60 protein-coding genes and 1 riboswitch (1 of these 61 running past the window's edge) are annotated in these 57,671 nt (G+C 35.9%); of the genes, 54 read left to right on the top strand and 6 right to left on the bottom strand.

What is annotated here, in order from left to right; translation table 11 throughout:
• Window positions 1–326 precede the first annotated feature (326 nt).
• Window positions 327–1,439 carry a KamA family radical SAM protein gene (locus D612_RS0100010; protein WP_017753408.1) on the top strand — a complete coding sequence of 371 codons (1,113 nt, stop codon included), beginning with the start codon at window positions 327–329 and terminating at the stop codon, window positions 1,437–1,439.
• A 72-nt stretch (window positions 1,440–1,511) separates the two neighbouring features.
• Here D612_RS0100010 and D612_RS18570 read toward each other — a convergent pair whose 3' ends face one another.
• From D612_RS18570 to D612_RS0100025, 3 genes are all read right to left on the bottom strand, one after another.
• Window positions 1,512–3,638 (bottom strand): PAS domain S-box protein, encoded by a 2,127-nt coding sequence (locus tag D612_RS18570; protein WP_017753409.1) that lies wholly within the window; start codon window positions 3,636–3,638, stop codon window positions 1,512–1,514.
• Window positions 3,639–3,847: 209 nt separating this feature from the next.
• Window positions 3,848–4,354 carry a YbaK/EbsC family protein gene (locus D612_RS0100020; RefSeq protein WP_017753410.1) on the bottom strand — a complete coding sequence of 169 codons (507 nt, stop codon included), beginning with the start codon at window positions 4,352–4,354 and terminating at the stop codon, window positions 3,848–3,850.
• A 113-nt stretch (window positions 4,355–4,467) separates the two neighbouring features.
• Window positions 4,468–5,940 (bottom strand): methyl-accepting chemotaxis protein, encoded by a 1,473-nt coding sequence (locus tag D612_RS0100025; RefSeq protein WP_017753411.1) that lies wholly within the window; start codon window positions 5,938–5,940, stop codon window positions 4,468–4,470.
• Between the two features lie 477 nt (window positions 5,941–6,417).
• Between D612_RS0100025 and D612_RS0100030 the strand changes: the two genes are divergently transcribed.
• From D612_RS0100030 to paaA, 20 genes are all read left to right on the top strand, one after another.
• Window positions 6,418–7,335 (top strand): CoA transferase subunit A, encoded by a 918-nt coding sequence (locus tag D612_RS0100030; protein ID WP_017753412.1) that lies wholly within the window; start codon window positions 6,418–6,420, stop codon window positions 7,333–7,335.
• 156 nt (window positions 7,336–7,491) lie between these two features.
• Complete coding sequence (locus tag D612_RS0100035; protein WP_017753413.1) at window positions 7,492–8,271, top strand: CoA-transferase subunit beta; 780 nt, start codon at window positions 7,492–7,494, stop codon at window positions 8,269–8,271.
• Window positions 8,268–8,717 carry an acyl-CoA thioesterase gene (locus D612_RS0100040; RefSeq protein WP_017753414.1) on the top strand — a complete coding sequence of 150 codons (450 nt, stop codon included), beginning with the start codon at window positions 8,268–8,270 and terminating at the stop codon, window positions 8,715–8,717. The genes D612_RS0100035 and D612_RS0100040 overlap by 4 nt, the downstream gene beginning before the upstream one ends.
• Window positions 8,718–8,826: 109 nt before the next feature.
• Window positions 8,827–9,699: a PaaX family transcriptional regulator gene (locus D612_RS0100045; RefSeq protein WP_017753415.1), complete on the top strand. Its 873-nt coding sequence runs from the start codon at window positions 8,827–8,829 to the stop codon at window positions 9,697–9,699.
• Window positions 9,700–9,747: 48 nt separating this feature from the next.
• On the top strand, window positions 9,748–10,917 hold the full coding sequence (locus D612_RS0100050) for a benzoate/H(+) symporter BenE family transporter (protein ID WP_267879052.1): 1,170 nt from the start codon (window positions 9,748–9,750) through the stop codon (window positions 10,915–10,917).
• Between the two features lie 253 nt (window positions 10,918–11,170).
• A complete protein-coding gene (locus D612_RS0100055) occupies window positions 11,171–12,421 on the top strand; it encodes an ABC transporter substrate-binding protein (protein ID WP_017753417.1) in 1,251 nt (416 codons plus the stop codon).
• A gap of 28 nt (window positions 12,422–12,449) precedes the next feature.
• Window positions 12,450–13,316, top strand: a complete 867-nt coding sequence (locus D612_RS0100060; protein WP_017753418.1) for a branched-chain amino acid ABC transporter permease — start codon at window positions 12,450–12,452, stop codon at window positions 13,314–13,316.
• Entirely contained in the window at window positions 13,316–14,326 is a 1,011-nt protein-coding gene (locus D612_RS0100065; protein ID WP_017753419.1) for a branched-chain amino acid ABC transporter permease, read from the top strand. The genes D612_RS0100060 and D612_RS0100065 overlap by 1 nt, the downstream gene beginning before the upstream one ends.
• A 45-nt stretch (window positions 14,327–14,371) precedes the next feature.
• Window positions 14,372–15,157, top strand: a complete 786-nt coding sequence (locus D612_RS0100070; protein WP_017753420.1) for an ABC transporter ATP-binding protein — start codon at window positions 14,372–14,374, stop codon at window positions 15,155–15,157.
• The gene (locus D612_RS0100075; RefSeq protein ID WP_017753421.1) at window positions 15,144–15,842 is read left to right on the top strand and encodes an ABC transporter ATP-binding protein; all 699 of its coding nucleotides are present in this window, start codon (window positions 15,144–15,146) and stop codon (window positions 15,840–15,842) included. Before D612_RS0100070 ends, D612_RS0100075 begins: the two co-directional genes overlap by 14 nt.
• A gap of 140 nt (window positions 15,843–15,982) precedes the next feature.
• Window positions 15,983–16,918 carry a Phenylacetic acid catabolic protein gene (locus D612_RS0100080; RefSeq protein WP_017753422.1) on the top strand — a complete coding sequence of 312 codons (936 nt, stop codon included), beginning with the start codon at window positions 15,983–15,985 and terminating at the stop codon, window positions 16,916–16,918.
• A 2-nt stretch (window positions 16,919–16,920) separates the two neighbouring features.
• Window positions 16,921–17,247, top strand: coding sequence for a metal-sulfur cluster assembly factor (locus D612_RS0100085; protein ID WP_017753423.1), 327 nt, complete (start codon window positions 16,921–16,923; stop codon window positions 17,245–17,247).
• Window positions 17,244–17,474: a hypothetical protein gene (locus D612_RS0100090; RefSeq protein ID WP_017753424.1), complete on the top strand. Its 231-nt coding sequence runs from the start codon at window positions 17,244–17,246 to the stop codon at window positions 17,472–17,474. Before D612_RS0100085 ends, D612_RS0100090 begins: the two co-directional genes overlap by 4 nt.
• Window positions 17,467–18,111: a Phenylacetic acid catabolic protein gene (locus D612_RS0100095; RefSeq protein WP_017753425.1), complete on the top strand. Its 645-nt coding sequence runs from the start codon at window positions 17,467–17,469 to the stop codon at window positions 18,109–18,111. The genes D612_RS0100090 and D612_RS0100095 overlap by 8 nt, the downstream gene beginning before the upstream one ends.
• Window positions 18,101–18,283: a PaaD-like zinc ribbon domain-containing protein gene (locus tag D612_RS0100100; RefSeq protein WP_017753426.1), complete on the top strand. Its 183-nt coding sequence runs from the start codon at window positions 18,101–18,103 to the stop codon at window positions 18,281–18,283. Before D612_RS0100095 ends, D612_RS0100100 begins: the two co-directional genes overlap by 11 nt.
• Window positions 18,284–18,531: 248 nt before the next feature.
• Complete coding sequence (locus D612_RS0100105) at window positions 18,532–19,332, top strand: enoyl-CoA hydratase/isomerase family protein (protein ID WP_017753427.1); 801 nt, start codon at window positions 18,532–18,534, stop codon at window positions 19,330–19,332.
• Window positions 19,333–19,601: 269 nt separating this feature from the next.
• Window positions 19,602–21,149, top strand: coding sequence for a benzoate-CoA ligase family protein (locus tag D612_RS0100110; protein ID WP_034725746.1), 1,548 nt, complete (start codon window positions 19,602–19,604; stop codon window positions 21,147–21,149).
• A 141-nt stretch (window positions 21,150–21,290) separates the two neighbouring features.
• Entirely contained in the window at window positions 21,291–22,577 is a 1,287-nt protein-coding gene (locus D612_RS0100115) for an MFS transporter (protein ID WP_017753429.1), read from the top strand.
• Window positions 22,578–22,754: 177 nt separating this feature from the next.
• Entirely contained in the window at window positions 22,755–24,080 is a 1,326-nt protein-coding gene (locus tag D612_RS0100120; RefSeq protein ID WP_017753430.1) for a phenylacetate--CoA ligase family protein, read from the top strand.
• A gap of 119 nt (window positions 24,081–24,199) precedes the next feature.
• Window positions 24,200–25,165, top strand: coding sequence for a 1,2-phenylacetyl-CoA epoxidase subunit PaaA (gene paaA, locus D612_RS0100125; RefSeq protein ID WP_017753431.1), 966 nt, complete (start codon window positions 24,200–24,202; stop codon window positions 25,163–25,165).
• A gap of 23 nt (window positions 25,166–25,188) precedes the next feature.
• Here the strand turns inward: paaA and D612_RS19325 are convergent, their stop codons facing one another.
• The gene (locus D612_RS19325) at window positions 25,189–25,743 is read right to left on the bottom strand and encodes a hypothetical protein (RefSeq protein ID WP_161603216.1); all 555 of its coding nucleotides are present in this window, start codon (window positions 25,741–25,743) and stop codon (window positions 25,189–25,191) included.
• A 210-nt stretch (window positions 25,744–25,953) separates the two neighbouring features.
• Between D612_RS19325 and paaB the strand changes: the two genes are divergently transcribed.
• From paaB to D612_RS0100280, 30 genes are all read left to right on the top strand, one after another.
• A complete protein-coding gene (gene paaB / locus D612_RS0100135; protein WP_017753432.1) occupies window positions 25,954–26,325 on the top strand; it encodes a 1,2-phenylacetyl-CoA epoxidase subunit PaaB in 372 nt (123 codons plus the stop codon).
• The gene (paaC, locus tag D612_RS0100140) at window positions 26,325–27,119 is read left to right on the top strand and encodes a 1,2-phenylacetyl-CoA epoxidase subunit PaaC (protein WP_017753433.1); all 795 of its coding nucleotides are present in this window, start codon (window positions 26,325–26,327) and stop codon (window positions 27,117–27,119) included. The genes paaB and paaC overlap by 1 nt, the downstream gene beginning before the upstream one ends.
• A gap of 89 nt (window positions 27,120–27,208) precedes the next feature.
• Window positions 27,209–27,709: a 1,2-phenylacetyl-CoA epoxidase subunit PaaD gene (gene paaD, locus D612_RS0100145; protein ID WP_017753434.1), complete on the top strand. Its 501-nt coding sequence runs from the start codon at window positions 27,209–27,211 to the stop codon at window positions 27,707–27,709.
• Between the two features lie 320 nt (window positions 27,710–28,029).
• Window positions 28,030–28,338, top strand: coding sequence for an EthD family reductase (locus D612_RS0100150; protein WP_017753435.1), 309 nt, complete (start codon window positions 28,030–28,032; stop codon window positions 28,336–28,338).
• Window positions 28,331–29,107 (top strand): enoyl-CoA hydratase, encoded by a 777-nt coding sequence (locus tag D612_RS0100155; RefSeq protein WP_017753436.1) that lies wholly within the window; start codon window positions 28,331–28,333, stop codon window positions 29,105–29,107. The genes D612_RS0100150 and D612_RS0100155 overlap by 8 nt, the downstream gene beginning before the upstream one ends.
• 11 nt (window positions 29,108–29,118) lie before the next feature.
• Entirely contained in the window at window positions 29,119–29,892 is a 774-nt protein-coding gene (locus tag D612_RS0100160; RefSeq protein ID WP_017753437.1) for an enoyl-CoA hydratase-related protein, read from the top strand.
• Between the two features lie 58 nt (window positions 29,893–29,950).
• Window positions 29,951–31,444 (top strand): aldehyde dehydrogenase family protein, encoded by a 1,494-nt coding sequence (locus tag D612_RS0100165; RefSeq protein WP_154649417.1) that lies wholly within the window; start codon window positions 29,951–29,953, stop codon window positions 31,442–31,444.
• A 262-nt stretch (window positions 31,445–31,706) separates the two neighbouring features.
• A complete protein-coding gene (locus D612_RS0100170) occupies window positions 31,707–32,567 on the top strand; it encodes a 3-hydroxyacyl-CoA dehydrogenase (protein ID WP_017753439.1) in 861 nt (286 codons plus the stop codon).
• Between the two features lie 117 nt (window positions 32,568–32,684).
• Window positions 32,685–33,887 (top strand): acetyl-CoA C-acyltransferase, encoded by a 1,203-nt coding sequence (locus tag D612_RS0100175; protein WP_017753440.1) that lies wholly within the window; start codon window positions 32,685–32,687, stop codon window positions 33,885–33,887.
• A gap of 16 nt (window positions 33,888–33,903) precedes the next feature.
• Complete coding sequence (locus tag D612_RS0100180) at window positions 33,904–34,683, top strand: enoyl-CoA hydratase-related protein (RefSeq protein WP_026092333.1); 780 nt, start codon at window positions 33,904–33,906, stop codon at window positions 34,681–34,683.
• A 130-nt stretch (window positions 34,684–34,813) separates the two neighbouring features.
• The gene (gene paaX, locus D612_RS0100185) at window positions 34,814–35,716 is read left to right on the top strand and encodes a phenylacetic acid degradation operon negative regulatory protein PaaX (protein WP_233274972.1); all 903 of its coding nucleotides are present in this window, start codon (window positions 34,814–34,816) and stop codon (window positions 35,714–35,716) included.
• 360 nt (window positions 35,717–36,076) lie between these two features.
• The gene (locus tag D612_RS0100190; protein ID WP_017753443.1) at window positions 36,077–36,955 is read left to right on the top strand and encodes a branched-chain amino acid ABC transporter permease; all 879 of its coding nucleotides are present in this window, start codon (window positions 36,077–36,079) and stop codon (window positions 36,953–36,955) included.
• Between the two features lies 1 nt (window position 36,956).
• Window positions 36,957–37,961, top strand: a complete 1,005-nt coding sequence (locus D612_RS0100195) for a branched-chain amino acid ABC transporter permease (protein ID WP_017753444.1) — start codon at window positions 36,957–36,959, stop codon at window positions 37,959–37,961.
• Between the two features lie 24 nt (window positions 37,962–37,985).
• Window positions 37,986–38,774: an ABC transporter ATP-binding protein gene (locus tag D612_RS0100200; protein ID WP_017753445.1), complete on the top strand. Its 789-nt coding sequence runs from the start codon at window positions 37,986–37,988 to the stop codon at window positions 38,772–38,774.
• Window positions 38,771–39,523 carry an ABC transporter ATP-binding protein gene (locus D612_RS0100205; protein WP_017753446.1) on the top strand — a complete coding sequence of 251 codons (753 nt, stop codon included), beginning with the start codon at window positions 38,771–38,773 and terminating at the stop codon, window positions 39,521–39,523. Before D612_RS0100200 ends, D612_RS0100205 begins: the two co-directional genes overlap by 4 nt.
• Before the next feature lie 145 nt (window positions 39,524–39,668).
• The gene (locus tag D612_RS0100210; protein WP_017753447.1) at window positions 39,669–40,895 is read left to right on the top strand and encodes an ABC transporter substrate-binding protein; all 1,227 of its coding nucleotides are present in this window, start codon (window positions 39,669–39,671) and stop codon (window positions 40,893–40,895) included.
• A gap of 57 nt (window positions 40,896–40,952) precedes the next feature.
• Window positions 40,953–41,348 (top strand): hydroxyphenylacetyl-CoA thioesterase PaaI, encoded by a 396-nt coding sequence (paaI, locus tag D612_RS0100215; RefSeq protein ID WP_017753448.1) that lies wholly within the window; start codon window positions 40,953–40,955, stop codon window positions 41,346–41,348.
• A gap of 116 nt (window positions 41,349–41,464) precedes the next feature.
• A complete protein-coding gene (locus D612_RS17610; RefSeq protein WP_017753449.1) occupies window positions 41,465–42,388 on the top strand; it encodes a M15 family metallopeptidase in 924 nt (307 codons plus the stop codon).
• Window positions 42,389–42,427: 39 nt separating this feature from the next.
• A complete protein-coding gene (locus D612_RS0100225) occupies window positions 42,428–43,078 on the top strand; it encodes a lipase family alpha/beta hydrolase (protein WP_017753450.1) in 651 nt (216 codons plus the stop codon).
• 149 nt (window positions 43,079–43,227) lie between these two features.
• A complete protein-coding gene (locus D612_RS0100230; protein ID WP_017753451.1) occupies window positions 43,228–43,794 on the top strand; it encodes a hypothetical protein in 567 nt (188 codons plus the stop codon).
• A gap of 342 nt (window positions 43,795–44,136) precedes the next feature.
• Entirely contained in the window at window positions 44,137–44,829 is a 693-nt protein-coding gene (locus tag D612_RS0100235; protein WP_017753452.1) for a response regulator transcription factor, read from the top strand.
• A complete protein-coding gene (locus tag D612_RS0100240) occupies window positions 44,826–46,238 on the top strand; it encodes a sensor histidine kinase (protein ID WP_017753453.1) in 1,413 nt (470 codons plus the stop codon). The genes D612_RS0100235 and D612_RS0100240 overlap by 4 nt, the downstream gene beginning before the upstream one ends.
• A 185-nt stretch (window positions 46,239–46,423) precedes the next feature.
• Entirely contained in the window at window positions 46,424–47,560 is a 1,137-nt protein-coding gene (locus tag D612_RS0100245) for a glucose-1-phosphate adenylyltransferase (RefSeq protein WP_017753454.1), read from the top strand.
• 327 nt (window positions 47,561–47,887) lie between these two features.
• The gene (locus tag D612_RS0100250; protein ID WP_017753455.1) at window positions 47,888–49,441 is read left to right on the top strand and encodes a methyl-accepting chemotaxis protein; all 1,554 of its coding nucleotides are present in this window, start codon (window positions 47,888–47,890) and stop codon (window positions 49,439–49,441) included.
• 142 nt (window positions 49,442–49,583) lie between these two features.
• On the top strand, window positions 49,584–51,350 hold the full coding sequence (locus tag D612_RS0100255; protein WP_017753456.1) for a SulP family inorganic anion transporter: 1,767 nt from the start codon (window positions 49,584–49,586) through the stop codon (window positions 51,348–51,350).
• Between the two features lie 15 nt (window positions 51,351–51,365).
• Window positions 51,366–51,800, top strand: coding sequence for a helix-turn-helix domain-containing protein (locus D612_RS0100260; RefSeq protein WP_017753457.1), 435 nt, complete (start codon window positions 51,366–51,368; stop codon window positions 51,798–51,800).
• 54 nt (window positions 51,801–51,854) lie between these two features.
• Complete coding sequence (locus tag D612_RS19650; protein WP_017753458.1) at window positions 51,855–52,031, top strand: hypothetical protein; 177 nt, start codon at window positions 51,855–51,857, stop codon at window positions 52,029–52,031.
• A 201-nt stretch (window positions 52,032–52,232) separates the two neighbouring features.
• A complete protein-coding gene (locus tag D612_RS0100270; RefSeq protein WP_017753459.1) occupies window positions 52,233–52,436 on the top strand; it encodes a hypothetical protein in 204 nt (67 codons plus the stop codon).
• Between the two features lie 102 nt (window positions 52,437–52,538).
• On the top strand, window positions 52,539–53,126 hold the full coding sequence (locus tag D612_RS0100275) for a YitT family protein (RefSeq protein WP_017753460.1): 588 nt from the start codon (window positions 52,539–52,541) through the stop codon (window positions 53,124–53,126).
• Between the two features lie 187 nt (window positions 53,127–53,313).
• Window positions 53,314–54,639 carry a hemolysin family protein gene (locus D612_RS0100280; protein WP_017753461.1) on the top strand — a complete coding sequence of 442 codons (1,326 nt, stop codon included), beginning with the start codon at window positions 53,314–53,316 and terminating at the stop codon, window positions 54,637–54,639.
• A gap of 259 nt (window positions 54,640–54,898) precedes the next feature.
• Here the strand turns inward: D612_RS0100280 and D612_RS0100285 are convergent, their stop codons facing one another.
• Together D612_RS0100285 and D612_RS0100290 are read right to left on the bottom strand one after the other, a co-directional pair.
• Window positions 54,899–55,087 (bottom strand): alpha/beta-type small acid-soluble spore protein, encoded by a 189-nt coding sequence (locus D612_RS0100285; RefSeq protein ID WP_017753462.1) that lies wholly within the window; start codon window positions 55,085–55,087, stop codon window positions 54,899–54,901.
• 136 nt (window positions 55,088–55,223) lie between these two features.
• Window positions 55,224–55,811 (bottom strand): ECF transporter S component, encoded by a 588-nt coding sequence (locus tag D612_RS0100290; protein ID WP_017753463.1) that lies wholly within the window; start codon window positions 55,809–55,811, stop codon window positions 55,224–55,226.
• 155 nt (window positions 55,812–55,966) lie between these two features.
• Window positions 55,967–56,097, bottom strand: a riboswitch (FMN riboswitch).
• 134 nt (window positions 56,098–56,231) lie between these two features.
• Between D612_RS0100290 and D612_RS0100295 the strand changes: the two genes are divergently transcribed.
• From D612_RS0100295 to D612_RS0100305, 3 genes are all read left to right on the top strand, one after another.
• Window positions 56,232–56,423 carry a hypothetical protein gene (locus D612_RS0100295; protein ID WP_017753464.1) on the top strand — a complete coding sequence of 64 codons (192 nt, stop codon included), beginning with the start codon at window positions 56,232–56,234 and terminating at the stop codon, window positions 56,421–56,423.
• Window positions 56,424–56,465: 42 nt separating this feature from the next.
• Window positions 56,466–56,960, top strand: a complete 495-nt coding sequence (locus tag D612_RS0100300) for a hypothetical protein (RefSeq protein ID WP_017753465.1) — start codon at window positions 56,466–56,468, stop codon at window positions 56,958–56,960.
• A 135-nt stretch (window positions 56,961–57,095) separates the two neighbouring features.
• Window positions 57,096–57,671, top strand: the 5' portion of a protein-coding gene (locus tag D612_RS0100305) for a transglutaminase domain-containing protein (protein WP_017753466.1). The gene runs 969 nt beyond the window's last position; 576 of the gene's 1,545 nt are visible here — the first part of the coding sequence; its start codon is at window positions 57,096–57,098; the stop codon falls past the right edge of the window.

The following is a 57,671-nucleotide window of genomic DNA, read 5'->3' on the forward strand; positions in this document are numbered from 1 at the left end:
GCGCCGATGGTAGTTGGGGGCTGTCCCCCTGTGAGAGTAGGACATTGCCAGGCGAAGCGAAAGAGTAGTGGGAAAACCACTACTCTTTTTGTATAGGAAATCATAACAACATTACTGCAAGGTGCCAGGGTGGTGTCCATAGAGGGTGCCACCTAGGAGCCTGACCCCTCCATATAAAGGAAATAGAGTTTTTTGTGAATGTACAGTTTTTTGTGTGTTGTGTGAATTTTTAGAAAAATAGGTCTTAAAATTTAAATCAACACCAATTTTTATGTTAAGATAATAATGTAGGGCAAAAAATACATATTGTAAGGGAGGGATCCTTATTGAAAGCAAATTATATTACGAATGTTGATCAAATTAAACAGCTTTCTTTAGAGGAAAAAGATGCAATCAGGCCCATAACTGAAAATTTCGTATTTCGAGCGAATGATTATTATTTGAATCTAATTGATTGGGATGATCCGAACGATCCAATTCGAAAGATTATTATCCCAAATGAGGGTGAATTGCTTGAATATGGGAAATGGGATGCTAGTGATGAGGAAACAAATTATGTAGTTCCTGGCTGCCAACACAAGTATACGACCACAGCGTTACTTGTAGTATCCGAAGTTTGTGGTGGCTATTGTCGATTCTGTTTTCGGAAAAGGCTATTTGTAAATGATGAAAAAGAAGCTATTATTAACCCCGAACCTGGTCTGAATTATATTCGTGAGCATAAAGAAATCAATAACGTACTATTAACTGGTGGAGATTCACTTATGCTATCTACGAAAAAGCTTCGATCAATTATTGAACAACTACGGGAAATTGATCATGTGAAGATTATTAGATTAGGTTCCAAACTCCCTGTATATAATCCAATGAGAATCTATGAAGATGAAGAGCTGTTAGACCTCTTTAGAACTTATTCCAATTCAGATAAACGAATTTACGTTATGGCGCATGTGAATCATCCAAAGGAGATAACACATGAAGCTAAGAAAGGCTTTGATGCACTTATTAGATCAGGAGCCATAGTTGTGAATCAGACTCCAATTCTAAAAGGAGTTAATGATAATCCTAATGATTTAGCCGATTTACTTAACAAGCTTTCCTGGGCAGGTGTAAATCCATATTATTTTTTTGTGAATAGACCAGTTGCGGGAAATTATGATTTTGTTCTTTCTTTGGAAGAGGTTTACAAAATTGTTGAACAAGCTAAGGCCAAAACTTCAGGGCTTGGGAAGCGTATCCGTCTTGTCATGAGCCATAGTTCAGGGAAGATTGAGATTTTGGCGATAGAGAATGGAAAAGCTTATTTGAAATACCATCAAGCAAGGGAAGGAAATTATGGACAAGTAATTGTTCTAGATTGTCCTAAGGATGCATCATGGTTTGATGATTTACCTAGGAATGAAAAATATTGGAAGAAATCTGCCGAGATAAATGTATAAGATTAATTTTAAAAGATTACTAGTATAATAAAAAATCGACAAGTTAAATTGCACTTGTCGATTTTTTACCTATTAACAATACGTTTCAAACAAGGACTCATAATTCCGTACACAGTTTCGTCCATCCTTCTTAGCTTGATAAACAGCTTTGTCTGCGTAAGAAATAAGATCTGTTGGTGAACTATTTAAGTTAGGAATAATGGTTGCTGATCCAACACTAACAGTGACCCATTGACTTATACTTGATTCTTGATGAGGAATTTGCAAAGCTTCAATAGCAGTTCTAATTTTTTCCGCTACCTTATTTGCACCATTTTTATCGGTCTCTGGTAAGATAACACTAAACTCCTCTCCGCCATAACGGCAAAAGAAATCGGTTGATCTCTCCAATGTATGTTGTATAGCTGAAGCAACCGCCTTCAAGCATTCATCCCCACCTAAATGCCCATAAACATCGTTATAAGGCTTAAAATAATCAATATCTAGCATAATTAAAGACAAGGGTTTCGCGATAAGGTTACAATGATTCCATTCAATTTCTAATCGTGCGTCGAATGCGCGACGATTTGCAACTCCCGTTAATCCATCAATTGTTGAAAGGCGATGTAACATCGCATTTGCTTGTTCAAGCTTTTCTTCTGCTAACTTTCGTTCGTTAATATTGCGTGACACAACAATCCATTTTGTATCATTGGAGTATGTTCTAGGTAGCAATTTCACTGAAGACTCAAACCATAAATATTGTCCATCTTTTCTCCGAATACGATATGTACAAACTGTAGAACCTATCTCTAATAAAGCTTTATGGTTATTTTGAATTGTTTTGATATCGTCTGGATGGATAAGTGAGTAGGAATCAATTCCTACTAACTCCTCTTCGCTATAATACAATAGCTCTTTACATGCAGGTGATGCATAAAGATAGTAGCCGTTTTCGTCATGCATAGTAATCATATCGCTGGAGGATTCAGCAATTAGACGGAAACGTTCTTCACTTGCACGTAATTGTTCTTCAGCATTTTTACGCTTTGTAATATCATCTAAAGTACCAGATGTACCAATAATTTGTCCTTGTTCGCCCAGTGTTATTTTCGCATTTACTTCAACCCAACGTAAACCTCTAGACTTTGTTAAATACCTTGTTTCAAGGTGACAGTACTCATTTTTTCCTTCAATGAGAGCTTGAAAGGTATGAAGATTCTGTTCGAGATCATCAGGATGAATGTAGTCGAATAATGTGTTTCCTATACTTTCTTCAATTGTATAGCCAGTAATTTCCTGCCAAGCCGGGTTAATGAGAGTCCAACGTCCTTGGATATCAGTTTGAAATATGACCTCTTTCACATTTTCTACGACTAAGCGGTATTTTTCTTGCGACGCTTGAAGCTCTTTTTCCATAATTTTACGGTCAGTAATATCTTGTATAATAACTTGAAATGCTGGTTTATTCATATATTCGATTGGTGTTGCAATAACTTGTACATCAATAATTGAACCATCCATCATAACATATTTTTCATCAAGCAAACCTACAGGTGTATTTCTTTCTAATAAGTACATTCTTTCTTTCACTATTTCTTGAAAATCTGGATGAATAAATTTAATAATATTTTGGCCAAGAAAGTCATTGAGAGAATCAGCCTTTATTAGACGTATAAATGCTGGATTGGCATACACAATCTTACTATCCTGATGAACAACGATTGCGTTTGGTGATAATTCTATAAGTGAACGATAGCGTTCCTCACTTTTTTGTACTGAAAGTAAATTTGATTCGATCATTTCAGCCATACGGTTAAATGTTTTGCATAATTCTTGTAATTCGATTGGTTCATGAAGATAAGAAGTCGGGTCAATACGATACCCAAATTTTGCTTTCGAAATTGATTTTGCACCTTCTAAAACTTTGTAAATTGTATTTTCCACTTGATTTGATAACCAAAATGTAATGATGATTCCAAGGAGAACAACAATGATGAAGGGCAATGTAAATATCTCTATTATAAAGTGTTGTAGGCTTAATAATTGTTGAATATGATCCTGACTGTCATATTCATAAAGTTTTCTTCCATATAAAGCTAATGAGAAAAAACTCAAAATGACAAATAATAATATTAGAAATATAAACCAAAAACGCATCCTTCTCTTCAAACTATTAAGCTGGAAAAGATCGTACATCTTAGTTATCATGCCATTCATTTTTGTTCGCCTCTCTATTTTACTTCCAAAATGCACCATTTTAGTTTAAACTAATTTTAATTTATTAGCTAGAATATTTTTACTATTTTATTAATTTTTAAATTTAAATGCTAAAAAAAAGTATTGCATAAAAAAACAAGCAAACCAATTCAAATGATTGGGTATGCTTGTTTTTGTACCTAATATTAATTATTACTAATCATATTATTTTAAATAACATTCTCTTGATCTTGTGCCTCTGATTGATCCCAACCTTTACAAACATCGACCCATTCTTTAGCAAATGAATATTGGAATATTTCTTCTACTGTTAATTCTATAGCGGAATTTCCGCTTCCGCATGCAGGAAATAAAGTCTCGAAACGTTTCATTGATATATCTAGATAAACATCAAGTTTATGGACTAACCCAAATGGGCAAACTCCACCAATAGCATGACCAGTTTGCTCTAAAACTTCCTCCGGAGCCAGCATTCGAGCTTTTAAGCCAAATGTGTCACGGAATTTTTTGTTATCAATTTTCGCATCGCCTGCAGCAACTACTAAGATGGCTTTATCGTTCTCTCCTCTGAAAGATAAAGTTTTTGCAATTCGCGCTGGTATGACGCCAATTGCCTCGGCAGCTAGCTCGACAGTTGCGCTCGAAGTTTCAAACTCCATTATTTCATTTTCGCGATTCCATTGTTTAAAGTGTTCTCTTACATTTTCAATCGACATTTTTTATAGCCCCCTTGTCCAACCTGTATTACGTAGAATAATAACATAAAGTATCTATAATAAAAAAGCCAATACATTCATAGTATTGGCCCCTTTCACACTTACATCTTGATTTATTCCTTATTTGTTAAGTCCTCTAAATTTAAGATTAACTTTTCAAGCTCTTTAAAGCTCTTCAGAATTTCCTGAATTCGACTGTTTTGCTCTTCGATAATGCTAGCTATTTCTTGGGATGAAGCTGAGCTTTCTTGGGTAATGGTTGAAACAGCTGAAATTTCTTCTGCGATATGGTGTGTATCATGTAAGAGCGATTGTAACATTTGTTGAACATTTCTTGATTCTTCGTTCACTTGTTGACTAATATCGTGAATATTTCCGAATGTTTCATTCACACTTTTCATTGCCAATTCACTATGTGAAATAGCTTGTTCTCCTAATGAGACCTGGTCAGATGCATGATCCGTCTTTTCTTGGATTCCCTTTAAGATTGTAGTAATTTCTGAAGTTGATTCACGTGAATTTTCAGCAAGCTTACGAACTTCATCGGCAACAACGGCAAAGCCTTTGCCATGTTCCCCTGCCCGTGCAGCTTCGATGGCAGCGTTAAGGGCTAAAAGGTTTGTTTGTTCAGAAATTTGCGTAATTTGACTTACGATTTCTTCAATCTTATGGTTTTGATTGTTTAGCTCATTCATTACTTCTACAGTTGCTTTCATAATTTCATGAACTTTATCAATTTCCTTAATTAGAAGAGAAACATTTTCATTACCTTGACTAATTGTATTCATTGTATTTGTGCTTAAATTATTCATATTCATTGCAAGGTTTGTTACTTGTTCAACGGCATTATCGGTAGAATGAACAGAATTGTTCATTTCGATAACACTTGCAGCTTGTCGTTCAATCCCCTTAGAAACCTCTGTGAAGGTTGTCGTCACATTGATTGAAAGTTCTCCGGTTTTCTCAACATTATCCCGCAAATCTTTTTCAAATTGATGTAAAAATTCAACAGTCTTTTTTATATTTTTCAATAGATTTTCACTGTGCTTTTGACTTTCTAGCACTTGGACATATGTTTCATCATTTTTGATACGCATTCTTTTTCCGAAAATACCTTGAATGATATTTACACCGGAAATTAATACAATCATTAAGTCAATTCCGATAATGTCAGTCTTTTCCATTCCCACAAATGCAGTCTCATGTAATTTCAAAAAGTAATAATTTGAAATTGCAATATTAGTAATAAAGGTAATCAAAATAGGTTTAAAATCTTCATACAAAGAAATTAGTGTAACGTAAAGGACGACTAAGAAGAACATTATAAATGAAGGTTCCTGGCTAAAAACAATAAAGGTTGTCAATATAGATGAAAATACAACTAAATACATAGTTTGCATAATGAACTTTCGTTTCCAAACAAAAATTGTAATTAAAATATTTACAAACAAATCTGGCAACGAAGCAATAATACTTAGTCTAAGTCCCTCGTGAAAAAGATTCCACAAGAATACACATGTAAACGTGAACCATAAAATGGAGATTAGAAGTCTGTTTCTACTTTCAACTAGTCTTATATAATCCATGTTCGCACTCCCCGTCTAAAATCTAGTAAGCTACCTTTATAATGATGATAACGGTTTCAAATTGCAACATTTTTCGTTGAAAATTCAAAAAAAATTAAAGAATATTTTTTTATTTAAAAGTCGAATTACTTAATTTAAAAATGAAGGGGATGAAAATACTTTTTGGCTATTTCTCAATTAAATTACAAACGGAAAATTTGCTTAATATCCATTCATTGAAATAAGTAAGACTGGCTTATGGTTAAAATATATGTCACTATTTGTACTATGAAAATGTTAGAAAAATAGATATAGTAGTAAACGTTAGATATATAGAGCATAAAAGAGAAAATCCAGGGTTTTCAGGAACAGATAGTCTAAAATGATATTTGAATTTTCTGTTAAGTTTGAATATTATGAATGTTAGACGAAAGTAATAAAACCATAATAAAGTAACTAAGAGTAATGGTATAGCTAAAAAGGGAGGTGCCTTGAATATTGGTTAATAAAGTTGTTTCACTAGAACAGGCGGTTGATCAATACATAAATAATGGTGATTCCGTTGTGATGGGGGCTTGTCTGGAGCCTGTCATTCCATTTGCTGCTGCTTATGAATGTATTAGACAAAACAAACAAGAGCTGACTTTGATTGCCCCTATATCTGATATTTTATTTGACATAATGATAGGAGCTGGCTCTGTTTCAAAATTAATTACTGCATGGTCAGGAAATGTAAGTGCAGGACTTGGTTATAATTTTCGGCGTTCAATTGAACAAGGGATTCCAAAACGGATTGAAGTTGAAGACCATAGTAACTTTTCACTGGGCTTAGCGCTACTTGCAGGTGCGATGGGTGTTCCTTTCTTGCCAATGAAATCATTACTAGGTTCAGATTTACTAAATAGTAATCCTACATTAAAGGTATTTTCTGATCCTTTTTCGGATGAAAAATTAGTTTATGTTCCAGCTCTAAATCCAGATGTTACAGTTATCGGAGTTCAGCGCTCCGATGAACAGGGAAACGCTCACCTATGGGGGAATATAGGCTTAGCACAGGATGCTGCTTTAGCAAGTAGGAAAGTGGTTATACTTGCAGAAGAGATTGTTTCAAATGAAACGATAACAAGTGATCCGAATCGGATCATAATTCCAGGCTTTAAGGTAACAGCTGTTGTTCATTGTCCTGGATTCTCACATCCATCTCCGCTTCAAGGTTATTATAAGCGTGATCATTCGTTTTTTCATAATTACCATAAAGAAACGAATGATTTTCAAAGTTTTGAAAATTGGCTGAAAAAATGGGTATTGAACATTGGTTCGCATGAGGATTATTTAGCACAATTGGAGGGTCGTATTGAAGATTTGAAGATTAAAAACACAAGTCTAGCTGCTCCAGTTAACTATGCCGCCGAATAACAGACTAATTAAATAAGTGGCAGTGACTAGGTCGAGAATTAATATATAATTTTATCAAAAATTCACGCGAAAATTTTTCTGTATACATGAATGAAATGAAGGTTATTTGAAGTTATTTCAGAGTAGAGTCTAAAACATGAACAAAGGAGGATAAGAATGGATTACTCAACAGAGGAACTGATGGTTGTTGCAGCCGCAAGGGAAATTAAGGATCATGAAGTTGTGTTTGTAGGCATGCGCTTACCAATCCTGGCTTTTTCCGTTGCAAAAAAGACACATGCCCCAAATGCAATCGGATTATTTGAAGATGGAATCATTCGTGATGAGCCTTCAGCTGAACTCCTTTATACAATGGGGGACCCGCCTAATATTTTAGGATCATGCTGGTGTACATCAACAAATCATTTAATGTATTTAATGCAACAAGGGTATGTAAAAGCTGGCTTTATCGGCGGTGCTGAAATTGATATGTATGGCAATATTAACACGTCTTATATTGGTGATTTCCATAATCCGAAAGTAAAGCTACCGGGAAGTGGTGGGGCAGCTGATATTGCATCATTATCACAGCGTTTGTTAGTTATCATGAACCATGAGAAAAAGCGGTTACGACATAAGGTCGATTACATCACCTCAGTTGGTTATGGTAGTGGTGGGAGTTATCGATCAGATGTAGGCTTACCAAGGGGGGGTGTTGGTGCTTTAATAACTAACTTAGGAATTCTCAGACCGGATGAAGAAACAAAGGAATTAAAGCTTGATAGTTATCATCCTGGAGTTACGATTGAGAAAATTCAAGCGGAAACAGGCTGGGAATTAAAGGCGTTTAATTCTGTAAAAGAAACACCACCACCAACAAGCGAAGAGTTAGCAATCATTAGGTCTATCGACCCGCAAGGGTTCTGGACAGGAAGAAAAGAGAGGCGTGCTTTATGAGAAAAAATTCATTTGAAATAAGGGTAAATTGGGGAGACACCGATAAGGCAGGAATTGTCTATTATCCAAACTATTTTAAGTGGTTTGACATTGCAGGCCATCAATTTTTTAGAAGTATCGGACTATCTCCTGCAACCTTAGAAGAAGAAAAAGGTATTATACTTCCCCTGCTTGATGCAAAGTGTTCTTTCGAAAAGCCACTTTATTACGATGACATTATTACTATTCAAACGGAGGTTGCAGAAATTCATAACAAAGTAGTGAAATTAAATCATGCTGTTTATCGCGGGTCAGATAAAACTGGTTATGGGTATGAAGTAAGAGGATGGGTAAAAAAGTCAGATGGTACATATAAAGCGGTACCAATTCCAGATGATGTTGTATCGATATTAAAAGAAGATTGTGCTAATGATGTTTCTGGGTTAAATCCATTGCTAAACGCATAACGTTTTTTCCGTTTCCTTCTTAAAATAGTTTACTATATTTCAATAAAAACTATTAAATGGTAGAATATCACAGAACTCATTAATAGCTAGTAAGGAAGGAAGAACACATATGAAGCCAAGATCGTTAATTACAACATTATTTGGTGATTATATTCAATTTTATGGATGGGAGATATGGGTAGGAAGCTTAATTGAAATGTTGGGGAAATTTGGGATTTCTGAGTCATCTGTTAGGGGAGCTATCCTTAGGATGAACAAACAAGACCTTTTAACTGTTAGAAAAGTAGGAAACAAAAGCTACTATACTGTTTCTCCTAAAGGTAAACTTCGAATTGAAGATGGAGTGAAAAGAGTTTATTCAATTGGAAACAATAAGTGGGATGGAAATTGGAGAATTGTTTCCTACTCAATGCCTGAGGAAATGCGTGATTTACGTAACCAGGTTCGTAAGGAATTAACATGGATTGGTTTTGGGATGCTTTCAAATAGTGTATGGATTAGTCCGAATTATATTGAAAAACAAGTGATGGACATGATAAGTCATTACAAGTTAGAAGACTACACAGTTCTGTTTTCATCCAGTACTATTATATCTCATAAAAATGAAGAAATAATTTATAAAGCATGGGATTTAAACACTCTTTCGAAAGAGTACGAGAGCTTTATTCACGAATTCCAAGGAAAGTACGATTATTTTAAAGAAAAGGCATGGGAGGGCCGGCTTTCTGATGAGGAGTGCTTCATTGAAAGAACGCGACTTGTCCATGAATATCGCAAATTTTTATTTAAAGACCCTGGATTTCCATATGATCTTTTACCAGCTGATTGGATTGGTATCCGTGCAAAAGAGCTGTTCTTTAATATTCATCAATTAATTTCAATCGGAGCTGTGCGCTATTTTGAAACTGTTTTCGTAAAAGCACCTGATCTTGATGCGAAGGTTCAACGAGAGAAGGCATTAAGTCCATTTTCTGATATTTGATTCACTTGATGATCGGAGGCGATTATATTTCATATTGGTAGAAGCTTTATTAATGATACATCGTTAACAAATGTATCTAACGGTATTGTTGCGTGGTTATTTGGAATAACTGGCCCGTTACTAATTGTTTTATCATCCGCAGCTAAGGGCGGGCTTTCACAATCGGAGCTGTCATCATGGATTTTTTCAATCTACATAGTAGGAGGGCTTCTTTCAATTATATTATCGCTTTATTATAAGCAGCCAATTGCAGTTGCCTTTTCAATTCCAGGTGCAATTATAGTTGGTACTTCTTTAGCAAACCATACTTTTCAAGATGTAATTGGTGCGTATATCATTACCGGATTTACTATTTTACTACTAGGTTTATCAGGAGTCATTTCTAAAATTTTGAGGATTTTACCGACGCCAATTATGATGGGAATGGTATCTGGCGTATTGCTACCATTTGGAGTTAACATCATTACTGCACTCAAAGATGATTTTTTAATAAATGGAGCTATTTTCTTAACTTTTCTAATCATGACCTTTTTTAGCAATAGTTTAAAAAAGTTTCCGCCTATAATCGCGGCAATGATTGTTGCAGCGGTACTATATAGTATATTCCGCCCGATTTCTCTAATTGAAGTAACACTTTCAGTTGCTGAACCACAAATATATATTCCTTCTTTTCGCTTAGCTACGATTGGAGAAGTTGTCATTCCACTATTAATAACTGTTATAGCTATTCAAAATGCACAAGGTATAGGGATTTTAAAAAGTATGCAATTCGATCCACCAGTCAATGCAATGACAAATTGGAGTGGGATAGGTTCGATTATTAATAGCTTTTTCGGTGCCCATTCAGCATGTATTGCCGGGCCGATGACCGGAATATTGGCAGATACAAATGCTAGAAATACAGCTTACACTGGTGCTGTCTGGATGGGGATTCTCTGGATCATTTTTGGATTATTTGCCCCTATAGCAGTTACATTAACCTCGATAATTCCAGCTTCACTCATTTTATTATTAGGGGGTCTTGCCCTGTTAGGAGTGCTCAAAAACTCGTTGGAATTAAGCTTTACATCGAATTTCAAAATGGGTGCATTATTTTCATTCATGATTACCGTTTCTGAAATTGAGTTTCTAAGTATTGGTGCCCCGTTTTGGGGACTTGTAGGTGGAACAATTGTATCGTTTGTTATGGAGAAGGATGATTTTAGAAGGGTAGGGTAAAATTGCGACAATAATTATCTGAATATTCCGAAAAAACTCGCAAATCGACAAACTATTAGTAAACTTTGCTTTGGATTAAGTTTAAATGGAATTTTGAGGTCGCTGAAAAATAGCATAGCGGGATGTCTGTTTAAACAAGGTGCTAGTAATAAGGAGCTTGGTAATGGGATAGTTTACTATTTTATTAATTAATCAGTGAGTAACCTATCTTAATCATACAAAAAATCAAAAAATTAAAGGGGAGTGTTCATTTATGAAGGTGAAAAATTGGTTTATGTTTGCTCTGATTGGTTGTCTCATAGTTTTGTCTGCTTGTAGTGGTTCACAAAGTACTTTAACATCATCAAATCAAGAGAATACTAGTACAGAAGCTAATAACACTGCAAGCAGTAATGAAGGTGAAGCCACTTCTGAACCAATTAAAATTGGTGCACTATTACCAGCTACAGGCGTATATGCGTCATTAGGAGAAAATCTAGGAAAAGGGATGGAACTATATTTCGACAGTGTAGATTGGAAAATTGGCGATAGGTCAATTGAATTAATAAAAGAAGATACAGAGGCCGATCCACAGGTTGGACTTCGAAAAGCAAGAAAATTAATGGATGAGGATAAGGTAGATATTTTAACAGGAACAATCAGTACAGCCGTAGCGTATGCAATCCGTGATGAAGTAGATAGTAAAAAGGTTCCTTTTCTTGTATCTCATGCTGGTGGCAATGATTTAACAAGAGGCATGCGCAGTGACTACATTTACAGATCGTCGTTTACTTCATGGCAAATAGGTCATTCGATGGGACAATGGGCATACGATAATGTTGGCAAAAAAGTATTAGTGACCGCCGCCGATTATGCGTTTGGTCAAGAGGTATCAGCAGCATTTAAAGATGCATTTACCGCAGCGGGTGGAGAAATCGTTGAAGAAATTTATCCGCCATTAGGGAATAATGACTATGCTTCATACTTAGCAAAAATGAATAATTCAGGTGCGGATGCAATACATGCCTTCTTCGCAGGCAGTGACTCTGTCCGTTTTGTTAAGCAATATGAAGAATTTGGATTAAAAGGCAACATTCCGTTAATTGGTTCTGGCTGGTTAGTTGCGGAAGACACGCGTCCAGCACAAGGAACAGCTCCTGAAGGAATTAGAGCATCTATTTTCTGGGATTATAATTTGGATACACCTGAGAACAAGCAATTTGTTGCAGACTATGAAGCAAAATTCGGAGCTCGTCCAAGTCTAGAATCTTTAGAAGGTTATGATGCTGCACGTATCATTGTGGAAGCGCTAACATCGATTGGCGGTGACACAACAGACCCTAATAAGGTTGCAGAGGCTATTTCAAAGGTTGAATTTGTAAGTCCGCGTGGTCCGCTTAAATTTGATCCTGAAACACATCACGTCATTCAAAATATGTACATTCTCGAAACGGAGCTTATTAATGGTGCTACCGAAAACAAAGTAATTCACACAATTGAGCAAGTACAAGATCCTGGGCAATAACTTATCACTACAATAAGGAGGAGTATTTTTGGATGTACTAGCAATTCAATTAGTGAATGGTTTGTCATATGGATTTTTGCTTTTCATCATTACAAGTGGTTTGTCGCTTGTATTTGGAATTATGGGAGTTCTAAACCTCGCGCATGGTTCGATGTATATGCTTGGAGCATATATTGCGTTGTCATTGTTAACAAAAGTTATTGAGAATTTTTGGGTTGCAATTTTGTTAGCTTCTGTTTTAGTTGCATTGGTTGCACTTGTAATAGAGGTAGGACTTTTACGTCCTACCTACCATTTAGGGCACCTTTCGCAAGTATTATTAACTTTTGGTCTTGCTTATGTATTTCACGACATTGCGAAACTTGTTTGGGGCACACAAGTTATGTCATTGCCGCTGCCTGATTACTTACAAGGTTCTATCCAATTGTTCGGACAAACATTTCCTATTTATCGTTTAACGGTTATAGCAATAGGGGTTGTTGTAGGGCTTGGGCTGTGGTTCCTACAAGAAAAGACTCGTTACGGAGCAATTATCCGCGCTGGGTTAGTTGATAAAGAAATGGTTAGTGGACTCGGCATTAATATTAAACTCGTATTTACGTGTGTCTTTCTGTTTGGCGGAGTTTTAGCTGGCTTTGGTGGTGGAATAGCTGCACCAATATTAGGAATATATCCAAGTATGGAATTTCAGACGTTAATATTAGCGCTAGTTGTGCTAGTTATTGGTGGGTTAGGATCGTTTTTAGGAACGTTTATTGCTAGTTTATTAGTTGGTCTACTAGAAACGTTTAGCAAATATTTTTTCCCTGAGGTAAGTTTATTCATTATTTTTGCATTGATGGCAATCGTTTTAGTTGTTAAGCCAAACGGTTTACTAGGGAAGAAGGTGGTTTAGTGACGAAAAAAACTACAATCGTATTATCTTGTGTTATTACGGCGCTCTGTATTTTACCACTGTTGTTGTCGAGCTTTTATCTAAGTATCGCAACAGAAATATTAATTTTAGGGATTTTTGCTTTAAGTTTAAATATATTACTTGGTTATACAGGGCTTGTTTCATTAGGACATGCTGCATTTTTTGGAGTTGGTGCCTATACTGCTGGTTTAGTTGGCAAGAATATTTCAGAACATTTACTAGTTACACTTATTGCTTCACTTGTTGTATCAATCATAGTCTCATTTATCGTTGGTTATTTTTGTACGAGAGCTAGCGGGTTTTATTTTCTCATGCTAACCCTTGCATTTTCACAAATGATTTATTCGGCCTTTCATCAATGGCGTTTTGCCGGGGGCTCTAACGGTCTATCAGGTATTCCGAAACCAGCGCTGACATCAACCTTTAATTTTTCACAATCTATTTATTTATATTTTTTAATATTAATTATCTTTCTAGTTGTTATATATGCTGTTAACCGTTTTATTAAGTCTCCTCTTGGTCATGTATTAATCGGTATTAGAGAAAATGAAACACGTATGAAAGCAATGGGATATAATACAAAATTCTACAGTCAATTAGCATTTGTTTTGGCCGGAGGATTGGGTGGAATTGCAGGTTGTTTGTACAGTTACTTTAATGGGTTTGTATCACCTAATGATTTGTATTGGACAATGTCAGGTCAAGTATTAATTATGGTACTTGTCGGTGGAGCAGGTACAATTTTGGGGCCAATTTTAGGTGCCGGTTTTATAGTATTTTTGGAAACGATTATTAGTTCCTATACGGAATTATGGATGCTTATTATCGGAACAGTATTTATTTTGTTTGTTATTTTTGCACCAAAGGGAATTGTAGGGCTTGCTCAATCTGTTAAGAAAAAGCTAGTAAATCGGACTGAAGTTGAAATCATTGAACAAATCGAAGTGAGTACTAATACAGGAAATGAGGAAACGAAGTCAGTTATATAGCGATCGTCGTAAACTCTTATTAGATTTCCAGCGGGAGTGGTGGTTATGGGAAAAAATAACAGAAACTCAACTTTATTAACAGTTGACAACATTGGAAAACAATTTGGTGGTCTTAAAGTATTAAATTCAATCAACTTCGAGGTCGCAAAAGGTGAGCGAATTGGTATTATTGGACCGAATGGAGCAGGGAAGACCACGTTATTCAATATAATTGCCGGTGATCTTGAACCAACGCATGGAGAAATATTTTATAAAGGGCTTCGAATTACAAAAGTTCCAAATTATAAAAGAGTACGGCAAGGAATTGTCCGGACTTTCCAAAAAAATAATCTTTTAACTGAATTAACAGTATTGGATAATTTGCTATTAGTACTGCAACGAAAGATGAAATTAGAGAAAATTTGGTTTCAAGATCGTTTGGCAAGGAAGTTTTCTCCACTATATGAAAAGGCAGACACTCTTCTAGAAAAATGGGGACTGTCTGATCGTAAGGATAGTTTCGTAAGAAATTTATCTTATGGTGAACAACGACAGGTAGAGATTGTTTTGGGTATTGCAACTGAACCAGACGTACTTCTTTTAGATGAGCCAACAGCCGGGATGTCTAACGCGGAAACGAAATATATCCTAAATTTATTAAATAGTCTCTCGCGTGAGCTTACAATTTTAATTATTGAACATGATATGGATGTAATTTTCGGATTAGCTGATAAAATTATCGTTCTTTACAACGGCGAAGTACTAATGGAGGGTGACCGAGAAACGGTTTTATCAGATGAAAGAGTTAGAGAAATTTATTTAGGAGAGGAGGCAGCGAATGCTTCAGGTTGAAGGTATTCATACATTTTATGATGAAAGCCATATATTGCACGGAGTGTCCTTAACGGTAGAAAAGGGAAAAATGTCGGTACTACTCGGACGTAATGGGATGGGTAAAACAACGACAATCGGCTCAATAATTGGCTTTAATTCTGTTAAACAAGGGAAAATTTTATATAAAAATAATGAAATTCAAAATCTGCCCAGCTATAAAATAAGCAAAAAAGGAATTGGCATTGTTCCTCAGGGTAGGAGAATTTTTTCGAATTTGACAGTAAAAGAGAATTTAATGACAACCGCAAGTCAAAATAACGGATGTGAGTGGACAATCGCGAAAATTTTTGAGCTATTTCCCCGCCTTGAGGAACGAAAAAAGTCAATGGGCGGGAACTTAAGCGGTGGTGAGCAATCAATGCTTTCAATTGGAAGAGCACTGATGACCAATCCGGATTTGCTGCTCCTTGATGAGCCCTCAGAGGGGTTATCGCCCTTAATGGTAAAAGAAGTAATGTCAATAATAAAAAAACTTAAGGGAAAAGGTTTGTCTATGCTAATGGTTGAACAAAACTTAGCAATGGCATTAAATGTAGCGGATCATGTCTACGTGTTAAATAAAGGAGAAGTTGTTTTTGAAGGTACTCCTAAAGAGCTTTCTGAAAATAAAGAAGTAAAAAATAAATACTTGGCTTTAGGATGATTTATTTAGACATTGCATGTATTGCGGGTTTGATTTTTATGTCCTAAAAACATAATAAAAATTATTGACAGAAAATTCCGAATGTTATATATTATATTTAATAGACGATAGTCAAAAAAACATAATAAGAGGTGAAGGAAGTGGAGCGTAAGAATTCATTAAAAGAAAAGATTAAAAGTGGTTTCTGTGTAGAAAAAATCAAAGATATGAATGAGGAGTATTTAACAGCATTAAAACAAACATTGACCATTGTTGGGGATACAGAACTGTTAAGTGCGCCGCCGCTATTGTCTGTATACAATCAGGCGCCGACTCTTAATTACAAAATTACTGCATTAGCAGTAATTCAGGATGAAATTGGTCACGCGCATATCGCCTACCGCTTATTAAAGGATTTAGGCGAGGACACTGATAGTTTATTGTACGAACGTCAAGCAAACGTATGGAAAAATCCTTTTGCTTTTGACTTTAAATTGGATAATTGGATTGAATTTGGAGTCTTTAATGCATTATTTGACCGTGCTGGTTATACGCTTTTAGGAGACGCCTACGAACATACATCATTTGGTCCGTGGAAACGGGCACTCGTAAAAGTTGATAAAGAGGAACTATTTCATTTAAGAAATGGTGAGATAATCATGAAATCTGCAATGAAGGATCCAAAGACTGCTGAAGAAGCGCAGAAAGCGGTAGACTGGATGTTTTTAATGGCGCTAGAGTTTTTCGGAGTAGCTGATGAGTTGAAAAGTCGCTCAGCACAATTAGAATACAAATTAAAAGGAAGAACAAATGATGAACTACGTCAGAAATGGCTTTCAACAGCTGTACCATTCTTAGATTCAATTGGAATAAAGCACCCCGCTCGTTATGATGAAGCAATCCAAAAATACGTCCTTGATGTTCCGTTTCCTTGCAAATTTGATGTTGAAAATAAAAAATGGTTATTCGACGAGCCGGATACTTGGCAAAATGTCATTAAACGCTTTAAGGACCGTGGACCACAAAACGTTGAATTTGTTGAACAAATTCAAAAAGGACGCTTTGAATTAGAACGATTACGGAAAGAGGTGGTGTAATGATGGGATCGAATGCCGTACAAGATCAACATTATTGGGACGTATTAACGGAAGTAATGGATCCGGAATTTCCAATCAGTGTTGTAGATATGGGATTAATATATGATATCCAAGCAAAAGACGGAATTGTCGAAGTAACGATGACATATACGTCTACAGGATGTGGTTGTATGCAATGGATTGAAGATGATATCAAAAATCGCCTTCTTCAAGAGAATGGTGTAGAGGATGTTTTGATTAAGGTAGTTTGGGAACCAGCATGGACAATTGACTGCTTAAGCGAAAAAGGTAAGCAACAATTAAAGCATTGGGGGGTAAGTAGCCGTTGAGACAAAATCGTGAGGAATATGAAGTGTTTACAAGGATCGACAGAGGTAGTGATTTGATTCATATTGGAACTGTTGAGGCTGAAACAGCCGAGCTTGCAAAAGTTTACGCTACTCATATATATAATGAAGAAAACTGGGTTGAGATGTTTGTTGTCAATCGAAAAAATATCATACCGGTTAGAACATTAGAAGATAGCGGTATAGAGGAGGGTGTTGTTTATGCCTAATAATGAAAATTTACTGGCAATAATTCCAGTTGTACACACGATTGCGGACAACAAATTTGTATTAGGTGACCGCCTAGTAGAGATTGGTATTGGAGGTCCGGATATTGAAGCTACCTTGTCAGCAATCGCGATGGCTCAGGCAGAGTTAGGTCATGCCAGATTAATGTACAATTGGACATTTGATCTTGAAGGTTTGATAAAAAAGCCAGAAATTCAAGCGCAAACAGGGAGAGCTTTTCAAAATGTAGTTGCAATTCATAATTGGATTACTTTAATTGCAGCATCATATGTTGTGAATTTAGCGGTTGATTTAGTTATAAAGGAAATTATTAAGTCTAGTACAAGGCAAGTAGGAAGTCATTTTGAAAAATACTTAGTTGAACAAAAGGATCATATTATATACTCTGAAGGCTGGGCTATGCAATTGTTGAATGATGAAGGAGCAATACCGCGGAAGTTTAAAGAAGCTCTTTCCGAAGTTCAAAATGAAGTAGTCCAATGGTTAACAAGTATTGAAACTAATAAGAGTTTACTAGAAGAACAATTAATCTCACAAAATGCTAGCCTTGTTAAGCGTTTGAATGAAAGAATTGGGCAAATTACAAAAAATTCTGGGGTGACAGCTGATGTTCGTTAAAGAAGGTGGGAAAAAGCCGCATTGTCCATTTTGTGATAGCGAGAAAGCGACATTCCTATCACCGTTCGGAACTGCTCAGCTAGTTCGTCAATATTATTGCAATGATTGTAAAAGCGTGTTTGAGTATATTCGTTGGCGGGAAAGTAGCGAACTAAAGCATAGTAATGCTTAATAATTCAATACTAGATGTTGCCTATTCGAGTTGTTTTGTCGTCTGACATTTATCGATTTTAACTTATTAGGTTGAACAATCGAGATCGAGTTTTCCGCTTGCTATGTTACTCACTCTTTCATGTTAGAATTTTTATCTTACTTTGTTGAACAATCGCGATCAGGAGTTGTTCAATGCTTTCTTTTGTAAAATAACCACTATATAAACAGTGGATATATTAAAATACTAATTTCTAAGGAGGAATTTTAATGACAAACACAGTAAGTCTTGAAACAAAAACATTGACAGTAAAAAAGGATAATGGAGTGGCTGAAGTACATCTTCACATTAACAAAACAAATGCGTACGATCTTGAATTTTATCGAGAATTAAATGCTGTGGTGGATGATATTCGCTTTGATAATGATATAAAAGTAGTTGTATTAATGAGTGATATGCCAAACTTTTTCAGTGTTGGGGCAAATGTTGCATTTCTCAAAGCATCAGAGCCGCGCTTTAAAACCCAGTTCTGCTTATTCTGTAATGAAACATTAGATAAAATTGCGCGTTCCCCACAAATCTGGATTGCTTGTTTAGAAGGACACACTGTCGGTGGCGGCCTCGAAATGGCATTAGGATGTGATTTAAGATTTATGGGAGATCAGGCAGGAAAAATTGGGTTGCCAGAAGTGACGTTAGGAGTATTAGCTGGTACAGGAGGAACGCAGCGTCTTGCCCGCCAGGTCGGTCATTCCAAAGCGTTAGATTTAAATATTAGTGGTGAGTTAATCACTCCAAAGGAGGCGTTAGATATTCAACTAGTTGATAAAGTATTCCCTCAGGAAGAGACACGTGAAAAAACGCTACAATATGCCCGTAAAATTGCTAGTCAAGCAACATATGCGGTATCGAATATTAAGCTATCAATTATGAACGGAAAAGAAATGCCTTTAAATGTAGCGATTCGCTATGAGGGCGAACTTCAAAATCTATTGTTCCGTTCCAATGATGCAAAGGAAGGATTAACTGCTTTTCTTGAAAAGCGCGACCCAAATTGGACTGGACAATAAAGTAAAGACAACATAGTAAAAATAGGAGTAGCAATACCAATGTTTCATTTGGTATTGCTACTTTCATGATATAAATATAATTCGACAATTTTATTGTCTATCAATCGAAATAATGTGACAAGTAATATGATTTTTCACGTCGCAAAAACAAAGAATAGTCTCGTTTTTGCTGTAATCACTGTACTAAATTTGTACAAACAAAATAAATATTTAATAAAGTTAAAAAAAGGAGTGGTATTGTGAATATTACAACTCCACAAGTTCGTGGAATGGCAAGTAAGTATAATGCATCCTATTTATTTATTGATAAGCAGGTAGAAAATGGATTCGGTCAAGATGTAGCGATTTTTTATCAAGATGAACAAATAACATATAGACAATTGCAAGAGCGTATAAACCAGTTTGGCAATGTTTTAAAACAATTAGGAATAAATATGGAACAACGTATACTTCTAGCATGTTATGATTCACCTGAATTTGTTGCTTCATTTTTCGGAGCAATAAAGATTGGAGCAATACCAGTACCTGTTAATACGATGATGAAGCCAAAGGACTTTGAATATTTTCTCAATAATAGTCGCTCTAAAGTGTTAGTTATTCAACAAGACCTTTGGGATACGATTAAAGAGGATCGACAAAACTTTTTATATTTAGAGCACATATTTGTAATATCTACCCAAGCGGTTAACGAAGCGGGGGTAAAGGATTATTGTTCATGGGTTGAGCAAGCTTCTAGTGAGCTAAGGAGTGCGCATACTTGCAAGAGTGATGCAGCATTTTGGTTATATAGCTCAGGGAGTACAGGTGATCCAAAAGGCGTCATTCATCTTCAACATGATATGGAATATGCATATGAGAATTATGCTAGAAAAATATTAAAAATTGATAAAAATGATATTACATTTTCAGCATCAAAACTATTTTTTGCTTATGGGTTAGGTAATGGGATGTATTTTCCGTTAGGTGCAGGTGCCTCAACTGTGTTAATGCCTGATAGACCAACGCCAGATTTAGTGTTTGCGACAATTGAGAAATACAAACCAACTATTTTCTTTGGTGTCCCGACTCTTTATGGGGCAATGATTAATCATGTTGAACAATCTGGTAAAAAGTATGATTTAACGTCGGTCAGAGTTTGTGTTTCAGCTGGTGAAGCATTACCCGCAGCATATATTAATAAATGGAAAAATCTTTTTAATATAGATATTTTGGACGGAATTGGTTCTACAGAAGCGCTACATATTTATTTATCTAATCAAGTTGGGAAAATTCGTGAAGGTAGCTCCGGTTTTGCCGTTCCAGGTTATGAAGCGAAAATCATAGATGAACATGGCGCTTTACTACCACCGAACGAAACAGGTAATTTGTGGATTAAGGGTGATAGTATAGCTGAGCGCTATTGGAATCTTCATGAGGAAAATAAGGTAAAGTTTCAAGGCGAATGGTTTAATACTGGAGATCGTTATTACTGTGATGAGGATGGATATTATTGGTATTGTGGACGATCGGACGATATGTTAAAAATCGGCGGAATATGGGTTTCTCCTATTGAAGTGGAATCCTCTTTACTTGAACATGATAAAGTTCTGGAAACAGCTGTTGTAGGAGAAAAAAATGTGGACGATTTAGTAAAAACGAAAGCTTACGTAGTTTTAAAGAACGGGATGGAGCCGTCAGAGGAATTAAAGGATGAGTTGAAAGTCTTTGTAAAAGATAAATTAGCACCTTATAAATATCCAAGAATTATAGAGTTTGTTGATGAACTGCCAAAAACAGCAACAGGTAAAATTCAAAGATTTAAACTAAGAAACATTTAGGAGATTAAATATTACTACTTACACCACAAGTACTTTGGAGGAAACAAATCATTTTGACAAAGTACTTGATTTTTTATTTTTTATTGGCTATTCCCCTTAATGTTTTCTAAAAATCGCATGAGAGGAAGGGGTGATAAGTATTTGAAGGAAAAAACAAGAATACGTGTCATAATAGTTGCTATTACTTTATGTGTTGTTGCAAGTCTTGGGTTTGCGCGATTTTCCTTTGGGGCAATTCTGCCTTTTATGAAGGAAGGCCTAGGATTCGATTATCAACAAACAGGGACAGTAGCTTCAGGGATTTTTTTAGGGTATTTAATGAGTTCGTTTATATCAGGATACGTAGTTTTAAAGTATACAGCTAAACGTGTCATACTATGTTCGCTCATCTTAGTGGCAGTTTCGATGGTGATCATTTCATTATCAAATCATATTATAGTCGCTATATTTGGGAGTTTATTACTTGGAATTGGATCTGGTGGTGCCAATATACCAGCGTTAGGTCTAATTCCCCGTTGGTTTGCTCCAAGTAGACGAGGAATGGCTATGGGGATAGCCAACTCGGGTAGTGGAATTGGAATGTCTTTTAGCGGTATGGTTGTACCACTACTAATAGCTATTCATCCAGAATTAGGCTGGCGCTATAGCTGGTGGATTCTCGCTGCATTTGTAATGCTAATTATTATGATTAATAGCTTATTTTTGAAAAATGATCCAGGCGATGTAGGTATGAGCCCTGTTGGCTATTCAGCTGTTCCTACGAGAAACGAAGATCAACTAAGACCAATTAAAGATTATTCATCTGTTTATAAAAATAAATACGTCTGGACAATTGGGATTTGTTATTTTGCGTGGGGATTTAGTTATTTAACGTTTTCAACCTTTCTCGTAGATTACTTAATGACCGATGGTGGTTTTCAAAAGGAAATGGCTGGAAGTTATTTTGCGATTGCAGGCTTTGCTAGCGTTTTTAGTGGTTTTATATGGGGTAGTTTATCAGATCGGTTTGGAAGAATCCAAACGTTATCTTTTGTGTATTTTTTTCAAGCATCGATATTAGTATTGATTGTCACAACAAATAATAGCTTTTTATTGTTAAGCGGAGTAATCTTGTATGGTCTTTCCCTTTGGGCAGTACCGACGGTTACAAATGTGGGTATAAGTGAACTTGTTGAACCAAGACTTATCCCTATTGCCATGGGATTTTTAACATTATTTTTCGGGGTTGGCCAATTTATTTCACCGATTATAACGGGTGTGTTAATAGATGCAGCAAACAACTATAATACATCATTTTTTCTATCGGCAACAGTAGTTGCGGCTGCGGGTGTAATTAGTTTTTTATTAATTATTAAAACAAAAAAACAACAATTGGAAATTTTCCAACCAAAAGAATCTAAAAGTTCAAAAGATTTAAAAAATTATTGACATTTAGTTTCCGGAAGGGTATCTTTGGAATCAAACATTACATAAAATATAATGACCGTTAAAATAACGTCATACGAAAAATAGTATGACGTGTCGTTTAAATTGTAAATGTAAGCGCTTTTATGTAGTGTTTTGACATTTCTTGAATCGTTACATGTCAAATAAGGGGGAAATTGGATGATTTTGCATGAAATTGAAACAGTAAATCGAGAGGAAATCGAAAAATTACAGCTTGAAAGACTGAGAACTACCGTAGAAAGAGTATTTAATAATGTGCCGTTTTATCAGGAAAAACTAGTAGAACGCAATGTGACTCCTAGTAGTATTAAAGGTTTAGAGGACATCGCAAAGCTTCCTTTTACAAAAAAACAAGATTTACGTAATCATTATCCGTTTGGTCTGTTCGCAGTAGATCGAAAGGAAATTGTTAGAATTCATGGTTCATCAGGTACTAGCGGTAAACCAACAGTTGTTGCATATACGCGAAATGATATTAAAAACTGGAGTGAAATCATTGCCAGAGCAATTGTAATTGCAGGAGGTAGACCTGGAGAGGTTTTACATAATGCGTATGGTTATGGGTTATTTACTGGGGGATTAGGACTTCATTACGGCAGTGAAATTTTAGGGATGTGTACCGTGCCGATTTCCGGTGGTAATACCGATAGGCAAATAACCTTAATTGAAGATTTTGAACCAACTGTCATTTGTTGTACACCGTCTTATGTGTTAAATATCGCTGAGCATATGGAAGATCTAGGAAAGGACCCGCGTAAATCAAGTCTAAAATATGGAATATTTGGTGCTGAACCATGGTCAGAAGAAATGCGGAAAACAATAGAGGAAAAGCTTGCTATAAAGGCGTGTGATATATATGGACTAAGTGAGGTAATGGGACCGGGTGTTTCTGTTGAATGCCATCAAGAGCAAAACGGCCTTCATGTTGCTGAAGATCATTTCCTTGTAGAAGTTATAGATCCGGAAACACTTGAAGCCGTACCGGACGGAGAGGACGGTGAGCTTGTGTTTACAAGCTTGACGAAGGAGGCTTTTCCGGTTATTCGTTATCGGACGGGTGATATTGCTTCAATTAATAGAGAGAAATGTAAATGTGGAAGAACTACTCTTCGAATGTCACGAGTGAAGGGCCGTCTTGATGACATGATCATTATTAGAGGAGTAAATGTTTTCCCTTCTGAAATTGAACATTTTTTACTTACAGTAAAAGAATTAGCTCCACATTATCAAGTGCATTTAATTAAAAAAGGAAGTATGGATGCAATTGAGTTAAATGTGGAGATAACAGATGCTATGTATAAACAAATTAGTGGTGATATGAATCATGAAAAGGTTCATCAATTAACCAATATGATTCATCACATTATGAAAAATAGCTGTCTAGTTTCAATGGATATAAAAATACATCAGCCAAAGTCAATTAAAAGATCAGAGGGAAAGGCTGTCCGGGTAATAGACAAAAGAAATACAAGTTTAAAAGTATAATTTTTTAAAAAATCAGAAATTTAAGTGCGCTAATCACTTGTATTTTATATGACGTAATATTATAATAACGTTAATAAAACGTCATATAACGTTTATAAAACAAGAAGGGTGGGGTATAAATGGCGGTTCATGTAGTTGATTCTTCAGATGAAATTAAACACGAAGAATTTATGAAGAGAATCGAGGCAGGCGAAAAAATTGAAGCCGATGATTGGATGCCTGATGAGTACCGACATACATTGATAAAATTAATATCAATGCATGGTATCAGTGAGATTATGGGGGCATTACCAGAAAAGGAATGGGCTCCTAAAGCACCTTCTCTATATCGGAAGCTTGGGATTATGGCAAAGGTTCAGGATGAAATGGGTCATGGTCAATTGCTATTACGGGTTGCTGAAGATCTCATTAAGCCTCTAGGTAAAACGAGAGAGGATTTAATTCAGGATTTATTTAATGGAGATTTGAAGTTTCATAATGTATTTCATTGGAAGACAGAATCGTGGGCAGATGCAGGCTTGATTGGCTGGTTAGTTGATGGAGCAGCTATTATTACGCAAACAAATATGTTAGATGCTTCCTATGCCCCTTATGCAAGAGCGTTAAAACGAATTGCACAAGAGGAAGTATTCCATGCACAACACGGCGAAGCGATTTCAATTGCGTTAGCAAAAGGAACAAAAGAGCAAAAAGAAATGCTTCAAGATGCACTAGATCGTTGGTGGCCAGCATTGTTAATGTTTTTCGGACCAGCAACTTCAGAAACAACGGGCTCCTCGAAGCAAGATATAACAATCAAATATAAAATTAGAAAAAATACAAATGAAGATTTAAGGCAGTTTTATCTTACGAAATATATTCCTAGAATACAAGGGATTGGGTTAACCATTCCAGATGAAACACTTCATTTTGATGAAGAAACGAAAAACTGGATATACAAGCAGCCTGATTGGGAATATTTCAAGAAAATTATTCGTAACGATGGTCCGATGTCACAAGAAAGACTACGGTTAAGAAAATTATCATATGAAAACAATGCTTGGGTGCGTAAAGCATTAGGTTTAAAAAGCGCGGTAGTTTCATAGATTAGTTGGGTTGGATTGGATTGCTACTTTACTGATCTAGTATAACCACTATTAAAAGGATTTACTATCAGCAAAACGGCGTGAGACTGGATTTGCTGACGATAAAAAGGATTTACTATCAGCAAAACGGCGTGAGACTGGATTTGGTGACGATAAAAAGGATTTACTATCAGCAAAACGGCGTGAGACTCAATTTGCTGACGATAAAAAGGATTTACTATCAGCAAAACGGCGTGACACTGGATTTGCTGACGATAAAAAGGATTTACTATCAGCAAAACGGCGTGAGACTGGATTTGGTGACGATAAAAAGGATTTACTATCAGCAAAACGGCGTGAGACTGGATTTGCTGACGATAAAAAGGATTTACCATCAGCAAAACGGCGTGAGACTGGATTTGGTGACGATAAAAAGGATTTACTATCAGCAAAACGGCGTGAGACTGGATTTGCTGACGATAAAAAGGATTTACTATCAGCAAAACGGCGTGAGACTGGATTTGGTGACGATAAAAAGGATTTACTATCAGCAAAACGGCGTGAGACTCAATTTGCTGACGATAAAAAGGATTTACCATCAGCAAAACGGCGTGAGACTCAATTTGATGAGAATAACTTAAATTTATTTGTATCAAGCGACGGTTGAATTTATGTTAACGTTGATAAACACAATTTTAAACGTTCCGGAGCACTTGGCGGTTGTATAGCCAGATGTGCAGCTAAAGATAACTAAATGATCGTTTATAGTAGATCACATCATGTTTAATAAAATAATAGGGGGAAAGGGAATGGAACAAATGAACGAAGTTTCGATGAACGAAGTTCCATTTTATGAGGAATTTCAAGTTTTTAGCCGGAAAACGCCAACATCTCAAGTGCAAGAGCAATTTACACTCTTAGCACCTAACCATGAAATTGCTTTAGTAATGGCGCAAGAGAACTTTATGAGACGAGAGGAAGTTTGTGATATATGGGTAGTAAAACGCTCTGATATCCGTTCAATGAATTCTGAGGAACGTGCTGTCCTAAAACGAATAGATAATAAAGATTATCGTACAACAAAAGGTTATGGATATTTGGCTAGAATATGGCGGGAAGCCGAGCAAGGCATGTTTGACGAGAAGGAAATCCTGTCTTGGAGTAAGGGGCGTGTTAAATAATGAATGAAGAAGAAAAAAAAGCATTAGTCGAATTATTGTACCAGCTTGCTGATGATGATCTCCTCGTCTCTTATCGAGGTTCTGAATGGCTTGGCTTAGTTCCGCATATTGAAGAGGATGTTGCTTATTCATCCATTACGCAAAACACGATGGGACATGCAGCGATTTTCTACCAAATTCTTGAGGAGCTTGGTGAAGGAAATGCGGATCACCTAGCACATGCACGGCCTGCTACTGAACGAAAGAATGCAATTCTTTTGGAAGATGTTAATGGCCCGGGACATTGGTTATATAATGAACCGAGGTATGATTGGGCTTTTACAGTTGTACGCAATTATTTTTATGAAATTACGAAAAAGATCAAGATTGATTCGTTAACTAAATCGAAGTATGAACCACTAGCACAAGTGGCGGTTAAGATCAATACGGAGACGCTATATCACCTGATGCATTGGCGAACATGGTTCTATCAATTAATAAATGCTGAGGGAGAAGCTAGAAACAGAATGGAGCAAGCGATTGAAAAAGTGTGGAAGGATTTAGGTGGTTTATTATCCTTAGGACCAAATCGAGAAGGGATTGTTGCTGCAGGATTAATCGAAAGTGAGGATGTTTTGAAAGAACGGTTTAATTCTGAGATTAAGGAAGTATTTAATACGTTAAATCTTGATTTTCATGGTGAACTTAAAATGGAGCGTGGTGACGGAAGAGCGGGTGTTCATACGGATGACCTCGCTGAAGCACTAGCGTCCCTTTCTGAAGTGTACAATTTAAATCCGACTGTTCCTTGGTGAAAAATAACCAATTCTATGCTGTGGACAACTTTATGAAATGTTATTGAAGTCCGCAGCATATATTTTACTGATAAGGGGGTGTTTATAAATTGGAAGCATCACATTCATTAATAGAAACTGAAGCATGGAGACAATTAGATACTGTCTGTGATCCAGAGATAGACACAGTTACGATTATTGATTTAGGAATGGTTGATAAAGTATTGGTCTCCGACAATAAAGTCAGTGTTGATTTACTTCCTACTTTTTTAGGGTGTCCTGCGTTAGGGATCATAAAGGAAAATGTTATAAAAGCGATAAAACTAATCGATGAAGTGAAAGAAGTAGAGGTTAATTATATAAAAAATCCACCATGGACCTCCGATCGGATTACGAGCAAAGGACGGGAAGGATTAAAAGTATATGGGATTGCACCACCCCCGCTAAAGCTTGAAAATGATGGAACATGGAAGGTGGAATGCCCGTATTGCGGATCACCATACCATTCTGTTGAAAATATTTTTGGTCCATCAGCTTGTAGAAGTATTTTATACTGTAAAAACTGTAAAAATCCATATGAAGCAATGAAACCAATTTCTACAATGAATTGATGAACTAATTTCATTTTATGTTGAATTGGAGTAGGGAGAGGCTATTTCTATGGGATATCCTTCGGACAATTTGATACCTCTGAGATCTTAATAAACAGTCTAAATTATAAACAATTTCACCGGGATATTCTGTGGTACAGTCCGATGTCTGCACAGGGCGAAGACAAGGAACCAGATGGGCGCCGTAATTTCCAAACGAATCGCCCTATCTGATCCATCAACCTGCACAGAACGAACAAAAGAACCAGATGGCGCTTGCCCTAAGGTCCGGTTTCGCCAAGAACAGAAATTAACAAATAAGAACTTTTGGAGGGAATAAAATGATAAAATTTGTAGCTCTTTATAAACATCCAGAGGATAAAGCGAAATTTGATGATCATTATTTTTCGGTTCATGCACCAATTACAAAGAAGATACCAGGTCTGTTAAAAATGGAGGTTACAAAGTTTGTAGGCAGTCCGATGGGCGGTGAAAGCAAATATTATTTAATGTGCGAGATGTATTACGAAAGTATGGAATCCTTTAAAGCAGCAATGAAGACTGAGGAGGCAAAAGCATCGGGGAAGGATCTTATGTCATTCGCCGGGGATCTCGTCACATTGATGATTGGTGAAGAGCTGAATGAATAACTATCAATATATTAATGTATCCAGTTGTGAAGAAATTGGCTATGTTACATTAAACCGGCCAAACGTGTTAAATGCTCTTAATCGCTTTATGATTACAGAAATTGTTAATGCGCTAGAGTCGTTTGACAAAAACGATGATGTAAAAGTAATTCTCTTAACTGGTGAAGGTCGTGCATTTGCGGCAGGGGCTGATATTCATGAAATGGCAGAGGATGATTCGATACGGTTAGAATTATTGAACCAGTTTGCTGATTGGGACCGGATTGCATTAATAAAAAAACCAATTATAGGGGCTGTACAAGGTTTTGCTCTAGGTGGTGGCTTTGAACTAGCTCTTTGCTGTGATGTTTTAGTTGCAGCTGATAACGCACAATTTGGGTTTCCAGAAATTAATATCGGAGTAATGCCAGGAGCTGGCGGAACGCAACGGTTAACGAAACTAATGGGAAAAACAAAAGCGCTTGAATGGCTTTGGTTAGGTGAACCGATGTCAGCAAAAGAAGCGCTACATTATGGGATTGTAAACCGCTTAGTCGCACCAGAAGTTTTACTAGAGGAAACCGTTCGCTTTGCTAAGAAGATTGCAAAACAGCCTTCTCTTTCTTTGCGATTAATAAAAGAATCCGTTCTTAAGGCAATTGATTATTCACTATATGAAGGAATGCAATTTGAACGAAAAAACTTTTCTCTGTTATTTTCTTCACACGATCAAAAAGAAGGAATGAAAGCTTTTATTGAAAAACGAAAACCAAATTTCAAAGGGAAATAAGGAGGCTACATATGTTTGAAACAATAAAATTTGAAGTGACGAGCGGTGTAGCTTGGCTAACTTTGAATCGGCCTGATAAACTTAATGCCTTTACTGAGCAAATGAATACTGAAATTGTCCGAGCCTTAAAGGATGTAGCAAGGAATCCTGAAGTAAGATGCTTAGTTATTACTGGTGAGGGTCGTGCCTTCTGTGCTGGGGAGGATCTCGGCAGTCTTGGTGAAGAAACAAATCATGGAGAGATTCTTCGCAATCGTTATAACCCAATGATAAAGCAACTAGCTACACTTGAAAAACCAGTCATTGCTGCAATTAATGGAGTAGCTGCGGGGGCGGGTTTAAGTCTTGCGTTAGCATGCGATTTCCGTTTGGCGTCTGAAAAAGCTAGTTTAGTAGAAGCGTTTATTCATATTGGATTGATTCCTGATTCAGGGAATTTATATTATTTACCACGGTTAGTTGGGCAAGCAAAAGCTTTGGAATTAGCAATGTTAGGTGAAAAAATTTCAGCTAATGAAGCAAAATCAATTGGCTTAGTAACGAAGGTGATCCCGTTAGAAAGCTGGCACGATGAAGTTTCCTCATTTGCTGAAAAACTAGCTAACATGCCGACAAAGGCCATTGGCTTAATTAAACGATATGTCAATGATAGTTGGGATAGTGATTTAATAGAAATGCTTGAAAAAGAGGCAGTTGGTCAGCGTGCGGCAGGGGTAACAAACGACCATAAAGAAGGGGTCGCAGCTTTTCTGGAAAAGCGGAAACCACAGTTTCATGGGAATTAACGATTATGAAATTAATTTATAAGGGGTGTTGTTTGTGACAACAGCAAAAGCAGAAAAAATGGAAAAGTTAGACTTAAAACGTGATTACTATCAAATGATCATTAATGGCGAAAGAGTGGATGCAATTTCAAAAGAAACGTTTACTACATATAATCCTGCAACAGGTGCTCCGCTAGCACAAGTAGCGAAGGCTTCTAAGGAGGATGTTGATCGCGCCGTAAATGCCGCTCGCAATGCTTTTGAAAATGGAAAGTGGAGAAGATTCCCAGTCAACAAAAGATCTCGGGTAATGAATAAAATCGCTTCCTTCATGAGAGCTCGTTTTAATGAGTTAGTTGAATTAGAGGTTCTCAATAGTGGTAAATCCCTGTCTGCTGCCCAAGGTCAAGTGATGCAGGCGATTGAAGATTTTGAGTTTTATGCTGGTGCCATTGTTGGGCATCGCGGTGAAGTAAACAATATGCCGTTTGGCTTTTTTAATTATACGCAAAAAGAACCAGTTGGTGTTTGTGGTCAAATTATTCCTTGGAATTACCCGATAATGATGGCTGCTTGGAAAATTGCACCTGCCATTGCAGCTGGATGCTCAATTGTCTTAAAACCGGCAAGCCTGACACCTTTAACTGCTATCGTGTTAACGGAAATTTGTCATGAAGCAGGTGTACCGGAGGGTGTTGTAAATGTTGTACCAGGACCTGGCTCTACAGTTGGTGATGCGATTGTCGAGCACCCTGGAATTGATAAGGTAGCATTTACAGGCTCAACACCAATAGGTAAAGATATTATGGAGAAGGCTTCTCAAACATTAAAACGAGTTACGCTTGAGCTTGGTGGTAAATCGCCAAATATTGTGTTTGCAGATGCAGATATTGATGCAGCAGTTTATGGTTCCCTTTTTGGAATCTTTTATAATACTGGTCAATCTTGTGAAGCTCGTTCACGCTTATATGTTCATGCCGACATTTACGAAGAGTTTATGGAAAAATTCATCGAGAAAACGAAACAATTACGGTTAGGTGATCCTATGGATCAAGGTACTCAAGTAGGAGCAATTATAAGCAGAGATCAGCTTGAGGTTATTGATGGCTACGTTCAATCAGCAATAGAAGATGGGGCAACGGTTGTTACAGGGGGTCAAGAAGTAAAGGTTGAAGGTTTTGAAAATGGTTATTGGTATGCACCGACAATTATTACTGATGTGAATCATGACATGAAGGTCGTCCAAGAGGAAATCTTTGGCCCCGTTGTTGTTGTCATGAAATTTAGTGATGAAAAGGAAGCGATTAAGCTTGCAAATGATACTGAATTTGGCTTAGGCTCAGCGATTTGGACGAAGGACCAAGGCCGTGCAACACGTGTTGCAAACCAAATCCGCGCTGGGATTGTAATGGTGAATTGTCCGTTCTCTGCTTTCCCTGGAACCCCATTTGGTGGATATAAACAGTCAGGATTTGGACGCGAGCTCTGTATCGAAACGCTAGATCTTTATACAGAAACAAAAAGTGTACTTGCATATTATGGTGGCAAACCATTAAATCCACTAGGTGTGTAAAAAATAAATGAAATTGAGTTGACTATTAGCTAGGCGAGCACCTTTGAAATTAAGTGTGCTCGCTTATTTTTCAAAAGGCTCTATATAACATAATATTGTACAGTTAAAAACCTGTGGGTGATCATAAAAAGCGGGTTTTGTTCTGGAAGAAAACCTTAGCTGAACATGGGCCCCACAGGTAAATTCAGAAATTAGTTATTAATGAAGTACTTACGAAAAAAAGTATTCCAGTTAATAAGGAAGAAACTAGGAGTGAAAAAATATGATCGATCATTTAGTAGTTGTAGGCTCTGGCACGATGGGGAGAGGTATTGCATATGTTTCGGCTGTTGGCGGGTTCCATGTGAAAATCGTTGATGTAAAAAATGAAGCACTAGTTTCAGCAGAAATTGAAATAAATAAGATATTTGATAAGGGAGTTGAACGCGGAAAGCTTTCAGCTTTAAAGGCAGAAGAGGCGAAAAAACGAATAACATATGAAACAAACTTAGCTGATGCTGTCAAAACAGCAGATCTAGTAATTGAAGCCGTCCCGGAAATTAGAAATGTAAAGAAAAATGTTTTTGAAACAATTGATAAGCATGCGCCGGAACACTGTTACTTCGCAACAAACACATCAACGATGAGTCCTACTGAAATAGCATCATATACAAAGCGTCCCGAAAAAGTAATTGCGATGCATTTCTTCAATCCTGTCCATAAAATGCCTCTTGTTGAAATAATTCGCGGTCTAGAAACAAACGATGAAACAGCTGAAGTCGCAAGACAGGCCGCTGAAAAAATGGAGAAACAAACAGTTGTTGTAAATGAATTTCCTGGTTTTGTGACAAGCCGGATCAGTACACTTGTTGGAAACGAAGCGTTTTATATGCTGCAAGAAGGGATTGGCACACCTGAAGAAATAGACAAAGCGATTAAACTCGGACTCAATTATCCAATGGGCCCGTTTGAGCTTGTTGATTTGGTTGGTCTAGATGTACGTTTAAATAATTTAAAATATTTACATGAAAAATTAGGAGAAAAATATCGTCCCGCACCACTACTAGAACAATATGTAAAGGCAGGGCGCCTTGGTCGTAAGGTAGGCAAAGGTGTTTACGACTATTCGAACTCTGAGTCTTAAGACACGAATACTATTATAAAATATCAAGTTATTGATCAATAACAAATATGCTGGGGAAATTATGCAAATACGTATTGTTGAACTTTGAAACGTTGAAAACAGAAAGGTGCTGAAAAAATGAGTGAGGTTGTTATTGTCGATGCTCTAAGAACGCCGATTGGCAAATATAAAGGTGCTTTGCAATCAATCCGTCCAGACGATTTAGCAGCAGTGGTAATAAAAAAAATTGTGGAGCGAAACGGTAACGTTCCAGTAGATCAAATTGAGGAGGTTGTTTTCGGAAATGCCAACCAAGCCGGTGAGGACAATAGAAATGTTGCTAGAATGGCATCGTTATTAGCCGGTCTTCCAGTTGAGGTTGGGGGTACAACGATAAACCGCTTATGTGGCTCAGGATTAGATGCTGTAAATTATGCGGCACGTGCAATTATTGCTAAAGAAGGAGATGTTTTTATCGCAGGTGGAACAGAGAGTATGACTCGTGCTCCATTTGTTATGGCAAAACCGGAGTCAGATTTTCCACGGGGAAACATGGAAATGTTTGATACAACAATTGGCTGGCGGTTCACAAACAAAAAATTGCATGAAATGTACGGTTCAGACACAATGCCGAAAACAGCTGAGAATGTTGCGCAACAGTTTAATGTTACTCGTGAGGCTCAAGATTATTTTGCCTATGAAAGCCAACTGAAAGCAAAAATGGCCATTGAAATAAATCGATTTGCTGAAGAAATTGTACCTATTGTTTATTACGATAAAAAAGGCAATGAAATTATTGTTAATGAAGATGAACATCCGAGACCAGATACAACACTAGAAAAGCTCAGCAAGCTTAAGCCCCTTTTTGAAAATGGAACGGTAACAGCAGGCAATTCATCTGGTGTAAATGATGGGGCCAGTGCGTTGTTATTAATGTCAGCGAAAAAAGCATATGAGCTTGGTGTGAAACCGCTTGTTAAATATAAGGTTTCAGCAACTGCAGGATTAGAACCGCGAATTATGGGACTTGGTCCAATTTTTGCTACAAGAAAGGCACTTTCTCGAGCAAGATTAACAATCAACGACATCGGTCTCGTCGAACTAAATGAAGCATTTGCAGCTCAATCGCTTGAATGTATTAAGCAGCTAGAATTAAATAAAGACATTGTCAATGTAAATGGTGGCGCGATTGCATTCGGGCATCCGTTAGGTGCAAGTGGTGCTAGAATTTTGACGACGTTAATTCATGAAATGAAAAAGCGTAATGTGAAGTATGGATTAGCAACAATGTGTATTGGTGTTGGTCAAGGAATTGCGACCATTGTTGAAAATATTGAATAAGAAAGGATATATATTTATGCCTAATATTATCTTTGAAGTAAAAAATCATATAGGATTTGTAACGATTAATCGTCCGGAAGTATTAAACTGCTTTGATTACGAAACGTTAACCCATTTAGGGGAAATTGTTGATGATATTCGTACAAACCGAAATGTTAGAGTTGTTATATTTTCAGGTACTGGTGATAAAGCATTTAGTGCAGGAGCAGATTTGAAGGAAAGAAGAACATTAACAGAAGAACAGGTTCGTAGAAATGTAAATAAGATTCGCACGGTGTTTAATGATATTTCATCCTTACCACAGCCAACAATTGCTGCTGTAAATGGCCATGCTTTTGGTGGTGGATTTGAATTAATGCTTGCCTGTGATTTTAGAATTGCAGTTTCACAGGCTACAATGGGACTGACCGAGCTTAAATGGGCAATTATACCTGGTGCTGGCGGAACACAACGTCTTCCTAGACTAATAGGGGAAGCAAAAGCAAAGGAACTAATTTTGACAGCGAAAAAAGTAACAGCAGCTGAGGCTTATGATTTAGGTATACTAACAAAAGTAGTGGATGCTAATGATAGTTTAATTACCGAATGTTTAATACTTGTAGAACAAATGATGGAAAATGGACCTATTGCCCTCGAGCAAGCAAAGTACGCTATTAACTATGGTTTAGGTGTTGATCTACAAACTGGGTTAGCAATTGAAGCAAAGGCTTATGAAATGACGATACCAACAAAAGATAGATTAGAAGCATTGACTGCCTTTAGTGAAAAAAGGACTCCGATTTTTACAGGACAATAAAATTATATTATCTATTGATATCAAAATATAGATTGTTATGACGTTTTTTATACGAAATTGTTGATTAGTGTTTGATATCATCCGTAAAGTATAATAAGATAATATATGGAATTATCAGTAAAAAAGAAGGATGAATATAGTGACTAATATAAATACTCGTTCGATGATCTTTACACTATATGGTGATTATATCAGGCATTATGGCAATGAGATATGGATAGGCAGTTTAATTCGACTATTAGAAGAATTTGGTCATAATGATCAATCAGTAAGAGCAGCTATCTCTAGAATGGGGAAACAAGGTTGGGTGACTTCCTCAAAAAAGGGAAATAAAAGCTATTATTCACTTACTAAGATGGGAGTAGCTAGGATTGAAGAAGCTGCAAAACGGATTTTTAAATTAAGCCCGGTTAAATGGGATGGTAAATGGAGAATGTTAATGTATACCATTCCCGAAGAGAAGAGAAATATCCGTGATGAACTTCGCCAAGAATTAGTGTGGAGCGGCTTTGGCATGTTGCTTAATAGCTGTTGGATTTCTCCTAATAACTTAGAAGATGAAGTGAACCTTTTAGTTGAGAAGTATAATATAAAGTCATATGTACACTTTTTTGTTTCACAATATAAAGGTCCAGAGAAAAATGAAACAATTGTCAAATCATGCTGGGATTTGGATAATATTAATGAAAAATATGAAGAATTTATTTCTGAATACAGCAAAAAGTTTGTCGTAGACAAAAATAAAATTGTAAACGGACAAATGTCAGAGGCTGCTTGTTTTGTTGAAAGAACTAAATTAGTCCATGAATACCGGAAGTTTCTTTTTATTGATCCGGGATTACCAGAGGAATTACTACCAAGTAAATGGCTTGGTGGTCATGCAGCATCACTTTTTACGGATTATTATAAAACGCTTGCTGAACCAGCAAATCATTTTTTTGAATCAATTTTCGAGAAGGATAATGAGATTAATAGAAAAGATCGTGATTATGAAGTATTAAACCATCCATATATGGTTAACAACAATAATTAATTTGTGGATTTAAAATATAGCTGCCCAAAAAGTTTTAAAGGCTTTTGGGCAGCTTCTTTTGTTGAATCTCAAAAAAGATAAACCAAGAGTTCAAATCCTTACTAATTGTTACAACTAATTGAGGCGACAAAACTAATTGAGGCGGCAAAATTATTAACAACATATTTAAAGTGCTAACGAAAAATTAACGATACTTAAGTTCATGTTATAAAGTTATTAAATTCGAATAACAGCATAAAAGTATAATAAAAGTATAAAATCTTGTTGACAAGCAGTTCGTGAAAGCGATATCATTCTAGTTATATATCACATAAAAACCAACCGTTTTAAAAACGTCACAAGAATGTGGAGGTTGATCTATTGGGAGAGCTTTTACAATTTTTAATAACCGGATTAACGATTGGTAGTATATATGCGATCGTTGCTTTAGGATTTGTAACAGTGTATAGCGTTACAAAGGTCATTAATTTAGCCCAAGGAGAGTTTGTAATGTTAGGCGGAATGACAATGTTTACAATGCTTTCCTTAGGAATTCCCTATCTTTTTGCGTTTTTTATAACCATCATCGTAGTAGTTATATTAGGCTACCTATTAGAATTGATTATTATTAGAAGGGCTAAAAAAGCAGATGCACTGAGTCTAATTATTCTTACAATCGGGGCTTCAATTTTCGTTCGTGGAATTGCCAGTATGGTATGGGGGAAAAATCCAGTTAAAATAGCACCTTTTACTAAAAATGACCCTATCAATATTTTTGGAGCAGCAATTACACCACAAAGTATTTGGGTTATGGTGATCTTACTAATAAGTGTAGCAGTACTATACTTAGTTATGGAAAAAACAATGTTAGGAAAGGCTTTCCGTGCTTGTTCCGCGAATCCAATTGCTGCTCAACTAATGAGCATTAGCCCTGTGAAGATGTCTTCATTTTCATTTGTTTTAAGCGCTGCTCTTGGAGCAATTGCTGGACTAGCGATCGCACCAATTTTATTTCCAGCTTATGATATGGGGTCGATGCTAGGAATTAAAGGCTTTTCAGCAAGTATACTTGGCGGATTAGGAAGTGCACCAGGTGCAGTCATTGGTGGTTTGATTCTAGGATTAATGGAGTCATTAGGTGCAGGATACATAAGCTCTGGAATGAAGGATGCAATTGTTTTTAGTGTAATTCTTATCATTTTATTAATTCGTCCATATGGCATTATGGGCGAAAAGAATGTTGGCAAAGGAGGTCTCTAGTTTGAAGGGGATCCAAAGAACAAGTTGGATTGGTCTGATCGTATTTACGGTTGTCATGGTTATTTTTCCACTAATTGTTTCCCAATCATTTTATATTACTAAAGCAACCTTTGCTGGCATATATACAATTGTCGCTATTAGTTTAGGTTTATTGATGGGTTTTGCTGGACAGATTTCCTTAGGACATGCAGCATTCTATGGCGTTGGTGCTTATGCATCAGCAGTTTTAACAACAACATACAATTTTAATCCGTGGGTCGGGCTTCTTTTTTCATTATTAATACCAGGAATTATTGCATTCATAATTGGCTTTACGATGTCGCGTTTAAATGGATACTATTTAGCGATGGCTACTTTAGCCTTTGGTATTATCGTCCATGTTTTGTTAGTGGAGTGGAAATCTGTTACGAAAGGGGCCTCTGGCCTATATGGGATTCCAAAAATACAATTATTTGGATATAGTCTAAGCCAAGGCATCCCTTATTACTATTTTGTCTGGGCATTTGCTTTCGTCATCATGATCTTATCACTAAACATTATACATTCGAGAATTGGCCGTGCCCTCCGTTCTATCCATGGCAGTGAAATTGCAGCGAGTGCGATGGGTGTTGATGCGGGAAAATATAAAATGCAAATATTTGTTCTCGGCGCAATGTTTTCAGGACTAGCAGGTTGGCTCATGGCTCATATGAGTTATAGTATTTCACCAGCATCATTTACACTTGAAACTTCAATTATATTTTTAGCTATGGTTGTTCTAGGAGGAAGTATAAGTATTTGGGGAGCTGTTGTCGGCTCAATCTTAATATCATTTATTAGCGTTATAGTCAAAGTATTAGGAGAGCATATTTCGTTTATTACAAGTGATTTTGAACATGTGCTATATGGCTTAATTTTAATGTTGGTTGTTATTTTTCTCCCAAAAGGGTTGGTTCCAACAGTTGCAACTATTTACCAATCTAAATTCGCAAGCCTAAAGAAAGCGAAAGTTTCACGAAATATGTAAAACAAAGGAGGGACGAGTATTGAAATGAATCCAATTTTGGAGGTAAATGGACTTTCGAAAAGCTTTGGTGGTGTCATTGCAAATCATAATGTTTCTTTTTCTTTTAAAGAGGGAATGATAGTTGGATTAATAGGTCCGAATGGGGCGGGGAAAAGTACGTTGTTTAATATGCTGTCCGCTGTACTTGCCCCAACAAGTGGGGAAATAAAATTTAAAGGTCAAAGAATTGATAGACTTCCAGCTTATAAAGTTTGTGAATTGGGAATATCGAGGACATTCCAAAATATACAGGTGTTTAAAAATATGACTGTTATAGAAAATGTGATGGTTGGTCACCATTCAAAGACTAAGTCGGGGATGTTAGCCGCAGCTTTACGATTACCAAGTGCTCTAAAAGAGGAAAAAATTATCCTTGATGCTGCAATGGAAAAAATAAAGTTTGTAGGACTTGAGAATGTTTACGATCAAAATGCAGGCAGTCTACCGTTAGGGAAGCTCCGTTTACTTGAACTAGCACGTGCATTAGCCACAGAGCCAGAGCTTTTGTTATTAGATGAGATTGCAGCTGGATTAAACCATCAGGAAACAAGAGAAATGAGTATGATAATTAAACGGATTCGTGATAAAGGGATTTCAATCTTTGTTGTTGAGCATGATATGGACTTGGTTATGAGCATTTGCGATAAGATAATCGTTCTTGATCAAGGCAAAAAAATTGCAGAAGGAACACCAGAAGAAATTCAAAATGACGAAAAAGTAATAGCGGCCTATCTTGGAGAAGAAGTAGTAGAAAATATTGAGGTGACAGGATGAGCAAATGCCTAAATCAAAATAGATTACTAGAAATTAACAATTTGTCCTTCAGTTATGGTCCAATTAGAGCTTTAAATCATGTAACCTTCCACGTGAATAAGGGTGAAATTGTTGCGTTTTTAGGAGCAAATGGTGCAGGGAAAACAACACTACTTCAAACGATATCAGGTTTACACAAAGCTGCAAGTGGACAGATATTTTTTAAGGGGGAAGATATTACTAGATTGCCAGCTGAAAAGATTGTTAGTCGGCATCTGATCCATGTACCAGAGCACCGCCAAGTCTTTGCTACCATGAGTGTAGTTGATAATTTATATTTGGGTGCATTCCATCACTACAGTAAAACGAAAAGAAAAAATGTTGACAAGGATATGACAAAGGTATTTGAAATTTTCCCAATACTTGAAGAAAGGAAACATCAGCTTGCAGGTACGCTCTCGGGTGGGCAGCAACAAATGCTGGCAATTGCAAGGGCTGTTATGGCAAAGCCTGAATTACTTCTTTTGGATGAGCCATCATTAGGATTAGCGCCACTAATTGTAAAAGAAGTATTAACACTTGTAAAAAAATTGCGAGATGATTTTAATACAACCGTTTTATTAATTGAACAAAATGTATATGCATCTTTAAAAATTTCTGATCGGGCTTATGTAATGCAACATGGTGAAATTATTAAAGAAGGAACAGCTCAAGAACTCATTCAGGATGAAAAGGTTAAGGAAGCATTTTTGGGGCATGCGGTAAATTAGTCCAAATTAAGATTTAGACAAGAGATTTTACGTTACTAAGTTACTTTAAATAATCGGAGTATACCGTGTCGAATTTTCTGTATATTTCAAATATTTAAATAACTTTCTAACTAAAATAAAATTTTAAATTTTTGGGGGGTTCTAAATGAAAAAGTGGTTGAACGTTGGGATTGTTCTTTTATTAGTTGGTATGATCCTTGCAGCTTGTGGAGGACAGCAAACTCAACAGTCAAAGCAAGCTGAAAATACAGCTGAGCCAACAGCAGAGGGAAACGCGGAAGAAACAAATGCACCTGAAGTTTACAAGATAGGAGCCATATACTCGAAAACAGGTCCGGCAAGCCCACTAGGAGAACCAGAGTGGAATGCTACTCTCCTACTTGAAGAACAGATTAATGCAAACGGCGGTATTAATGGTGTTCCATTAGAGATTATTCTAGCAGATGATGAGTCAAAGCAGGAAAAAGCCATTGAAGAAATGAACAGACTTATTCATGATGAGAAGGTTCAAATTATTTTGGGAACATCAACAACAGGACCAAGTTTAGCAATGAAGGGTCTTGCGATGGAAAACCAAATCCCAATGATCTCTGCAGCTGCAGCTACACAAGTTGTTGAGCCTGTTGAAGAGTCTACATGGGTATTTAAAACACCACATTCAGATTTGCATGCTGTAACTCGTATTTACATGTATCTTCAGGAAGCAGGAATTAAGAATATTGCAACATTAACTGACTCAAATGCATATGGATCAGCTGGATTGGAAGTTCTTAAATCATTAGCAGGTGATTACGGCATCGAGATTACAACTTCAGAATCATATAATACAAATGATACTGATATGAGTGCACAATTAACAAAAATTAACGGATCTAATGCAGAGGCACTCGTTGTTTGGGGAACCAATCCAGGTCCGGCTATTATTACAAAAAATATGAAGGAGTTAGGTATGACAATGCCGCATATCTCGAGCCATGGTATTGCGAATAACACATTTATTGAGCTTGCCGAGGGAGCTGCAGAAGGCGTTGTCATTCCTACCGGTAAACTATTATTCCCTACCCAAATTGATGAGGATGACCCGCAATACGAAGTTATTAAAAACTTCTACGATTCTTATATGGAGAAATTCGGAAGCGAACCTACTAATTTCGGCTCCTATGGCTATGATAATGTTTTGTTAGCGGTAGAAGCACTAAAGGCAGCAGGTACTGATCGCGAAGCCATTAGAAACTACTTAGAGACAAACATTAAAGGATTTATTGGAGCGACAGGTACATTTACGTTCAGTGAAACGGATCATAACGGCTTGTCAGCTGATAGTATGGTCTTAGCAGAAGTTAAAGACGGGAAATGGGTACTGAAAAAGTAACAAAGGCTAATGGCTGTCTAATGACAGCCATTTTCCAATATGGAAGGAGATAGAACAATGGATGAAAAAATAATAGAGAAAATATTAAATGATCCTTTTGCCAATTTTTTAGGAATTTCAATTGAAGAGGTTGCGGAAGGTTTTGCAAAGGTTTCAATGAATATTACAAAAGATATGCTTAATATCCATAACACTGCAAATGGCGGAGTAATATTTTCTCTAGCAGATGTTGCTTTTGCAATTGCGAGCAATACGTACGACCAAGTAGCAGTAGGAATAAACGTCAATATTAACTTTATTTCTGCTGGGTTGATAGATGATTATCTTGTAGCTACTGCGGTTGAGGTGACAAAAAACAGCAGGCTAGGGTTCTATCATATGAATGTAGAAAATAAAAAAGGACAATTGATTGCCACAGCAGAAGGAATGGTATACCGCAAAAAGAATCGTTAACGATATTCATCCTTTTGTTTAATTTTAGGGAAAATAACTAATTACTCAAAGACTATTAGATTTATAGTATAATGGATTATGCATCAGCGTACTACGTTTCTAAAAGGAGCCAAAACATGAAAAAGACTATAATCATATTAACAATTGGACTAGCATTGACTGGCTGTGGTAATGCTGAACAAGCTAGTGAAAATCGACAAGTTGAAGTGGAAGAAGCAACGTTGCCAGCAGAAGAAAAACTACTAGAAGCAGAAATTGAAAATAATCAAGTGCAAAATCAAGAGGTGGATACACCTGTCAATAAAGAAGATCTTGATTTGGATCCTTCAGAAGAAATAAATAACAGTGCTGTGGTTCAGGTTATTGCGAAGCCCGCTGATTTACTAGTACTAGTAAATAAGAAAAATGCATTACCAGCTAACTATGTACCCAGTAATTTAGTTGCTCCAGATGTTCCTTTTTATTTTGATGGAGATGATCCAAAACGGTATTTGCGACAAGAGGCTGCAATGGCGTTAGAGGAGCTATTTGCTGACGCAACGGCAGAAAATATTGAAATTCTTGGTGCTTCAGGGTATCGCTCTTATTCACGTCAGGAGGCAATCTTTGCCGCAAACGTGCAACGACAAGGTGAAGAAGCTGCTAGGAAGGTTAGTGCCGTTGCAGGCCAAAGTGAACACCAAACAGGATTAGCTATTGACTTAACGTCACATAAAGTTGGCTTTGATCTTATCGAGGAATTTGGTGAAACAACGGAAGGTATTTGGCTAAAAGAAAATGCCCATAAGTATGGATTTATCATACGCTATCCAAAAGGAAAGGAACATATCACTGGTTATAGTTACGAGCCTTGGCACATAAGATATATCGGTAAGGATATTGCTGCTGAAGTATATAAAATGGGTCTTACTTTAGAAGAGTATTTTTCAGCCTATCCAGTAAATAGTTCTAATCAAACAGGTAATAATAATGGCAGTGAAGTTGATTCAAATGTTTTACAACAACCATCAACAACTTCCTCGACTATTAAGATTAAATGAAAATAATCGTTTTACTATGAAAAATTAGGTGACGAGCATATGTCTAACTTACAAAAAATTGTGTTAGTGCATGGCTACTACAAAACAAGCAAAGACATGCGCTCTTTAAAGGCACATTTAGAAGAAATGGGTTATAAAGGGGTTTTGGTAGATTTGCCGTTAACCTTTAAATCAATTGATTATTGTAGTTCGCTTTTTGAGGATAAGGTTTCGAAAATAATGATTGATTTAAAGTCCGAGGAAAAAGTACATCTTATTGGTCATAGTACAGGTGGTATTGTGATCCGCCATTTTTTATCTAACGAGAAAAATCAACAAAACGTACATCGGTGTGTACTAATCGCTACACCTAATCAAGGTAGCCAGTTAGCAAGTATTGCAGGGAAAACTTCTCGTAGGCTTGTAAATGTCTTTCAAACATTACGCTCTTTGCAGCCTGAGGAAATACTTGCTATGGATTTAATTAAACATAGTCCAATCGAAATTGGCGCAGTTGCCGGAAATAATAATAATCTATTGCTTGGGAAATTATTAAAAAATGATAATGATGGCAGAGTTACTATTGAAGAAGTCTATTATAAAGAGTTACATGATTTTACGATTGCGCCATTTGGTCATAAAGATATCCATTATCAAAAAGAAGTGGCGCAACTGATTCATCATTTTTTACAAACTGGGAAATTTAAATGAATAACACTGGGTTTGCACTATAGCAACCCAGTTTTTTAATCTTGATAATTTCTTAACAATTTCCAGACATTTGCTAAAAATAACTTTTCTATTATTAAGGTGGTAAGAGAAATAGCTTACTACCAATAATGGAAAGGTGGATGGGAAATATGAAAATTAAGAAAATGATTATTGCTGGAGCATTGACCGGTGGCTTTATTCTTGGGGCGGCGTTTGGTCCAAGCTTTGGATTTGCAGCAGATGATACTACGATTCAGCCCTATTTTAATGGCAAACAGTTTGCTAGGGGCGGAATGTTTATGGGCCAATATTTTCAAGGTGACATGCATGCTGTAATTGCAGAAAAATTAGGGATGACAGCGGATGAACTTTTTGAGGCACGATTAGAAGGTAAGGCAATTGTTGATCTCCTTAAAGCAAAAGACATTGATGTGGATGAAGTAGTTAACGAAATTGTTGCTGAAAGACAAGCGCAATTGATACAAATGGTAAAAGATAAAGTTATTACCCAATATCAAATGGACTATATGCTCGACATGCAAAAAGCCAATATTGAGGCAATGATTGAGGTCGAAGGTCTAGGTCAAGGATACTTTCCTGGTGGAGCGTACATGAATCCAAATGCAGATGGAAATTATAGCTATCCAAATCCGGGTATTCGCGGTGGAATGGGACGAGGAATGGCTAGAGGCATGGGCGGTTGTTGGATGTGGTAGAACGTTACAGCTCTGAAGGATGATCACTTCAGGGCTTTTTTGTTGTTTAGGTAATTATAAAATTTGATCCTGTGGATAAATACTATAGCACAGAGAGTAGTCGTCCAGCGCAAGCGCCCAGCGACTAGTAAACTTCGCTCATCTCTTTTGCGATAAGTCAACATCGACTAAGTCCCTCGACGTGTTTCCTTTATTTCAGTCGATGCGCTCTTAGTTTATACGTCGCTAATCAGGGCGCCTATAGCTTTTGTTCTCGGGCTTGGAAATGTTCGTATATTAGCCATTAAATACAAAAGCGTTAGGGGCCTTTCATTTTATAATAGGGGTAGGAGGTGGGTATCAATGGCAAAAAAAGTTTTAGTTGTCGATGATGAACACAATTTAAGAGAGACAATTGGATCTTATTTAAGGAATGAAGGCTATGAAATAGTTGAAGCTTCAAATGGAACCATCGCAGTACAACTAATAAAGGATAACAAAATTGATATGGTTCTATTAGATATCATGATGCCGGAAATGGATGGCTATCAGGCTCTTCGAGAAATTCGCTCGATTCAGAAGAAAATCCCTGTTATTATGCTGACTGCTAAAACAGATGAAGTCGATAAATTACTAGGGCTTGAAATGGGTGCTGATGATTATATTACAAAGCCATTCAGCATGAGGGAACTAGCTGCGCGAATAAAGGCAGTTTTAAGAAGAAGTATGCCAAAGGAAGAAGAAGAGGATGAAATAATAGAACGTGGTGACATGATAATTAATCTATCAACCTATGAGGTTTTTGTAAAAGGACAAAAAATTAATTTAACCCCAACCGAATATAGCATTTTAGTAACATTGGCACAAAAGCCTGGACGTGTTTATAGTCGTCTTCAGTTAATGAATAATGCATTTGGAGAAGCATATGCCAATTATGAACGTTCAATCGATACCCATGTTAGCAACTTAAGAAAAAAAGTAGAGGATGATCCCCATAATCCTATTTATATCCATACTTTATATGGTATTGGTTATCGGTTTGGTGGGGAGCTATGAAACTTCGAACAAAAATGATTGTTGCTTTTACAACAGTAGTATTGATTATGGGAATCTTTCAATATTTATACTTTCAGCAAAGGATTTCGTCACAATTTCAGCAGTTTCTAGATAACCAACAACTAGGAGTTATGACTAGATTGGAAATGTACTTTGAGGATTATTATAAGCTAAATGGCTCTTTCGCTAATATTGAGGATATTCTTAAATCCAATGTAATGATGCAAGGTATGGGTAGAAGACATGTTGGAATGCAGACGCAAGGGATGCCTCTACTATACAACTTACAGTTAGTTATTGCGGATCATAATGGTGAGATAATCGCTGACTCGCAGGATATCTACAATGGGAAACTGGCAAATCAAATCTCGGGAACACACAGGGACTTAATTGTTGATGGACGTAAAATTGGTGAATTAATCGTTATTCGTGGTCAAGATATAATGATACAAAATTTAGCATCACAATTCATGAAATCAACTAATTTTACCATTCTATTAGGTACATTAATTGGCAGTATCATTGCGGTTCTTTTAGGGGGTTTTTTTGCTCGAGAATTAACATCTCCTTTAACAAAATTAATGGAGGGAATTAAGCGACTTTCCTCAGGAGATACGACCTTCCGAGTTCAACTGTCAAAAAAAGATGAGTTTTTCCTTTTAGCGAAAGCCTTTAATCAAATGTCGGAGCAATTAAGCCATAATGAGAAATTGCGACAAAAATTAATGGCGGATGTTGCCCATGAATTACGGACACCCCTAACAGTAATCAGAGGAAAGCTTGAATCGATTCAGGAAGGGGTTATTGAAGCAAACGAAAAAGAAATAATGCTTTTAGTGGATGATGTTTACAGGCTATCAAGGTTAGTAAACGATCTTCAACAGTTAAGTCTAGCTGAAGCAGGAAAGCTGCCTTTACATAAACAACCAATAAACATTTATCAATTTCTTCAAAAAATAGTCGCGAACTTTAGCGTCTTAGCAGAAGAAAAAAATATCTCGTTAACGATTCATACAACGTCAGAAGATATCATTATATCGATTGACGAAGATCGTATGACTCAAGTAATTGTCAATTTTTTGGATAATGCACTTCGTCATACGCCTAATAATGGACAAATAATAATCAAATTAACTAATGATCATTTTAGCAATCGGACGCTTATTACAATTTCAGATACCGGACCCGGAATTGAGCCCGAGCTTTTACCTTATATTTTTGAAAGGTTTTCCCGTACTGACGAGTCTAGAAGCCGTGACCACGGTGGGGCAGGTCTTGGTTTATCGATCGCAAAAGGTTTTGTCGAGGCACATCATGGGACGATTTCTGTTCACAGCGAAAAAGGTAAAGGAACATCTTTTCAAATCGAATTACCTAAAGGGGATAATAGAACTTATAATATTTCTTGAAATTGTGACATATTTCAAGGATGCAAAATGAATAATGGATTATAATTAAATGTAATATTCGAAAAATAAAAAAATCTCATTCAATGGAGGCTGATTCCAACTTTAAAGAGAAAAACATTCATGACGGTAAGGTGTGATTTTCCTTGCATCTAATCCTTCATGATTTATGAAAGGAGTGATAAAAAATGAAAACAAAATGTATTGCCATGCTTTTAGCAGGTGGAAAAGGGACACGGTTAAAACAACTTACAAGTCATATTCCAAAGCCAGCAGTACCTTTTGGTGGTAGGTATCGAATCATTGACTTTGTATTAAGTAATTGTAGAAACTCCTCTATTAAAAATATAGGAGTTTTAACACAATATGCTCGGAATCCTCTTCATGAATATTTAGGAAATGGGAAGAAATGGGGATTAAACGGGGGATTAACTCTTTTACCTCCTTATCAATATGGATTGCAAAAACAATGGTATGATGGTACAGCAAATGCAGTTTTTCAAAATCTAGATTTTATTGAAGAACATAATCCCGAACATGTACTAATTTTAGCAGCAGACCATATTTATAAAATGGATTATAATGAGATGCTTTATGATCATATGAATGCTGATGCAGATATCACAATAGCTGTGCAAAAAGTTCCTCTTATGGAGGCAAGTCGATTTGGGATAATGATCACGAATGCCGAAGGTAGGATAATTAAATTTGAAGAAAAACCGATATATCCATTATCTGATTTAGCTTCAATGGGAATTTATTTATTCAAATGGAGGCCGTTTAAAGAATGGATCGAAAGTGGTATAAATAAATATGAAAATTCTGATTTTGGACATGATGTCATTCCAACTATGTTAATGGATGGGTATCACTTACATGCACATCATTTTAATACATATTGGCGAGATGTTGGTACAATAGAAAGTTATTGGGAAGCCAATATGGATCTATTAAAAGAAGAGAAAAATGTTTTTTTTGAAAAGAAGAATTGGGATATATATACGGACTGTTCACCTCAAGCTCCAAGATATATCAGTCCTACTGCTGTTATTCGAAATTCAATTATTAACGAGGGATGTAAAATATATGGTGAGGTCATAAACTCTGTAATATTTTTCGGTGTTAGTATTGGTCACGGGAGCATAATTAAGGATTCAATTGTGTTACCCTTTTCAACCATTGGGAAAAATGTAATAATAGAAAAATCCGTAGTAAATAGTAATACATCGATCCTCGATAATAGTTGGATCCATTCTAATACAATTACATTCGTAAGAAACGATGAACCACCTCAAACGAAAAGAATCATCACAAATGTTTTTTAGATGGAACGAAATGGTTTGTGATTGGTAACACCTCTCTGAATATCTCTACAAAATTACTCGTTTTTTCCTCATACGTTATTGCAAACACAATGATTTACAATCCATTATTATATAACGAAATTTAAACAGTGAAGGGATTCTATAAAATCCTTTCACTGTTTTTTGATGCTCAAAATTAGGGTATTTTATACTTGAAAATAAGGGTTTACCCTGATGCAAACTTTTTGTAATAAATGGATAATGAAATAAATGACAACAAATTAAAATATTATTTCATTATTTTGCCAAATACAAGTATCTATCTAATAAAATGGAGGGGGAATTAAGATGAGGAGTTTGCGGGTAAAAATATTAGGAAGTTTTACGATTATTTTAACGATAGTAATGGCTTACATGGTATACAATTTTATTCAAACAAATAATTTTAAAACAAAGGTCGAACAAGTTCTTGGAGATGAGTTGCGTGAACTCGTCTTATGGCAAAACTTAAGCTATGACTTTGCCAGTCGATTAGCATATTTGAGAGCATATGTAGTATCAGAAGGGGTTGAATCAAATAAAGAGGAATTTGATCGACTTACTGAGGAAATCCACCAAATTAAAGAGGAATTGCTAACCTTAGGCATATCAGAGGAACAAATGGATGTTTTTAAGAAAAACGAGCAGTCTGAACAAACAACAACGAGATTTTTCGAATTATTTCATGTTGATCGTGAGGCAGCCATGGCAATTGCAGGAGATCCATTAGAAAGACAGCGTAATAATGAAATGGTTGCTGCTAGTAGGGAAGCAGCAAATCAAAGTGAAGTAGTCATGGTTGAACTTAGGGAACAAGTTACGGAAACAGGTAATACTATCATGCTTATAACTGTCTTAATTAGCATTATCTCAATTGCTATTGGAATCTTAATAGCTGTTATGTTATCGAATAGAATTACAAATCCGATTGTTGAAGTAGTTAACAGAGTCAAAAAAGTAGCCTCAGGGGACTTAACAGGTGAAAAAATTGTAATCAAAGCTAAGGATGAAATTGGTCAATTAGCAAAATCAATGAATGAGATGGTTTTATCACTACGGGAGTTAATTGGTGATGTCCTTGAAAATGCTAATAATTTAGCAGCTAGTTCCGAAGAAATTTCAGCAAGTACGGAACAAATAGCTACAGGTAGTCAACAACAGGCAAATAATGCCGGTCTTGCTTCAGAAATGGTAAAAGAAATGGTAAATGCCATCCAAGCAGTTTCAGTCAATGCAGAACAAACATCTGATTCATCAAAAGAAATGGTAACTTCTGCTGAAAAGGGAAATGAGGTTATTAAAGAGACGCTGAGTGGGATGACAGAGATTAGCAATAAAATTTCAGAATTATCTAGTAAGTCCATGCAAATTGGAGAGATTATTGAAGTAATTGATGATATTGCTGAGCAAACAAATTTATTAGCTTTAAATGCTGCGATTGAGGCTGCACGTGCTGGTGAAGCAGGAAAAGGGTTTGCAGTTGTTGCCGATGAAGTGCGCAAGTTGGCAGAGCGGAGCAGCAAAGCGACGAAAGAAATATCGGAGCTAATTCAATCCATACAAGAAAACACGGATGCTTCTGTAGAAGCAGTAGAATCAGGAAATGAAAAAGCGATTAATGCAGGACATGCATTTGAAGAAATTATTAATTTAGTAAAGGTTTCCGCTAGTAAAGTTGCTGAAATTGCGGCAGCAAGCGAGGAACAAAACGCACAATCACAGGAGGTATTGCAAGCAGTTGAAAGCATCGCGGCCGTCTCTGAAGAAACGGCTGCTGGGGTTCAAGAAACAGCTGCGACTGCTCAGGATTTAGCCAAAATGGCGGAATCATTGTCCCAATTGGCTGCAAAATTTAATATTTAATTGAAAGAGGGAAAATCCGTTACCAAACTAGGTAATGGATTTTCCCTTTGACAATAAGTGTGAACAGGTATAGATTCTTATTATAGTATATTTGTAAATACAATTATTACTAATGTGATAATAATGAAAAGAAGGGTTTTTAATGTTGGGGAGCAAGGGCTTATTTTGTGGGAGATTTTCGGGGTATTCTTTGCAAGGGTTCCAGAAAGATTTAATCTCTGGTTTGGTAGTTGGTGTTATTGCAATTCCACTTGGGATGGCATTTGCAATTGCATCCGGTGTAAAACCTGAATATGGTATCTATACAACGATCATTGCAGGTATTCTTATTTCATTATTTGGCGGTTCAAGATATCAAATTGGCGGACCGACAGGTGCCTTTATCCCTGTATTGTTAGGGGTTGTAATGACATATGGATATGAAAACCTTTTAATTGCCGGCTTTTTAGCTGGGATTATTCTTTTTTTAATGGGGGTTTTCAAGCTTGGTTCATTAATTAAATTTATCCCAAGGCCTGTAACCATTGGATTCACAGCTGGAATCGCAGTCATAATATTTGTTGGTCAGATCCCCAACTTCTTGGGACTTGAAAATGTAAAAAGCCATGAATTATTTGTTGAAAACATAAAGGAAATCGCAAACCATATTGACACAATAAATATTTATAGTGTTATAACGGCAATAATTTGTTTAGTGACGATACTCATTTCACCTAAAGCATTTCCGAAAATACCTGGACCGTTAATAGGTTTGTTATTATCTGCTGTAGTAGCTAATTTGTTATACCCAAACCAAGTAGCTACAATTGGCTCAACATTCGGTGGAATTCCGAATCATTTACCTGAATTTTCATTTCCAGAAATTACATTTGAGAAGATTCAATTATTAATAAGACCGGCTTTTATTATTGCAATTTTAGGTGGAATTGAATCCTTATTATCAGCAGTTGTTGCTGACGGCATGACAAATAGTAAGCATAATAGTAACCGTGAACTTGTAGGTCAAGGTATTGCTAATATTGTAACACCGCTATTTGGTGGAATTCCGGCAACTGGTGCAATTGCTAGAACTGCTACTAATATAAAAAACGGTGCTGTCTCACCAATTTCAGGAATTATTCATGGTATTATGGTATTAAGCATCTTGTTACTTTTTGCTCCGTATGCATCGAATATTCCATTGGCAAGTATGGCACCAATTTTAATGGTAGTTGCTTGGAATATGAGTGAACGACATGTTTTTTATCATGTGTTAAAGCTTAAAACAGAAGATTCAATTGTCTTGGTGGTTACTTTTCTATTAACTGTATTTGTTAATTTAACGACTGCTGTTGAAATTGGATTGATTTTGGCTATATTACTATTCACAAAGCGGATGAGTGATATAATGGTCATTCAGAAGGCATTGCCAAATCCAAATGTAAAAAATGAAAAAATGGATTCGCACATGGTTACGGATGGGCACGATTGCCCGCAAATTAGTATTTATAATATTGAAGGTCCATTGTTTTTTGGTGCTGCCCAAACATTTGAACAAACTTTAACAAATACAATTCATTTCAAGCCAAAAGTATTATTATTAAGAATGAGTAAAGTGCCATTTATGGATGCAACAGGTGAATCGAACTTGTCCTACATTGTTAAGGATTTTGCAAAGCATGGTGTTGTATTAATTTCCGGAATAAAGCCACAGCCTAAAAGTGTTTTAGAAAAAACTGGATTATACCATTTAATCGGGAAGGACCATTTCTTTGAACATACGGGTGAAGCGATCAATTATGCGTTAAGTAGTTTAAACAAAGATAAGTGTATTGGATGTAAGCACTTTGCTTTTAGGGAGTGTAAAGCTCTTTCATGTTCAATGGATTCTATTGATAGCTCAAAAAGAGGCGAAGTTTCTTCATCATAAAAAGGAGGGGTGCCCATGTCGAAAACGAAGCTAGAAAACAATAATGATTATATCGACAATTACTCGAAAATTGCCAACATTATTGAAGCTAGACGAAAAGAGCTCGGGTTATCCCTCAAAGATTTAGAAGAGTCCACAGGCCTGTGTTCTCCAGCAATATCACGTTTAACTAGTGTAACAAACCGTCCTAGACTTGATACTTTGTATCGAGTATTAGATGCGCTAGATTTAGATCTAAAAATAGTGCGAAAAGATAAAGAAAGCACGCAAAAATATAATATGGTGACGAAAGCAAAAAATATTAACCAATATAATGTATGGGTAAAAAAAGGTACAACAATAGATCTATTAAAAGTGAAAGCTAAAACAAAATATGAAGCACGACAAATCATTAGTGAAACAAATCCAGAATGGCAAGTATGTACGATTGAATTGTATTGCAAAGGATAGTTGTCCTTTTTAATCAGTTGAAAATTTACTATACTAGGTGGTGGAGGTGAAAATATGAAAGTAAACTACGATTTAAAGACAGATGTAGATGTTAAGGAAATAAAAGAGCTGTTAAAGCCCTTTGGCGGAAGATGTGCAAAGATTGTTGAAGGAAAGCTTGAGTATCAAATAAAAGAAGAAAAAGAGGCAGAAGCATTTTCGTTTTTAAAAGAAAAAGGTTACATATCTTAACAAAAGGCGTCAATTGGACGCCTTTTGTTTTTCTATGGATTATCACTAAAAATTGGATTTAATACCAAAAATAGGGTATTTTTTACATATAAATAGGGATAACCCTGATATAAGATTTTTTTATTGTTTGAGAAAATGGACATAATAATAAACTGAAAAAATATTCATTTTTTTTAGTTATGGACATTTGGAGTGGTTGTTATGTTCTCAAAAACATTTCAAAATAGAATTGATCATTGCTTTCATTATGGAGATTTAGTGAATGAAGCTAATAGTATTATACGAACGCTGTCTTGTATAAGAAGTCCAGAAACTGAAATATGCAATGTTCTAGAACTATCTAGCAAACTTCAATATATTATGAAACGAATGAAACAGCTAAATGATAATAAAATAAAATGTTAAAACATTTCTACCTCTGTTATAACAGAGTTTTTTTTTATACATTAAATACGATTAAAGGCATATATTTTTAGCATGTCCATCCTAAAGTTGGGGAGATGCAGGATGCCTTTTATGAAAAAAATTTTTGCAATCTTATTAGGAAGTGTATTACTTTCGATTGGTATTAATATATTTCTTTATCCACATGAGCTTTTGGATGGTGGAATGATCGGTATTGGATTAATAGTTCATTATATTTGGGGATATGAAACAGGTTTGACGATTATTTTTTGCAGTATTCCGATATTTATAATTGCCTGGATTCGTTATCGATCTTATTTTTATAATAGCCTTCACGGTTTGTTAATATCATCTTTTATGATAGATCTATTTTCTAAATTACGGTCCGTTACCTTATTCGATATTGTACAATCCCCACTATTGAGTTCGATTTTAGGGGGCTTTTTTGTTGGAATTGGAATCGGAATTATGCTTAAGTATGAGACAAGTACTGGTGGAACGGATTTATTAGCTCAATTTCTTTCTGAACTATTTTCAGTAAATGTAGGCATTACCATTTTGTTAATTGATACTTTTGTCGTCTTAATTGGTGGAATGCTTATATCACAAGAAACATTTCTACTCTCAATGATCACCATATTAATTGTTGGGTTTACTACAAGTATTTTAACGTTAAAAATTATCCATTAATAATTTGGGAACGATCACTATTCATACATTTAAGGTAATTTGTTTTAAATTCCAACATTTTATGATAAATTTTATTATAATACTATCTAATGTAAGATTTTTTTAAGAAGATAGTAAGGAATGCATTTTTTCTTTTTAATTTTAGGGGGTGTAACACTCTTTGCTTTTTAAAGCAACAGAGTAGTCAATGGAAATAATAAGTTTAATAATGGTTGGTGTCTTAATCGCAATTAGCGGCTTTTTTGTTGCTTCAGAATTTGCAGTCGTTAAAATTCGCAGTTCTAGAATTGAACAGTTGATTGAAGAAGGAAATACGAAAGCAATATCTGCAAAAAAAGTTGTTGATAATTTAGATGAATATTTATCAGCATGTCAATTAGGAATTACGATTACATCGCTTGGTTTAGGTTGGATTGGTGAACCAGCTGTTGAGCATTTGTTACATCCTGTTTTTGAAAAATTGCAAATTTCACCTGCACTTTCTACTGTCTTGTCATTTGTAATTGCTTTTTCTGTCATTACATTTTTGCATGTTGTTATCGGCGAATTAGCACCAAAAACATTAGCTATACAAAAAGCCGAAGCGGTCACACTTACCTTTGCAAAGCCTTTAATGATTTTTTATAAAGTTATGTATCCATTTATTTGGATTTTAAATAGTTCGGCTCGAGCTTTTACAAAAATGTTTGGATTAGGAATTGCATCTGAACATGAAATTGCTCATTCTGAAGAAGAATTGAGGTTAATCTTATCAGAAAGCTTCGAGAGCGGTGAGATCAACCAGTCTGAATATGATTATGTTAACAATATTTTTGAATTTGATAATCGTTTGGCAAAAGAAATTATGGTACCACGGACAGAAGTGATAGCGTTAGATAAAGATCAGACGATCAAGGAAGTATTAAATACACTTCATATGGAGAAGTATACACGTTATCCAGTCATTGATGGGGATAAAGACCATGTTATCGGCCTTTTGAATATAAAAGAGATATTTTCGGACTTTGTAACAGGAGCTGTAACTGAAAATACCACAATTGAACAATATGCAAGACCGATCATTAAAATTATTGATTCGATCCCAATCCACGATTTGCTATTGAAAATGCAAAAAGAACGGATCCATATGTCTATATTAGTAGATGAATATGGTGGAACATCGGGGTTAGTTACGGTTGAGGATATTCTTGAAGAAATCGTTGGTGAAATTCAGGACGAATTTGATGAGGACGAAATTCCGTCAATTCAACAAATAGATGATGCACATACGATCATTGAAGGAAAAGTACTAGTTAGTGATGTTAATGACTTGTTCCACATTGATATTGATGAGTCTGAGGTAGATACAATTGGCGGTTGGATTTTAACGGAAAATTTCGATATTCATCAAGGAGAAAGCATTTATTTTGATAATTATGAATTTAAAGTTATTGAAATGGAAGAACAAAAAATTAAATCGATTGAAGTTATTAAACATGAATTGTCTGAAAAAACGATAGATGAAGGTGTTTAAACTGTTTTTGTGAAATAAAAAAATTAGGAGCTCATCGGGGTGATAAGCTCCTAAAGGGGTGGGGACAGGGGGCTTGATAGTGAAAAGCAAGCTACTATCAACTGTAAATATTATTATAATATTGCAAATATAAATAATCAACAAAATATTATAAAAAATGTATAAAAAATTGCTGTGTTTATTATTGGGCCATTTGGCAGTATTAGCTGGTATCATATTTTCTTGAAAAAGGGTCAATCGACCCTTTTTGTCATCCATATTATTTATTTGATAATTGAGCTTGGGCTTGTCGCACAAGCCTTTTTGTAATTTCTCCACCAACAGATCCATTTGCCCGTGAAACAGTATCTGCTGACAAGTTAACACCAAACTCTTGAGCTATTTCTTCTTTATATTGGTCTAATAGCTGTTGTACGCCAGGGACAAGCAATTGATTTCGACTTGTCATAGTTCAAACACCTCCTTGATAGTAGTTTGATTCTAAAACTGAACTATATGATTTGAAAAGCTATCCAGAAATGGAGAGCGAGCGTGATTAATCAAAAAAATGTGGACTCTTTTGGAAGAGTCCACATTTTTTAATCTTACGCTGCGATTGATTTTGAATAGTTTATGATCCACGGTTTTAGCTTTGCAAAAATTAACATAAATAGTAGCGCAACTGTTATACCCTTTATAAGGTTAAACGGCATGATCCCCAATACAATCATCCCTTTTACTTCTTCTGTTGTCATGGCAGGTGCATTTAGGAAAAATGTATAAGCTGGTAGAATAAGAAAATAATTCAGAACACTCATTACGAATGTCATCGTAATTGTACCGACAAAAAGTCCAAACGTCAGTCCCTTAGTAGAATTAATTTTTTTGTATAAATAAGAAACCGGTAGAACAAACAGTAATCCTGCTATGAAGTTTGCTGCTTGGTCAATTGGTACTCCTGTCATTGCGCCTTCGATAATATAGTGAAGAATATTTTTTATTGCTTCAACAGTTACTCCTGCCAAAGGACCAAAAACGATTGCGGCGATTAAAGCTGGTACTTCACTAAAATCAATTTTTAAAAATGGCGGCAACCCAGGTAATGGGAAATTAAGCATCATTAATAAATAAGCGATGGATGATAATACTGCAACTGTAACTGTCTGACGTGTTTTTTGACTACTTTTGTTCAACTTGAAAACTCTCCCTTTTGTCTTCGATCTAACTACATAGAGAAAGAGTATTGCTGCCAAATAAAAAACCACTCAATTCAAATATTGAGTGGGAGATTATGAAAACACATAGGCAAGCAAGCGCTTTACCATTTGAAAAATGGCAAAACGATACCCTCCATCTTCTCCCATCCAGACTATACTGTCGGCTTTGGAATCTCACCAAATCGTGCCAAAAGGCTCGCGGGCTTAGAAAAGTTATTTCAATACCGCCGGTCAGGAATTTCACCCTGCCCTGAAGATAGACCGATATAATTTTTTCTTATTATATCAATCCACGTCAACTTTGCCAATCTTTTAATGTCAAAATTTATCCGGAACATTGTGAATTATTGAAGTATCACTTAAAATAATGTCAAAACTAACTAATGGGGTGTACTAATGTCTTTAACAGAAGAATTTGAAGTAATAATAAATAAATTAAGGAATGAGGAACTGAAACAATATCATGTTACGAAAGAGAATTTTTTAATATTTCGAGACGTTTTAGTTAGGCAAAAAGACAAAGAAAAAATTCGTGGGGAAGCATTAAAAGGTGGAGACGTGATTTATACATACGATCATTCAAAATAGCATATATATACAGGAGACTATAATAGAAATGGAGGAACTAATTTGTATTTTTCTCAAAGAAAAATCCTTCCTCATTCACAGTATTTAAATCATAATGGCTGGAAATATCATTATTATTATAATCATCCTAATTACTATCGTTGCGATTTTAACTATCCTAATTTTTCTCCGCTTCCTTATTCTTATTATTCTTATCAAGAAATGGCAAAAGATAATTTAGATAAAAAAAATCGATTAGCTAAATATCCCGAAGTGGATGTAACAATGTTTAGTGAATCAGCAATTGCCTTTAAGACACTTTTACAAGAAGCGAGCGTTATATTAAATCATTTAGCAGATTCAAAAGAATTTGCTAAAAAGGTTATGGAAGCAGCCCAGACCTCAAATATTAAAGAAGTGGATCGTTTAATACTGTCTACCGGCATAAAGTCAAATTTTAAAACAACTTTTAATCCTGATGGGCTTCATCTACATTTATGGTCAGAAGTGGAAGGAACGGAATGCTGTAAATTGGATTTAGCTATCCGTTGGAGTTGAAAACATAAACCCTTTTATTTGGGTGTTTTTTTTTGTCCAAAAATCCATAAATTTCAATATAAAAAAATGTTGGATCAATCGCACGAAACATGTAAAGTAGATTGTAAGAATACTAGAAAGGGAGAAAAACAACTTATGAAGTTTTTTAAAAGGATGGTATTCATACCCTTATTAATTTTGAGCTTAGTTGTATCACCCCTTCCAGCTCTTAATGGAAATGCTGCCAATTTACCTGTATACTCAGCAAATATATATGATGCAGCAAAATTAAAGGATATTGAAAGCATTATAAAAAGATCAATGGGAAATCGAGAGCCAAGTGTTGTAATCAAATATAAGGGGTCAACAAATAGACTGTTGGATATTATAAGTGGGTATATTTCAAACATTATCCAAGAAGATGAATATTTAAATTATTCATATCGAAGCGCTAATATGTCGTATAAAGCTTATGGCTTGAATGTAACAATTACCCTTCAGTTTAAATACTATGAAACAGCTGAGCAAGTAAAATATGTAGATAAAACCGTAAAAACAATTGTAAACGAAATTATTAAACCTGAAATGAATGAACATGAAAAGGTGAAAGCTATTCATGATTATGTAGTGTTAAACCTTGCTTATGACACACAGTTAGTGAATAATTCACCATACCCTGCTTTAACTACAGGGAAAACTGCTTGTAATGGTTATGCAATGCTCGTCTATAAG

The organism is Calidifontibacillus oryziterrae (genome assembly GCF_000331575.1).
GTDB classification, from domain to species: Bacteria; Bacillota; Bacilli; order Bacillales; family Bacillaceae_J; genus Calidifontibacillus_A; species Calidifontibacillus_A oryziterrae.

What these genes read in the sequence shown, in the direction of transcription:
- D612_RS18570 (WP_017753409.1), bottom strand. Translation starts at nt 3,638, where the DNA reads ATGAATGGCATGATAACTAAGATGTACGATCTTTTCCAGCTTAATAGT.
- D612_RS0100020 (WP_017753410.1), bottom strand. Translation starts at nt 4,354, where the DNA reads ATGTCGATTGAAAATGTAAGAGAACACTTTAAACAATGGAATCGCGAA.
- D612_RS0100025 (WP_017753411.1), bottom strand. Translation starts at nt 5,940, where the DNA reads ATGGATTATATAAGACTAGTTGAAAGTAGAAACAGACTTCTAATCTCC.
- D612_RS0100035 (WP_017753413.1), top strand. Translation starts at nt 7,492, where the DNA reads ATGGATTACTCAACAGAGGAACTGATGGTTGTTGCAGCCGCAAGGGAA.
- D612_RS0100040 (WP_017753414.1), top strand. Translation starts at nt 8,268, where the DNA reads ATGAGAAAAAATTCATTTGAAATAAGGGTAAATTGGGGAGACACCGAT.
- D612_RS0100045 (WP_017753415.1), top strand. Translation starts at nt 8,827, where the DNA reads ATGAAGCCAAGATCGTTAATTACAACATTATTTGGTGATTATATTCAA.
- D612_RS0100055 (WP_017753417.1), top strand. Translation starts at nt 11,171, where the DNA reads ATGAAGGTGAAAAATTGGTTTATGTTTGCTCTGATTGGTTGTCTCATA.
- D612_RS0100070 (WP_017753420.1), top strand. Translation starts at nt 14,372, where the DNA reads ATGGGAAAAAATAACAGAAACTCAACTTTATTAACAGTTGACAACATT.
- D612_RS0100075 (WP_017753421.1), top strand. Translation starts at nt 15,144, where the DNA reads ATGCTTCAGGTTGAAGGTATTCATACATTTTATGATGAAAGCCATATA.
- D612_RS0100085 (WP_017753423.1), top strand. Translation starts at nt 16,921, where the DNA reads ATGGGATCGAATGCCGTACAAGATCAACATTATTGGGACGTATTAACG.
- D612_RS0100095 (WP_017753425.1), top strand. Translation starts at nt 17,467, where the DNA reads ATGCCTAATAATGAAAATTTACTGGCAATAATTCCAGTTGTACACACG.
- D612_RS0100100 (WP_017753426.1), top strand. Translation starts at nt 18,101, where the DNA reads ATGTTCGTTAAAGAAGGTGGGAAAAAGCCGCATTGTCCATTTTGTGAT.
- D612_RS0100105 (WP_017753427.1), top strand. Translation starts at nt 18,532, where the DNA reads ATGACAAACACAGTAAGTCTTGAAACAAAAACATTGACAGTAAAAAAG.
- D612_RS0100110 (WP_034725746.1), top strand. Translation starts at nt 19,602, where the DNA reads ATGGCAAGTAAGTATAATGCATCCTATTTATTTATTGATAAGCAGGTA.
- D612_RS0100120 (WP_017753430.1), top strand. Translation starts at nt 22,755, where the DNA reads ATGATTTTGCATGAAATTGAAACAGTAAATCGAGAGGAAATCGAAAAA.
- paaA (WP_017753431.1), top strand. Translation starts at nt 24,200, where the DNA reads ATGGCGGTTCATGTAGTTGATTCTTCAGATGAAATTAAACACGAAGAA.
- D612_RS19325 (WP_161603216.1), bottom strand. Translation starts at nt 25,743, where the DNA reads ATGGTAAATCCTTTTTATCGTCAGCAAATTGAGTCTCACGCCGTTTTG.
- paaB (WP_017753432.1), top strand. Translation starts at nt 25,954, where the DNA reads ATGGAACAAATGAACGAAGTTTCGATGAACGAAGTTCCATTTTATGAG.
- paaC (WP_017753433.1), top strand. Translation starts at nt 26,325, where the DNA reads ATGAATGAAGAAGAAAAAAAAGCATTAGTCGAATTATTGTACCAGCTT.
- D612_RS0100150 (WP_017753435.1), top strand. Translation starts at nt 28,030, where the DNA reads ATGATAAAATTTGTAGCTCTTTATAAACATCCAGAGGATAAAGCGAAA.
- D612_RS0100155 (WP_017753436.1), top strand. Translation starts at nt 28,331, where the DNA reads ATGAATAACTATCAATATATTAATGTATCCAGTTGTGAAGAAATTGGC.
- D612_RS0100160 (WP_017753437.1), top strand. Translation starts at nt 29,119, where the DNA reads ATGTTTGAAACAATAAAATTTGAAGTGACGAGCGGTGTAGCTTGGCTA.
- D612_RS0100165 (WP_154649417.1), top strand. Translation starts at nt 29,951, where the DNA reads ATGGAAAAGTTAGACTTAAAACGTGATTACTATCAAATGATCATTAAT.
- D612_RS0100170 (WP_017753439.1), top strand. Translation starts at nt 31,707, where the DNA reads ATGATCGATCATTTAGTAGTTGTAGGCTCTGGCACGATGGGGAGAGGT.
- D612_RS0100175 (WP_017753440.1), top strand. Translation starts at nt 32,685, where the DNA reads ATGAGTGAGGTTGTTATTGTCGATGCTCTAAGAACGCCGATTGGCAAA.
- D612_RS0100180 (WP_026092333.1), top strand. Translation starts at nt 33,904, where the DNA reads ATGCCTAATATTATCTTTGAAGTAAAAAATCATATAGGATTTGTAACG.
- paaX (WP_233274972.1), top strand. Translation starts at nt 34,814, where the DNA reads ATGAATATAGTGACTAATATAAATACTCGTTCGATGATCTTTACACTA.
- D612_RS0100200 (WP_017753445.1), top strand. Translation starts at nt 37,986, where the DNA reads ATGAATCCAATTTTGGAGGTAAATGGACTTTCGAAAAGCTTTGGTGGT.
- D612_RS0100205 (WP_017753446.1), top strand. Translation starts at nt 38,771, where the DNA reads ATGAGCAAATGCCTAAATCAAAATAGATTACTAGAAATTAACAATTTG.
- D612_RS0100210 (WP_017753447.1), top strand. Translation starts at nt 39,669, where the DNA reads ATGAAAAAGTGGTTGAACGTTGGGATTGTTCTTTTATTAGTTGGTATG.
- paaI (WP_017753448.1), top strand. Translation starts at nt 40,953, where the DNA reads ATGGATGAAAAAATAATAGAGAAAATATTAAATGATCCTTTTGCCAAT.
- D612_RS17610 (WP_017753449.1), top strand. Translation starts at nt 41,465, where the DNA reads ATGAAAAAGACTATAATCATATTAACAATTGGACTAGCATTGACTGGC.
- D612_RS0100225 (WP_017753450.1), top strand. Translation starts at nt 42,428, where the DNA reads ATGTCTAACTTACAAAAAATTGTGTTAGTGCATGGCTACTACAAAACA.
- D612_RS0100230 (WP_017753451.1), top strand. Translation starts at nt 43,228, where the DNA reads ATGAAAATTAAGAAAATGATTATTGCTGGAGCATTGACCGGTGGCTTT.
- D612_RS0100235 (WP_017753452.1), top strand. Translation starts at nt 44,137, where the DNA reads ATGGCAAAAAAAGTTTTAGTTGTCGATGATGAACACAATTTAAGAGAG.
- D612_RS0100240 (WP_017753453.1), top strand. Translation starts at nt 44,826, where the DNA reads ATGAAACTTCGAACAAAAATGATTGTTGCTTTTACAACAGTAGTATTG.
- D612_RS0100245 (WP_017753454.1), top strand. Translation starts at nt 46,424, where the DNA reads ATGAAAACAAAATGTATTGCCATGCTTTTAGCAGGTGGAAAAGGGACA.
- D612_RS0100250 (WP_017753455.1), top strand. Translation starts at nt 47,888, where the DNA reads ATGAGGAGTTTGCGGGTAAAAATATTAGGAAGTTTTACGATTATTTTA.
- D612_RS0100255 (WP_017753456.1), top strand. Translation starts at nt 49,584, where the DNA reads ATGTTGGGGAGCAAGGGCTTATTTTGTGGGAGATTTTCGGGGTATTCT.
- D612_RS0100260 (WP_017753457.1), top strand. Translation starts at nt 51,366, where the DNA reads ATGTCGAAAACGAAGCTAGAAAACAATAATGATTATATCGACAATTAC.
- D612_RS19650 (WP_017753458.1), top strand. Translation starts at nt 51,855, where the DNA reads ATGAAAGTAAACTACGATTTAAAGACAGATGTAGATGTTAAGGAAATA.
- D612_RS0100270 (WP_017753459.1), top strand. Translation starts at nt 52,233, where the DNA reads ATGTTCTCAAAAACATTTCAAAATAGAATTGATCATTGCTTTCATTAT.
- D612_RS0100275 (WP_017753460.1), top strand. Translation starts at nt 52,539, where the DNA reads ATGCCTTTTATGAAAAAAATTTTTGCAATCTTATTAGGAAGTGTATTA.
- D612_RS0100280 (WP_017753461.1), top strand. Translation starts at nt 53,314, where the DNA reads ATGGAAATAATAAGTTTAATAATGGTTGGTGTCTTAATCGCAATTAGC.
- D612_RS0100285 (WP_017753462.1), bottom strand. Translation starts at nt 55,087, where the DNA reads ATGACAAGTCGAAATCAATTGCTTGTCCCTGGCGTACAACAGCTATTA.
- D612_RS0100295 (WP_017753464.1), top strand. Translation starts at nt 56,232, where the DNA reads ATGTCTTTAACAGAAGAATTTGAAGTAATAATAAATAAATTAAGGAAT.